Source organism: Pseudomonas sp. R15(2017), from assembly GCF_002112685.1.
Classification (GTDB): Bacteria; Pseudomonadota; Gammaproteobacteria; order Pseudomonadales; family Pseudomonadaceae; genus Aquipseudomonas; species Aquipseudomonas glycinae.
The window spans coordinates 227,016-284,686 of sequence record NZ_NEII01000005.1; the positions used below are offsets into that span (position 1 = coordinate 227,016).

The following is a 57,671-nucleotide window of genomic DNA, read 5'->3' on the forward strand; positions in this document are numbered from 1 at the left end:
TAGTCAGCCGATCCGCTACTGGACGGCCGGGCAGGGCGATCCGCTGCTGCTGATCCACGGCTTTCCGACGGCCAGCTGGGACTGGCATTACCTGTGGCAGCCGCTGTCCCAGCGCTACCGGGTGATTGCCTGCGACATGCTCGGCTTTGGCGACTCGGCCAAACCGCTGAATCACACCTACAGCCTGCTGGAGCAGGCCGATCTGCAACAGGCCTTGCTGGCGCATCTGCAGGTCGAACAACCGGTGCACATTCTGGCCCATGACTACGGCGACAGTGTTGCCCAGGAACTGCTGGCCCGGCATTACGAAGATCGGATCGAGGTCGCCAGTTGCGTATTCCTCAACGGTGGTCTGTTCCCGGAAACCCATCGGCCGCTGCTGGCGCAAAAGCTGCTGCTAAGCCCTTTGGGCTGGATGATCGGCCGGGCATTCACCCGCGATGCGCTGGTGAAGAGTTTCCAGCAGATTTTCGGCCCGGACACTCGGCCCAGTGAAAGCGAGATGGATGATTTCTGGAGCCTGATCGAATGCAATCGCGGGCAACGGGTCATGCACAAGCTGATTCACTACATTCCCGAACGACGGGTTCAGCGTGATCGCTGGGTCGCGGCAATGCAGCGTGGCGAGGTGCCGTTGCGGGTGATCGATGGCGAAGTCGATCCGATTTCCGGGGCGCACATGGTTGAACGGTATCGCGAGCTGATCCCTGACGCCGACACGGTGCAGTTGCCTGGCATCGGTCACTACCCGCAAATAGAAGCGCCGGTGCAGGTGCTCAGGCACTACCTCGAATTTCGCGATCACTTCGTGCTGCCTCCGCGCAAGGTAGCGTGTTCCTGAGTTCGTGCCGAACGCGCTTGGCGCCTCGGCACGTTTTCATCATCCTTCAGCCTTATCGCGCACCATTCAGCCCCAGCCGTGTTCGTTGTGACCGCACGCTCTGTGCCTGACACTCAGGGACACTGTCCCTCAGGTCTGCTGGAGTTGCCCCGATGAATGAGTCTGTGCGTTTCGAAGATAAAGTCGTGATCGTCACCGGAGCCGGTGGTGGCCTGGGACGCGCTCACGCTTTGCTGTTCGCCAAACAGGGCGCCAAAGTGCTGGTCAACGACCTCGGCGGCTCGACTCAGGGCGAAGGCGCCAACGCTTCGGCCGCCGACCGCGTGGTGGCGGAAATCCGCGAGGCCGGCGGCATCGCCGAAGCCAACCACGATTCGGTTACCGACGGCGACAAACTGGTACAGAACGCCCTCGACGTGTTCGGTCGCGTCGATGTCGTGGTCAACAACGCCGGGATCCTGCGCGACAAGACCTTCCATAAAATGGAAGACGCCGACTGGGATCTGGTCTATCGCGTCCACGTCGAAGGCGCCTATAAAGTGACCCGCGCCGCCTGGCCCCATCTGCGCGAGCAGAACTACGGCAGGGTGATCTTCACCGCCTCGACCTCGGGCATCTACGGCAATTTCGGCCAGTCCAACTACGGCATGGCCAAACTCGGCCTCTACGGCCTGACCCGCACCCTGGCCATCGAAGGTCGCAAGAACAACATCCTGGTCAACGCCATCGCTCCCACCGGCGGCACCCGCATGACCGAAGGCCTGATTCCGCCGCAAGTGTTCGAACAACTCAAGCCTGAACTGGTCAGCCCGCTGGTGGTGTACCTGGCCAGTGAACAGTGCCAGGAAACCTCGGGCCTGTTCGAAGTCGGCGGCGGCTGGATGGGCAAGGTGCGCTGGGAGCGCAGCCTGGGCGCCGGCTTCGATCCGCGCGTCGGGTTTTCCCCGGAAGACGTCGCGGCGCACTGGCAGCAGATCTGTGATTTCGAAGGTGCGGCGCATCCGAAGGACAACATCGAGGCGCTGAAGGAAATGATGGGGAATCTGCAGAAGTATTCGTTGTAACCCGAAGTGGCCACCAGGTGAGAGCCTGGTGGCCGATTTGCCGATCAGGTGTATCTGTTTTCGATCATGAATTTTGGTGGGGACCAGTTCGGGCCTTTGATCGCCAGGCCGTGCTCTCCGAGAGCAAGTACCCCGGCGTCGAAGAGGCGGGAGTAGGCGTTTTCGAGTGCGCCATACTCTTTGAGGATGTCACGGTTATAGAGTCTGATCATCCTGTCCAGATGTGGATTTGCTTTGATCAACGCGAACACTGCAACGATGTCATCAAGAGACTCGTTTTTTACGATTTGTTCGACAGTATTCATTTCCACATCTCCTTCAACAACCTTTGGTATCGAGTTCCACTTGTTCTGCGTCGGCGGCCAGCGCTTCAGGTGTGTACAGCAGCGAAGCATCGTCTTTGAGTTTGAAGTCTTCCAGCGTTGCTGTGTGAACATTGTTCCACACAGGAGAGTTCGGATCAGGTCGTTCGTTATCCCCATATCCCAAGGCTCTGAATCTTTCTAGCTCTCTCAACTCATGAGTGTAGAAGCGCTTGTCTGTATCCGTTATCTCAAGCTCTCCGCTGATGATTTTTTCCAGGCGATCAATCATTACCTTATTGGCGGCCGATTCAGGAAATCTTGAGATGTGTAGTCGCACAGTGCTTGCTCCTTCTAATGTTGCAGTTACAGGGGACCACTCCAAGTCAAGAATTGGTCCACCGGTTTCCTCGGGGTTAAACGCGCGGCCACTGTGCTCGCCACCTTCAACGCCTCCCTCATAGGGACTGCTGAACACTACAAGCAACGGCGGCAATCCGGACTCAATCGGAAAGACCGTGATAAACCCGCCAAACCCATACCGATCCAGCTCGGGAAACGGATCGATTCGTCCCTCGTCTGGAACAACTTCAGCACCGTCGTAGACCGGTGGATCGTTATCGGCCAGCGGCAGGTTGGTCGAGGTATCTTGTGGTTGTACCAACGGCGTCCAGGTCAGCGTGGGACCGCTGGTGTCGCTGGCGGTGGAAACGTAGACGTTTTTACTGGCGTCGAAGCGAGCGGCTCTCACGGGAACATGGGCGGGGACTGTCACTCCGTCCGTCGTGACTACGACGAATTCGACTTTGTCGCCCATCGTCGACGAGCCCAGCCTGACCGGCAGATCGACTGTTCCACCGACGGCCGCCAAGTGTTGAAGATCTGCGTTCAGATCCGGTGCGAGGTCCGACAAGGGAACGCTGGCCGAATACAGGTCGCTGTTCCCCAGTCTTGAAGGGGCGAGCAACGCCGCGAACCCGACGATCAGCGGTGCGGCAGCGGTGGAGATAGCGGTCAGCGCAAGGGACACCGCGGTTTGAAGCGATGTCCTGAGCGCCAGAGTCGTGGCCAGGTTGTTGCCAAAAACGCCGAGCGGGCCGGTAAAGGTGGGACCCAAAGCGGCCATTGAACCCGCATTGGCAAAGAACGGAGGTTGTCCGGTTTTGGCGTTTTCGGCTTGCCGTTGCGCCTGCTCCCTGGCGATCTTGCGTGCCTTTTTGCGCTGTCTTTTTTGTGCTTTTCGCAACGCCTTCTGCTGTTTTTCCTGACGGGTTTTTTCAGCCAGCTGGAGGCGCTCTTCATTTCGGCGCTGGATATCGGCTTGCGCTTGCTGGCGTGCATGCTCGGCAGCAATCTGCTGCGCGGCGGCTTGGGCGGCGATTTGTGCCTGTTCAGCTGCCAGCCGTTGCGCTTCAGCCAGCGCAGCCAGGCGCGCCTGCTCACGGGCTTGGATTTCCTGCTGCTCTTTTTGCCGACGCGCAGTTTCTGCCAGTGCTGCGAGTCGTGCCTGTTCATTGATGCGCGCCAGTTCGGCAGCGGCCCTTTGCGCCTCCTGTTGCGCAGCGATGCGTGCCTGATCGCTGGCCTGCACCGAGGCCAGCCAATTGAGCACATTCACATGCTGCTGGTTGAGCATCTGGATCGATTGCGCAAGCAGCCTCGCGTCGTGGGCGGCTCTGTACGAAGCCGTCCAGGCCTGCATGGCCAGTCCGCCGGGCATGACTCGCGCTTCCATCGTCGAAGCTTTCCGGTAGAAATCAAGCAGGCTTCGATTGAACGGGTCACCGCCATAAAACAGGTTGGCCAACGCCGTTTTCTGATGCAGCTCGGCGGACTTCCTGAGTATCAGAGTATTGCGAACGCCCAGCTCCCGAATGATTGCTTCGGCCGGTGGCAACGGGTGGGTGGAGCCTTCAAGTCGGGTGGCGGCCAATTCATGTTCGAGGGTCTGAGCCAGCTGGCTGGCGCGGGATTGATATTCCTGGGCGTAGGATTTTTTGGTGGCGTCGATCGTGTTCGAGTTGATGATGACGATGTTTTGCGGGCCGAAATCGTGCGGGCCAAACATGCCACTGGGCGGAAGGGTGGCACCGGTCGCCGAGGCAACCGGGATGTGCAACGGCGCGACGGCTGTCGTGTGGACGGCTTCGGTCAACTCCCATGTCGGGGGCTTTTGCATATTCATATCCTTTTGAATGTGCTTGTTCTGAATTTAAACGGGGGGGCATGGAATCTACGTTTCGTCATTTAAAGTTACATTGGAAATGGCGGACGCGAGTCTGAGATGGGCGTAAGTCATTACATAGGGATGTGAGTGAAGTTTCTCTTCGGTGAGAGAACTCTTATTTAAGCTATTCAGCCTGAGAGAAACGTCCTATGCGAACTTGGGAAACGTCTGATTTCAGGAAGTTTAAAAATGCAGGGCACGGGCATTCAGCAACTTTCGATCGCCCATAAAAAAGGCCGCTGCAAACGCAGCGGCCAAGGTAAGACGTTGGATCAAGGAGCTACAAATCAACGTCAGTGAACACCGGGCGATGGACCGAAAAACGCTTCGCTCCATCAGAAATCATTGCCGACGACTCGGTCGCGGGATTCGTGCTTTCCGGCGGTCTGCCGTGAAAGCCCGCTCAGAATAAGGGCTGGCGCCCCGGGGAAAAATAGCGATTCCGGACATGCACTGTTACGGAGCATGTAACAGTTCGGTGCACCGCTTCGTCATTATCCGTTGCGTTGATAGTGGTGCATCCAGCCTGTTCATGGCGCTCGCGAAGCCTTGTCGCAGGCGGGTATTCATCCTTTCGAGCGACAGCATGAATACCTCCTTGGTGCGCTTATCCTCAACGTGGCGCGGCAGTAGGGTGGGGCCTTCTGTCACTCACCGGGGAAGACGCATGACAAAAACAACAATGCGCGCCATCTTCACTCCGCAGGCGCTTGCCGCTGCGGTGGCTTTGGGTTGCTGTGCCCAGGCGCACGCGGTCGCTTTCAATATCGGGGAAATCGAAGGCACGTTCGACTCGTCGCTGTCGGTCGGCGCGAGTTGGGGCATGCGCGATGCCGACAAGTCGCTGGTCGGTACGGTCAACGGCGGGACGGGCCAGTCTTCCACCGGTGATGACGGGCGTTTGAACTTCAAGAAGGGCGAGACCTTTTCCAAGATCTTCAAAGGCATCCACGACCTCGAATTGAAGTACGGCGACACCGGTGTGTTCGTGCGCGGCAAGTACTGGTACGACTTCGAACTCAAGGACGAAGACCGCGAGTTCAAACCGATCAGCGACAAGGGCCGCAAGGAGGGCGCGAAGTCTTCGGGCGCGCAGATTCTCGATGCGTTCGTCTATCACAACTATTCCATCGCCGATTTGCCGGGCACGGTTCGCGCCGGTAAACAGGTGGTGAGCTGGGGCGAAAGCACCTTCATCGGCAACTCGATCAACAGCATCAACCCGATCGACGTTTCGGCGTTCCGTCGGCCGGGTGCGGAGATCAAGGAGGGGCTGATTCCGGTGAACATGCTGTTCGCCTCTCAGGGGCTCACCGATCAACTGACGGTCGAGGGCTTCTATCAACTGGAATGGGATCAGACCGTCCTCGACAACTGCGGCACCTTCTTCGGTGTCGACGTGGCAGCGGACGGTTGCAACAACGGCTACACCGTCGGCAGCCCGGCGATCGCCCCGTTGGCGCCGCTGACGGCAGCCTTCGGTCAGCCGATCCAGGTCACCCGCGAAGGTGTGATCGTGCCCCGTGGCGGCGACCGCGATGCGCGGGATTCCGGGCAATGGGGTACGGCACTGCGCTGGCTCGGCGATGACACCGAGTACGGCCTCTACTTCATGAACTATCACAGCCGCACGCCGACGGTTGGCACCAGCACCGCCGGCCTGTCGACCCTGGCGTCATTGCCGGGCATGGTCGGGATCGCCAACCGGCTGGCCCCCGGCAGTGGTTCGGGACTGGCGCAAAGCGTGATGCTCGGGCGCGGTCAGTACTACCTCGAATACCCGGAAGACATCCGTCTGTACGGTGCAAGTTTCTCCACCACATTGCCAACCGGCACCGCCTGGACCGGCGAGATCAGCTATCGCCCTAACGCGCCGGTGCAGGTCAACACCAACGACCTGACTCTGGCGCTGCTCAATCCGATTGCCGGCGGTGCTGCATCGCCGCTGGTCACCTCGCCCGGTGCCGACAACAAGGGCTACCGGCGCAAGGAAGTGACGCAGATTCAGAGCACGCTGACGCACTTTATCGATCAGGTCTGGGGGGCGCAGCGCCTGACCCTGGTCGGCGAAGCGGCGGTGGTGCGGGTTGGCGGCCTGGAGTCGCGCAGCAAGCTGCGTTACGGCCGTGACTCGGTCTACGGCCAGTACGGTTTCGGCGGTGACACCGACGGTTTTGTCACCTCCACCTCCTGGGGCTATCGCGCCCGGGCGATCCTCGATTACGCCAACGTGATCGGCGGGATCAACCTCAAGCCCAACCTGTCCTGGTCCCACGATGTCGCCGGTTATGGCCCCAACGGTCTGTTCAACGAAGGCGCCAAGGCTGTCAGCGTCGGGGTCGATGCCGACTATCGCAACACCTATACCGCGAGCCTGAGTTACACCGATTTTTTCGGTGGTGACTACAACACCCTCGAAGACCGTGACTTCGTGGCCCTGAGCTTCGGTGTGAACTTCTGATCTGCCCGAGAAGGATGAGTGCAATGCGCAAGATGATTCTGCAATGCGGTGTCCTGGCCCTGAGCCTGTTGGCCGCCAACGTGATCGCGGCGGTGTCGCCGGACGAAGCCAACAAGCTCGGCACCAGCCTGACGCCGCTGGGGGCCGAGAAGGCCGGCAACGCCGACGGGTCGATTCCGGCCTGGACCGGCGGTATCCCGAAAAACGCCGGGGCGGTCGACAGCAAGGGCTTCCTGGCTGACCCGTTCGCCAGCGAAAAACCGCTGTTCACCATCACCGCCGCCAACGTCGACAAGTACAAGGACAAGCTGTCCGACGGTCAGGTGGCGATGTTCAAGCGCTATCCCGAAACCTACAAGATTCCGGTCTACCCGACCCACCGCACCGTGGCCGTGCCACCGGAAATCTACGAGTCGGCCAAGCGCAGTGCGCTCAACGTCACCACGATCAACGACGGCAACGGTCTGGCCAACTTCACCGGCAATCGCTACTACGCCTTCCCGATTCCGAAGAATGGCGTTGAGGTTCTGTGGAATCACATCACCCGCTATCACGGCGGCAATCTGCGACGGATCATCACTCAGGTGACCCCGCAGACCAACGGCAGCTACACGCCGATCCGCTTCGAAGAAGAGATCGCGGTGCCGCAACTGATGAAGGATCTCGATCCGGAAAAGGCCGCCAACGTCCTGACCTTTTTCAAACAGTCGGTGACCGCCCCGGCGCGTCTGGCCGGTAACGTGCTGCTGGTGCACGAGACCCTAGATCAGGTGAAAGAGCCGCGACTGGCGTGGATCTACAACGCCGGCCAGCGCCGGGTGCGCCGTGCGCCGCAAGTCGCCTATGACGGGCCGGGCACCGCTGCCGACGGCCTGCGCACCTCAGACAACTTCGACATGTTCTCCGGCGCACCGGATCGCTACGACTGGAAACTGATCGGCAAGAAGGAAATGTACATTCCGTACAACAGCTACAAGCTCGACTCGCCGAGCCTCAAGTACGACGACATCGTCAAGGCCGGGCACATCAACCAGGACCTGACGCGCTATGAACTGCACCGGGTCTGGGAAGTGGTCGGCACAGTCAAACCGAACGAGCGGCACATCTACGCCAAACGGCACATGTACATCGACGAGGACAGCTGGCAGGTGGCGCTGGCCGATCACTACGACGGTCGTGGACAGCTGTGGCGAGTGGCCGAGGGCCACGCTCAGTACTACTACGATCACCAGACCCAGGCCTACACCCTCGAAGCGCTCTACGACATCATCGCCGGCCGGTACATTGCCTTGGGGATGAAGAACGAAGAGAAACACAGCTTCGAATTCGGCTTTGAAGCCAAAGCCGCCGATTACACTCCGTCAGCCTTGCGCTCGGAGGGCGTTCGGTAAGGATTTCGCTACACAGACTCGGGAAAAGGCGACCGCACGGTCGCCTTTTTTATGGCTGCCAATCAGCGTACTGAATACTCGTCAACAAGCGCCGGTGACAGGGCTAGGGTGAGCGTACAACGATAAGAAGGCGTACCCGATGACCGCCATGACTCACGCTCCGGATCGTCCGGGATTCCTGCCCAGACTTTCAGCTCATCATCTTCCGCGTCCACGTCTGACGGCATCATTGCTTGAGTCTTCGGCACGGGTCAGGCTGATCTGCGCACCGGCCGGCAGCGGCAAGAGCACGCTCTTGAGCGAATGCCTGTTGCAGGCACCCGCCGAATGTACGGTGTGCTGGCTGCCGCTGGCAGGTCTGTCAATGAGTGTCGCGGCATTTTGCGAGCGGCTGGCGCAGTCCCTGGGAGGGGCGACGGCGGATGAGTCGTCGCTGCTGAACGAGCTGGCGCGCCGATCCTCACCAGTGTGGGTTTTTCTCGACGATTACTGCCGTGTTGAAGCGCCTGCACTGGATGCGCTGCTCGACCGGATGCTGGCGCTCGCCAGTCCCGCCGTCACCTGGTGGATCGGCACCCGTCGACGCCCGCAATGCAACTGGCCGCGCCTGCTGCTCGATGACGCCTTGTACGAGTGCGAAAGCGCGGCGCTGGCGTTGAGTCGCGGCGAGATCGCGCAACTGTTGCGGCACCTGCCGCCAGCCCAGGTCGACGACGTGGCCGGGCGGATCCTCCAGCGCAGCGGCGGGTGGTGCGCCGGGGTGCGGATACTGTTGATGCAAAAATGCGACTGGTTGCAAAAGACCGTGCCGCAGCAACGCATGGACACCTTGCTGGACTACCTGGAACACGAACTGTTCAGTGGTTTGAGCCCGGAGCTGGCCGAGGCCTGGCGGGTGTTGGCGCATTTGCCGCGGTTCAACGCCAGTCTGTGCGATCACCTGTTCGGTGCCGGCGAAGGGGCGCAATGGATGCGCACTCTGCAAACGCTTGGGTGTTTTATCGAACCCTGGCAAGGGTCGCCGGACTGGTTGCAGGTGTGCGCTCCGCTGTCGCGTTTGATGCGTGATGAACCCTGGTCGGCTGGACGTTCCTGGCATCGCCGGGCCTGTCAGTGGTTTGCCGCCGGACAGCATTGGAAATGCGCCTTCGAACAGGCGTTGCTGGCTGAAGAGTACGAAGTCGCGGTCAGTCTGCTGCAACACTTCAGCTTCGAGCATCTGTTCGAGGAGCAGACGGTCGTGCTGTTGTTGCGTCTCTACGAGCAGCACGGCGAGGAGCTGTTGCTGGGGTCGGCGCAACTGGTCGGCCTGATCACGGCAGCGCTGTTGTTTGCCGGACGCTTTGCTCAAGCGGCGGATTGCATCGGGCAACTGGCGCGTTTTCTGCCGCCCCGGTCGGCGGAACAGCAACGGCAACTGATCGCCCGCTGGCAGGCCCAGCAAGGCTGGCTGCTGCATTTGCAAGGGCACATGGACGAGGCGCGCGAGCATTTCGAGCAAGCCTTGAACGAGCTGGCGCCGCAGGCCTGGACGGCGCGCCTGCTGTGTTTGTCGGGCCGCACTCAGCAGGCGTTGCTATGCGGGGATCTGGACATGGCTCATTCGATCAATCGTGAAGCGCTGTGCCTGGCCCGGGCTGAGGGTTCATTGCTGTTCGAAGCGTTGCTGGAACTTGATCACGCCCAACTGCTGGAGCAACGGGGCGTGTCGGCTCGCGCCGAAGAGTTGCTGGCCAATCTTTGCGAAATGCTCGCGTCCTCCGTCGAGCGACCGACGCCGTTGCTGGGGCGTATCGCCCTGCGTCGCGGGCGGCTGGCATTGAGTATGGGGCAACAAGGCCGGGCGGCTGAATTCTTCCAGCAAGGGCTCGACGACTGCCTGCGCAGCTTTGACAAGCGAGTGCTTTATGGCTTTCTCGGTCAGGCGCAACTGGCCGCCGATCAGGGTGATTATTCTCAGGCATTCATGCGCCTGCGGGATGCCGAACGGTTGATGCAACAGCGGCAGATTCCGGACACGGTTTATCGCGGTGTTCTGTTGCAGGTCAGCAGTGAGTTCTGGTTGCAGCAAGGACGACCCGAACTGGCTCGCGAGGCGCTGAGCCGTGTGCTCAGGCACTATCGCGGCCCATGCGCACGCCAGGCGCCGCCGGCGACATTGGAGCTGATTCCGCGCATCGAGTGTTTGCTGATTCTGGCCGAGATGCGATTGGGTCAGACACAGCAGCCGATGACGCATCTGCAGCGTTTGCTCGAGCACGCTCATGCCAACCGGATGGTCGTGCTTGAAGCCGAGTTGCTGTTGGTCATGAGCGAGGTGGCCTGGAAGCTCGATGATCTGGATTCTGCTCGGGGCTACTTCGACAACGGGCGAACGTTGGCCGGTCATTTCAACTTGCAGCGTTTGTCGATGAAGTTTGATCAGAAGGCGCTGAACCTGTGGCCCGGTTCAACGCTTGCCGCTTCACTTGCTGATGACGGGGATAACGAAGGTTCACTGAGTTTGCGAGAGTCGCAGGTGCTTGGATTGATTGCGTCTGGACGCTCCAATCAGCAAATTGCGGACACGTTGTTCATCTCGTTGCACACAGTCAAAACGCATGTCCGGCGTATTCACGCAAAACTGGGTGTCGAGCGCAGGACTCACGCCGTAGCGCGGGCGAGAATGCTCGGTTTATGCCGATGAACATTCACGCTGGCTGAAACCCCATCCGCCAACTCACGGCCCGCGTCGCCGCCAGCAACCGCTGCGCTGCCGGGCCGTTTTCGTCAGCGTGGAACAGCGAGGTCGGGCCGACGATGGTCAGTACCGCAGCGACCTGTCCGAGGGCGTTGAACACCGGTGCCGACAAGGCGTCCACACCGGGCATCAGCAAGCCGTGGACATGATGCAGACCGCGTGCGCGGATCTGTTCGCACAATGCCTCATAAGCTTTTTCGTCCGCCAGCGGATGGCCGCCGACGGCGATTTCGTGTTCACGCAACTCCTCGGTTTCCCGCTGCGGCAGGTACGCGCCGAAGACCAGGCCGGTGGAGGAACTGAGCAGCGGCAACACCGAGCCCAATTGCGTCACTACCGTCACCGCGCGCACCGCCGGTTCGATGTGCACCACGGTCGCGCCCTGATTGCCCCACACCGCCAGGAAACAGGTTTCGTTGAGTTCGTCGCGCAACTCGGCCAGCGGCAGGGCGGCGACTTTCAGCACGTCCATACTGTTGAGTGCGGCCAAGCCCACGCGCAGCGCTTCGCGGCCGAGGCCGTAATGGTTGGTGGCGGTGTTCTGTTCGGCGAAACCGCTGGCGATCAACGCCTGCAGATAACGGTGCACCTTGCTCGCCGGCATCTGCACATGTTCGGCCAGACGCGACAGCGAAGTGGACGGCGACAACTCGGCCAGGGCCTTGAGGATGTCGGTGCCGACTTCGGCGGAGCGCACTTTCTGTTTGCCATTGCTGTCGCTGGTTTTTTCCATGGTGCTGCCGTGTCCCGGAACGAATGGGCGTCTTTATAGCTTGACGCTGGATAGCGAGCAAATTACGTTATGCGTAATTGAATTACGATAAAAATAACCCCGGCGTGCCAAGACCTCTGATCCAGAGCGTTCGACCATGCCGACGCCCTGTTCAGGAGGCTCCATGAACCTCGATTCAGCCCTGGCTTACCAGTCCGGTTTCGGCAACGAATTCAGCTCCGAAGCGTTGCCCGGCGCACTGCCCGTCGGCCAGAACTCCCCGCAGAAAGCCCCATACGGTCTTTACACCGAACTGTTCTCCGGCACCGCGTTCACCATGACCCGCAGTGAAGCGCGGCGCACGTGGATGTACCGGATCCAGCCGTCGGCCAATCACCCGGCATTCGTCAAACTGGAGCGGCAACTGGCGGGCGGCCCGTTGGGTGAAGTGACCCCCAATCGCCTGCGCTGGAACCCGCTGGAGATCCCGGCCGAACCGACCGATTTCATCGACGGTCTGGTCAGCATGGCGGCCAATTCCGCTGCCGAAAAACCGGCCGGCATCAGCATCTATCACTATGGCGCCAACCGTTCGATGGAGCGCGTGTTCTTCAACGCCGACGGCGAGCTGTTGCTGGTGCCGCAACTGGGTCGTTTGCGTATTGCCACCGAACTGGGTGTGCTGGACGTGGCGCCGCTGGAAATCGCCGTGCTGCCACGGGGCCTGAAATTCCGTGTCGAACTGCTCGACCCGCAGGCACGCGGCTACGTCGCCGAGAACCATGGCGCGCCGCTGCGCCTGCCGGACCTGGGGCCGATCGGCAGCAACGGCCTGGCCAATCCACGGGACTTCCTGACCCCGGTCGCCGCCTACGAAAACCTGCAACAACCGACCACCCTGGTGCAGAAATTCCTCGGCCAGTTGTGGGGTACCGAACTCAATCACTCGCCGCTGAACGTGGTCGCCTGGCACGGCAACAACGTGCCGTACAAATATGACCTGCGCCGCTTCAACACCATCGGCACCGTCAGTTTCGACCACCCGGACCCATCGATCTTCACCGTGCTGACCTCGCCGACCAGTGTCCACGGCCTGGCCAACCTCGATTTCGTGATCTTCCCGCCGCGCTGGATGGTGGCCGAGAACACCTTCCGTCCGCCGTGGTTCCACCGCAACCTGATGAATGAATTCATGGGCCTGATCCAGGGCGAATACGACGCCAAGGCCGAAGGTTTCGTGCCCGGCGGCGCGTCCCTGCACAGCTGCATGAGCGCCCACGGCCCGGACGGCGAGACTTGCACCAAAGCCATCAACGCGGACCTCAAACCGGCGAAGATCGACAACACCATGGCGTTCATGTTCGAGACCAGCCAGGTACTGCGCCCAAGCCGCTTCGCCCTCGACTGCCCGCAACTGCAATCCACTTACGACGCTTGCTGGGCCACGCTGCCCGCCACGTTTGACCCGACCCGGAGATAACCCATGACGCAGAATTCCATCACCCGCAGTTGGGTCGCTTCGGCCAACGGCCACGCGGATTTCCCGTTGCAGAACCTGCCGCTGGGCGTGTTCAGCACCAATGGCTCGGCACCGCGCGCCGGCGTGGCGATTGGCGAACACATCTTCGATCTGCAAGTGGCGTTGGAGGCCGGTCTGTTCGACGGCGCCGCGCGCAGTGCAGTCGAAGCCATGCACGGCGGTCAGTTGAACGCCTTCTTCGAACTCGGCCGCGATGCCCGTGTTGCCCTGCGCGAACGTCTGCTGGAACTGTTCAGCGAAGGCAGCACTCACCGCGGCAACATTGAAGCCCAGGGCGCAAAACTGCTGCCACTGGCAGCCGATTGCCAGTTGCATTTGCCGGCGCGCATCAGTGACTACACCGACTTCTACGTCGGCATAGAACACGCGCAGAACGTCGGCAAACTGTTCCGTCCGGACAACCCGTTGCTGCCGAACTACAAACACGTGCCGATCGGCTACCACGGTCGCGCGTCCACTGTGCGCGCTTCCGGTGCCGACGTGCGCCGCCCGAAAGGCCAGACCCTGCCGGCCGGCGCAACCGAGCCGACCTTCGGCCCATGCGCGCGGCTGGACTATGAGCTGGAACTGGGGATCTGGATCGGTCAGGGCAACGAGATGGGCGAGCCGATCGCCATTGGTGATGCCGCCGAACACATCGCCGGTTTCTGCCTGCTCAACGACTGGTCGGCCCGTGACATCCAGGCCTGGGAATACCAGCCGCTCGGCCCGTTCCTGTCCAAGAGCTTCATCACCAGCGTCTCGCCATGGGTGGTGACTGCCGAAGCGCTGGCGCCGTTCCGCATCGCGCAACCGGCGCGTCCGCAAGGTGACCCGCAGCCGCTGCCGTACCTGCTCGACAAGCGCGATCAGGAGGGTGGTGGTTTTGACATCGAGCTGGAAGTGCTGCTGCTCACCGAAAAAATGCGCGAGCAGAACCTGCCGGCCCATCGCCTGACCCTGAGCAACACCCGCTACATGTACTGGACCGTTGCGCAAATGGTTGCGCACCACAGCGTCAACGGTTGCCAGTTGCAGGCTGGTGACTTGTTCGGTTCGGGCACCTTGTCCGGGCCGGAAAGCGGTCAGTTCGGCAGCCTGCTGGAAATCACCGAGGGCGGCAAAAAGCCGATCGAACTGGCGTCCGGCGAAGTGCGCAAATTCCTTGAGGACGGCGACGAAATCATCCTGCGCGCCCGCTGCGCCCGCGAAGGTTTTGCCTCGATCGGTTTCGGCGAATGCCGTGGCACCGTGCTGGCGGCACGCTGACAGGAGCGGCTCATGGATCTCTACACCTATTACCGTTCTACCTCGTCGTACCGGGTGCGGATTGCGCTGGCACTCAAGGGCCTCGACTATCAGGCGTTGCCGGTCAACCTGATCGCACCGCCCGGTGGCGAGCATCGGCAACCGGCGTACCTGGCGATCAATCCCCAGGGCCGGGTGCCGGCGCTGCGCACTGACGAAGGCAAGTTGCTGATTCAGTCGCCGGCGATCATCGAGTATCTGGAAGAGCGTTATCCACAGGTGCCGTTGCTCCCCGAAGACCTCGTTGCCCGCGCCCGGGTGCGCGGTGTGGCGGCGGTGATTGGCTGCGACGTGCATCCGCTGCACAACGTCAGTGTGCTCAATCGCCTGCGCGGTCTGGGGCATGACGAGGCGCAGGTGAACGAGTGGATCGGTCACTGGATCAGCCAGGGGCTGGCGACGGTGGAGCAGTTGATCGGCGACAGCGGCTTCTGTTTTGGCGAGTGGCCGTGTGTGGCGGACGTGTACCTGATTCCACAGTTGTACGCGGCCGAGCGTTTCAATGTTTCGCTGGAGGCGTATCCACGGATTCGTCGGGTGGCTGCGCTGGCCGCTAAACATCCGGCGTTCATTGCGGCGCATCCGGCGAACCAGCCGGACACGCCGAAGTAGCATTTGATGGCTCCCGTGCAGCGCACGGGAGCCATTCCGGTTACCCGCAAAAAATCATAAAAACAAAACAGGTACCTTGCGATGCATAACCAGATTGCCAGCTTTCGGGCGGCACTCGACGCCCGTCCTGTGTCCCGCTTTCAGTGGTTGCTCCTGATTCTTCTCGCCTTGCTGCTGGTCACCGACGGCTATGACGCCCAAGTGCTCGGTTACGTAGTGCCGGCACTGGCGCAGGACTGGGGCCTGGAAAAATCCGCATTCGGTCCGGTATTCAGCGCCAACCTTCTGGGCCTGACCCTCGGCTCGCTCGCCGTGACGCCGCTGGCCGATCGCTTCGGCGTTCGACGGATTCTGCTCGCCTGCGTGCTGATCTACGCCAGCCTCACCGTGCTGATGGTGTTCGCCGATTCCCTGAATACCCTGATGATCGCGCGTTTCATCTGCGGCATCGGCATGGGCGGCGCAATGCCCAGCGCCATGGCGTTGATGTCGGAATATTCACCGCCACGCCTGCGCACGTTGATGGTCACGCTGGCGGCTTGCGGCTTCTCCTTCGGTGGTGCGGCGGGTGGTTTTGTTGCGGCCGGTTTCATTGACCGTTTCGGTTTGCAAGCGGTGTTCCTCGCCGGCGGTGTCACGCCGTTGCTGTTGTTCCCGTTTCTCTGGTGGATGCTTCCGGAATCCTTGCCACGTCTGCTGCGTGACGCGCCGCCGTATGCGCGCCTGCGCAAGGTTACCGCGCGGATGCTGCCGGACTGGCAACCACCCGCCGCGTCGGTCGAGCAGAACGCGCGCGAGCAGGGCAGCAAACTGACCGTGGTGGAGTTGTTCCGCAATGGTTACGCCCGTCCGACCTTGCTGATCTGGGCGACGTTTTTCGTCAGCCTGATCCTGCTGTATTTCATGATCAGTTGGCTGCCGTCGTTGCTGCTCGAAAGCGGGCTGAAACTCAATGAAGCGAACCTGGTGACGTCGATGTTCCTGTTCGCCGGCACGCTGGGCGCGATCTGCATGGCGTGGTTCGCCGACCGCTTGAAAAGCAAGGTGCGACTGCTGTCCGGCGTGTTGGCCGGCGCGGCGGTGTGCACGATCCTGCTGGGCCTGAACCACGACAACCCGCGTTATCTGGTGGCCTGTGTGTTTGCGGCGGGGTTTTGCATCATCGGCGGGCAACTGACGCTCAACGCGTTTGCCAGCAATTTCTATCCGGCCCACGTGCGCGCCACCGGCACCGGCTGGGCTTTGGGAGTGGGGCGGTTCGGCTCGATTCTCGGGCCGCTGTTCGGCAGCCTGTTGCTGGCGATGCACATTCCGGTGGAGCAGATTTTTTTCTTTTGCGCGATTCCGGCGGTGATTGCGGCGTTGCTGATCATTCAGGTGCGTTCGCCAGTGACTGCGCCGTTCAGTGGACAACCGCGTTCGGCGGCAGATGGCCCAGCCGTTCCGTCAGGCGAAGTCGCTGAATCGGGTCGTCGCTGAGCAACAGTGCGTGCTCCAGATCGAAACGCTCGGCGTTCGGGCAATCGAGACGCTGGTACAGACTGGCCCGCGCCAGGTAGTCGGCGGCGCTGGCGTTGCCCAGCTCGAGCACGCGCTCGGCATCGATCAGCGCGGCGATGAAGTCGTCGTGGGTCAGGTGCAGCTGGCGCAGGTTGCGTGACAGACGCTGAAGCATCTGCACCGGCTCGGCAGTCAGCAGGTGATCGGCGCTGAGTTTCATCTGGTGGCCGTACTGGCGATGCAGCAGTTCGCGGCAATCGTTCGGATACAGGCGCCGTCCGCCGCACGGATCGAGCAGGTGATCGGCCCCGGGAACCTTGAGCAGGAAATGCCCGGGGAAGTTGACGCCCACCAATGGAATCTCCAGACCACGGGCCAGTTCCAGAGCGATCAGTGCCAGCGCCAGCGGCTGGCCGCGTTTGGTCTGTATGACTTTGTGCACCATCGCCGCCTGCGGACGCAGCGGTACGAAATCATCCTGGGCAAACCCCAGATCGGTCATGCGTCGCAGCAGCGGTTGCGCCAGCTCGCTGACCGGCAGCAACGGCAAGCCATAGCTGACCCGCTGTTGCAGCTCCTTGAAGTCCTGCAACAGTGCTTCGGGATCGGCTTGTTTGTCGTGTTCGGCGGCCATCCACAACGCCGCTTCGAACAGCGCGGGCGGTGAGCGGTGCAGACAATCGAAGAAACGTTGGCGCGGACTCATCTCAATCTCCGGGGTATGCCTCGTTTTAGCCCCGTCTTTGCCATTCGTCCAGTGCCAGGCCGCGCTGCCATCGGGTTATGCCGCAACGCGTGGGTCGCTGTGGGGGCTTATTCCCGTGCGCTTCAGCAATTTTCGGGCGCAAGCCTATACTGGCGTCTACCAGAAGTGATTCGGGAGCCTGCCGATGTTCGCTCTCATGCAAAGCACTCGCCTGGAATCGCTGCACCTTAGCGTTGATCCGGTGTCCGGATTGAAGGCGGTCATTGCCATCCATAACAGTCGCCTCGGGCCAGCCCTGGGCGGATGTCGTTATCTTGCCTATCCGAACGACGAATCCGCAGTCGAGGATGCCATACGCCTGGCCCAGGGCATGAGCTACAAGGCCGCATTGGCTGGTCTCGCTCAGGGCGGTGGGGTGGCCGTGATCGTGCGGCCGGCTCACGTGGAAAACCGCGCCGCACTGTTCGAAGCCTTCGGCCGTTGCATCGATCAGCTCGACGGGCGCTACATTACCGCGATCGACAGCGGCACTTCGGTGGCGGACATGGATTGCATCGCCCAGCAGACCCAGCATGTCACTAGTACCACCTCGGCCGGCGACCCTGCGCCGCATGCGGCGATGGGCGTGTTCACCGGGATTCGCGCCACTGCGATGGCACGGCTCGGTAGCGACAACCTCGAAGGCTTGCGCGTGGCGATTCAGGGGTTGGGCAATGTTGGTTATGCCTTGGCCGAACAGTTGCACGCCGCCGGCGCCGAACTGCTGGTCAGCGACATCGACCACGGCAAGGTGCAACTGGCGATGGAACAGCTCAACGCCCATCCGATCGCCAACGACGCGTTGCTCAGCACGCCGTGCGACATCCTCGCGCCGTGCGGTTTGGGCGGTGTGCTCAACAGCCACACGGTCACCCAGTTGCGCTGCTCGGCGGTGGCGGGCTCGGCCAACAATCAGCTGACGCATCTGGACGTCGCCGATCAACTGGAACGGCGCGGCATCCTGTATGCGCCGGATTACGTGATCAATGCCGGCGGGCTGATCTACGTTTCCCTCAAGCATCGAGGTGAAGAACTGACGACCATTACCGCGCACCTGTCGAAAATCAGCTCGCGGTTGACCGAAGTGTTTGCTCACGCCCAGGCGGAAAAACGATCACCCGCGCGGGTGGCGGATGAGCTGGCGGAGAAGGTGTTGTACCGCTGAAGTTTGTCCGGGCATGAAAAAGCCCCTGAGTCTTTCAACTCAGGGGCCATTCAATTCAGAGGCTTCAATTACTTCGCAGCCTTTGCCGCTTTGGCAGGTTTGGCTGGCGCTTCTACCGGTTCAGCCACGTCTGCCGGCTCGGTTGCCACAACCGGTGCAGCCGGTGCGTTGATCAGCTCCGACAACGCGTCAGGCTGGCTCTTGAACGCCCGGGCGAACACATCGCGGTTCTTCGCCATGAAGATCCCGACTTCTTCCACTTGCTGCTCGCTCAACGATGGAACGGCTTTTTCCAGCACTTCGGCCAACAGTTCGGCCAGTTCGAGCATTTTGTCATGACGGTCAGCTTCGGCTTTATCCATGAACAAGCGCTCCAGATCTCGGCTGCTGCGGTATACCACTTCGACGGCCATTCACCACCTCACATGCCTTCACATTAAGTTGTCTTTGCGACTACTGTATCTATATACAGCGAAAAGGATAAGCGAATCCCTGCGCTTTGGGTAGTGGCTTTTCAATGTAGACCGGATTCGGATTTTGTCAGCCCGACGTCTGCGCACAGGTGCGACCAAACGCCACGGCGCGGGTTTCGCGGCAGCTCGCCATGATGGCGTGGCCTCTTTTCTGCATGCATCTGCGTACGTGCGCAATAACCGTCACGTCCAGCAAGCAACATCCGCTCGAACCGGGCTAAGGAACCTTCATCGTGAAAATCAACTGGGCCGAGAAACTGCGGCAAAACGTGCATCAACTGGCCGAGTCCCTGGGCAACCTGTTCGTCGAGACCTTCCATTACCTGGCGCTGTTCGCCATTGGTGCGGTGACCGCATGGGCGGCGGTGATGGAATTTCTCGGGATGCTCGAGGAAGGGCACATCAAGATCGATGACATTCTGTTGCTGTTCATCTATCTGGAACTGGGGGCGATGGTCGGGATTTATTTCAAGACCAACCACATGCCGGTGCGCTTCCTGATCTACGTGGCGATCACTGCTCTGACGCGCCTGCTGATCTCCAACGTCTCGCACCACAATCCGCCGGACATGGGCATCATTTACCTGTGCGGCGGAATTCTGCTGCTGGCGTTCTCGATCCTGGTGGTGCGTTACGCCTCGTCGCAATTCCCTTCGGTGAAAATCGAGAACCCGCACCGCAAGATCGGCACGGGCTCCAGTGAACATCCGGAAGTGGAGAAGGGCGAACTCTAAAGACCGGCGGTTGGCCGGGCCGGGTGCTTGGCCTGACGCGGTGGCGGAGTGATTGCGTCACCGCGGGTCATGGCGTCGAGTACCGCCATGGCGCTGTGGCCCTGCTCGATGGCGATGCCGAACTGAATGCTTTGCACCAGGCGCTTGAGGCGCTTGGGGTCGTTGCGCTGTTCGGCGCTGATCATCCGTTTGGCGACGATCCGCCCGCTTTTGGAGAGGGTCAGCATGATGCTGCCGTCGAGCCCCTGAATGCTCAGGTTGATCTGATAGTCCGGCGCGAAGGCATCGGTAATGATCTGAAAAGGATTGTCCATGATGCGTCACCGCCTGATTGAACGTGCAGTTGTTGACCGGCCTTGATCGGGTTGGTTCGCCAAACCTGACCATCGGCCTTTTCCGTGGTCCTGTCTCCTTCAGTGATGTAGCAAGGGACATGCCGGGAATATTGTCGAACAATGAAACCGGCCAAAAAGAAGGCGAGCTCATGGCTCGCCTTCTTCGTTTGCGGCCCGTTTCAGGGCAGAACCGAGTAGATGATCGCTGACAGTGCAATCAGGCCGATCAGCACCACGAACACGTTCGACACCTGGCCCGAATACTGGCGCAAGGCCGGCACGCGGCGGATCGCGTACATCGGCATCAGGAACAGGAGGCAGGCAATCACCGGCCCGCCGAGGGTCTCGATCATGCCGAGGATGCTCGGGTTGAAGGTCGCCACGGCCCAGCAACTGAGGATCATGAACAGCGCGGTCACACGGTTCAGCCAGCTCGCCGACATCACCCGGCCACGGCTGCGCAGGGTTTTGACGATCATGCCCTGGAAGCCTTCGCTGGCGCCGATGTAGTGGCCGAGGAAGGATTTGGTGATCGCCACCAGCGCAATCAATGGCGCGGCGTAAGCGATGACCGGGGTCTGGAAGTGGTTGGCCAGGTACGACAGGATCGAAATGTTCTGCGCCTTGGCCGCTGCCAGATCCGTCGGCGACAGCGCCAGCACGCAACTGAAGCAGAAGAACATCACCGTCACCACCATCATGCCGTGGGCCATGGCGAGGATGCCGCTGCTCTTGCGCTCGGCCTGGTTGCCGTAGCGCTGTTTCTGCTCGACAGCGAACGCCGAAATGATCGGCGAATGGTTGAACGAGAACACCATCACCGGGATCGCCAGCCACAGGGTCTTGAGGAACACCGACATTTCCATCGGTTCTTGAGCACTGGCGAAGAACGCGCCGTTCCAGTTCGGAATCAGGCTGAAGCCGAGCAACAGCAGCGCGGCGACGAACGGATACACCAGCACGCTCATGGCTTTGACGATCACGCTCTGACCGCAGCGGACGATGGCCATCAGACCGAGGATCAACGCCAGCGACAGTATCGCTCGCGGTGGCGGGGCGATGTGCAATTGATGTTCGAGGAAGCTGCTGAGGGTGTTGGTCAGCGCCACGCTGTACACCAGCAGGATCGGGAAGATCGCGAAGAAATACAGCAGCGTGATCAGTTTGCCGGCGCCGATGCCGAAGTGTTCTTCCACCACTTCGGTGATGTCACCGGAGCGGCCCGAGAGCACGAAGCGGGTCAGGCCCCGGTGCGCGAAGAAGGTCATCGGGAACGCCAGCAACGCCAGGATCAGCAACGGCCAGAAGCCGCCGACACCGGCGTTGATCGGCAGGAACAAGGTGCCGGCACCGATGGCCGTGCCGTACAGGCCGAGCATCCAGGTAGTGTCGAACTTGCTCCAGCCCTTGTGGGCGGTTTCGTTATTGCGTGTGCGGTCTACAGCGGGATTTTCGGCAGCAGGTGTGCGTACATCGGTCATCGTTTTTGCCTCGTTATTATTCTTGCTCGGGCTCACGTGTTACGGGCGGTCAGGGAGTGCTCCTCAGCACTCCACCCAGCTCACGGCCAGGCCGCCCCGTGAAGTCTCTTTGTATTTGTCATGCATGTCGGCGCCGGTATCGCGCATGGTGCGGATCACCCGGTCGAGGGAAATGAAGTGTTTGCCGTCGCCGCGCAGGGCCATTTGCGTGGCGTTGATCGCTTTCACCGCAGCGATGGCATTGCGCTCGATGCACGGCACCTGCACCAGTCCGCCGACCGGGTCGCAGGTCAGGCCGAGGTTGTGTTCCAGGCCGATTTCGGCGGCGTTTTCCAGTTGCTCAGGCGTGGCGCCGAGCACATCGGCCAGACCCGCAGCGGCCATGGCGCAGGCAGAGCCGACTTCGCCCTGGCAGCCGACTTCGGCGCCGGAGATCGAGGCGTTTTTCTTGCACAGGATGCCGACCGCTGCCGCGCCCAGAAAGAACGCGACCACGTCGTCGTCGGACGCGTCCGGATTGAATTTCATGTAGTAGTGCAGAACGGCGGGAATGATCCCGGCAGCGCCGTTGGTCGGCGCGGTCACCATGCGCCCGCCGGCAGCGTTTTCTTCGTTGACGGCGAGGGCGAACAGGTTGACCCACTCCATCGCCGACAGGGTCGAACTGATGACGTTCGGCTTGCCGATTTCCAGCAGGCTGCGGTGCAATTTCGCCGCGCGACGCGGAACGTTCAGACCGCCAGGCAGGATGCCTTCGTGACGCAGGCCTTGCTCGACGCATTCGCGCATCACCGACCAGATGTGCAGCAGGCCCTGACGGATCTCGGCGTCGCTACGCCAGGCCCTTTCGTTGGCCATCATCAGTTCGGAAACCCGCAGGTTGTGCTGCTTGCACAGCGCCAGCAGTTCGACGGCGCTGGAGAATTCGTAAGGCAACTCGACGTCGCCGGCCGGCGCCACACCCGATTCGGCTTCGGCCGCTTCGATGATGAAACCGCCGCCGACCGAGTAGTACGTTTGCTCGAACAGTTGGCCGGATGCGCCAAAGGCTGTCAGCGACATGGCGTTGGGGTGGTAGGGCAGGCTCTCGTCCAGCAGCAGGAGATCGTGCTGCCAGTTGAAGGCGATTGAGCGTTTACCGGCCAGAGACAGTTGGCCGGTCTCGCGCAGTTGCTGGATGCGCGGCTCGATGGTCGACGGATCGATGCTGTCCGGCCATTCGCCCATCAGGCCCATGACCGTCGCGCGGTCAGTGGCATGGCCGACGCCGGTGGCCGAAAGCGAGCCGTACAGACGGATTTCCACTCGCTGCACATCGTTCAGCAAATGTTGGTCAATCAGCGCCTGGGCGAAGGTCGCGGCGGCGCGCATCGGGCCGACGGTGTGGGAACTGGACGGGCCGATGCCGACTTTGAATAGATCGAAAACACTGATAGCCATGCTAAACCCTTACAAGCAATGGAGTAGGAATCGCTGCCATTTTTTGTAGGACAAGCGCAATGTCGGCGATACTGCCTGCCTCGCTTCAACGTGACTAACGAAACCTCCTAAGTAAGCCTTTAGTAGGACTAAACCATGAGTCGTCAATTGCATGCCCAGACTTACGTCTGGCTGCAGGTGTTTTCCTGTGCCGCGCGGCACCTGTCATTCACCCGTTGTGCCGAAGAACTGCACATCACGCCGGGGGCGGTGAGTCAGCAAATCCGACAGCTGGAAGAGCGGCTGGGTTTTCGCCTGTTTCACCGCCGTGCACGAGGTGTGGAGCTCAGCGCGGAAGGGCAGCGACTGGCGAGCACGGTCAACGAGGCTTACGGCAGCATCGATGCGGAATTGCGTCGGCTCGATGCGGGGATGATCAGCGGGATTCTGCGGGTGCGCTCGATTCCGTCGTTCCTCAGCAAGTGGCTGACCCCGCGCTTGCCACGCCTGCAACAGCGTTACCCGGATATTCAGTTGCGGTTGGTGGCCGAGGACAGCAGCGTGCCGTTGCATGAGGGGGATTTCGACCTGGCCATCGACCTGAACGACGGCAGTTATCCGGGACTGTTATCCACAGCCTTGCTCGATGAGCAGATTTTCCCGGTGTGCGCGCCGGGCCTGTTGCGTGGGCGACCGCCGCTGCACGGGCCGGCGGATCTGGTGCACTTCCCGCTGTTGCACGACATCACCGCCTGGCGCGGCAGTTATGAATACGCGGAATGGGAGTTTTATCTGAATGCCATTGGTTTTGAGGGCGCCGATGTGCGGCGCGGGCACACGTTCAATCGCAACCACCTGACCATCGAAGCGGCGATTGCCGGCATGGGCGTGGCGATTGCAAGGCGCACGTTGCTCAACGACGAGCTGGAGCGAGGGACGTTGATCGTGCCGTTCGGGATTTCGGTGCCCAATCACAAGCGCTATGTCTTGCTTTATGCGCCAGGGGCATTGAGCCATCCGGGTGTGCGGGCGGTGCATGACTGGCTGGTGGAAGAGGCGGGGATTTTCCGCAGTCTGCACCCGTTGGGTGATGGCCAATTGTGAGCAGATTTTTCGGGGTGCCGGGGCGACCCAACTCCCGACCTTACCAGCGCTTTACTCGGTTGTCCGGCTTTTTTTGCGAATGAATATTTATCTTTTTTCAGGGGTTGAAATGTTCGTCCGGCGGGCCGATTGTTGTAATCAAGAGGTCACGAAATCCTGTTCCAGGCCTCTTGCGAGCTAGCTGAAATAAGGGATGAACTATGCAAATCCAAGTCAACAGCGATAACCATATTCAAAGCAGCAAACGACTGGAGGAGTGGGTACGAACCACCATTGAGAGCACGCTCGACCGTTATGAGGAAGACCTGACCCGTGTCGAAGTCCATCTGAGCGACGAGAACGGTGACAAACCAGGTCCTCATGATTTGCGCTGCCAACTGGAAGCGCGGCCAAAAGGCCATCAACCGATTTCCGTCACCCACAAAGCCGATTCGCTGGAACAGGCGATCGATGGTGCAGCTGAAAAGCTGGAGCACGCGCTGGAGCACCTGTTTGGCAAACTGCGCGGCAAACCGCGAGCCGCTGTGGTGCCTTTCACCAGCAAGGCCAACGACAAGCTGCTGGCGGAAGAGTTTGACGAGAACGAACAGGCAGCGATCAACAGTTGATGCGCTGATTTTCCAAGCCACCCAATGAGAAAGGGCCTGCAATTGCAGGCCTTTTCTGTTTTCAGCGGGAATCAGAAAGCAACGGAAGTCTGCACGTACACCGTGCGCGGCTCGCCGACATACTTGCCCTTGTTGTTGTCATCGAACGAACGGGTGAAGTACTGGGTGTTGAAGATGTTCTTCACCCCCACCGCCACATTCAGGTCCGACAGCTGTGGGCCGAAGTCATAACCGGCGCGGCTGCTGAACAGCATGTAGCCGGGGATCCTGCCGGTGCTGCCGTCGGCGCTTTCTTTGGAGGTGTTGGCGTTGTCGGCGAACTGGTCGCTCTGGAAGCTGCTGTCCAGGTTGAGCTTCCACGAGCCTTCGGTGTAACCGACGCCGATCGTGCCTTTGTGTTTCGACGAAAACGGCACACGATTGCCCTTGTTCGGCCCGTCTTCGCGAATGGTCGCGTCGACATAGGCGTAAGTCGCGTAGACGTCGAAGCCGGTCAGCGCCGGGCTCAAGTCGTCGAGGGCGTAGTTGACGCTGGTTTCGATGCCCTGATGCCGGGTTTCGCCACGGGCGATCACCGAATCATTGGTCTGGTTGCTTTCGTACTGGTTGTCGAAGTTGATCAGGAACGCACCGATTTCCGCTCGCAGAGCGCCGTTATCGTAACGGGTGCCGACTTCCCAGGTGCGAGCCTTCTCCGGTTTCACTTCGCCACTGCTGACGCGGTTGGGCATCTGGCTGTATTGCACGCTGCCGAACGAACCTTCGGTGTTGGCGTACAGATTCCAGCTGTCGGTCAGGTGATACAGCACGTTCAGTGCTGGCAGCGCAGTGTTGTAGTCGCCCTTGTATTTGACGTTGGTCAGATTGTTGGTCTGCTGCGATTCGATCATCTCGTAGCGCACGCCCGGCGTGATCGTCCACTTGCCGATGTCGATCCGGTCATCGACGAAGAACGCATTGGCTTCGGTGCCGCCACGGGTGTCTCGATCGTTGCGGCTGTTGGTGGTCGGGTACTCATTGCTGCTGATCGGCGTGCGATAGCGCAGTTCGTGACCGGCCTCGTTGATATAGCGATAGCCGACGCCGACTTCATGGCTGGTCGAGCCGAGGTCGAAACCTTGAGCGAAACGGGTTTCCAGGCCGCGAACCCAGTATTCGCGCGGCGACAGCGACAGGAATGTGCCCTGATCCAGATAACCGCTGCGCAGGGTCTTGGTGAAGAAAGTATTGGCGGTGAATTCGCGGCGATCTTCCTGATATCGGTAGCCGACATTGAACATCGTGCGACGGCCCCAGAACTGGTCTTTTGGCCGGGTCGACTGGTACGGATCGGCATCGTAATCGGCGACATTCAGACCGCCGGGCATGTCGGCCTTGCCTTCGTAATACTGAGCCATGGCGTTGAAACTGTTGGCCTCGTCGAGCTGGTATTTGCCCTTGAGGATCAGGTCGTCGATTTCCGTGTTGCTGTGCTCACGCCAGTCGCCTCCGCGAGTGCCGGAGTACAACAGCGCGCCGCCCAGACCGTTGGCATTGGTGCCGCCGGCCAGCAGGTTGGCGCTGGTCTTGAAGCCGTCATGGCTGGACGACGGGCTGGTTTCGGTCTGGAAACCGCCTTTCACGGTCGGCTCGTCCGGAATCGCCCGGGTCACGAAGTTGACCACGCCACCGACGTTCTGCGGGCCGTATCGCACGGCGCCGCCACCACGCACCACGTCCACCGCATCCATGTTGCCCATGCTGATCGGCGCGAACGACAACTGCGGCTGGCCATAAGGGGCGAACGGCACCGGGATGCCATCCATCAATACGGTCGAGCGTGCGGCCAGGCGCGGGTTGAGGCCGCGAATGCCGAAGTTCAGCGCCATGTCGTGGCTGCCGGTGCCGTTGTTTTCCGGCGCGTTGACGCCGGGAATGCGGTTGAGCACATCGCGGGCCTGGGTCGCACCCTGGCGTTCGAATTCTTCGCGGCGGATCACGTCACGGGCACCGGGATGTTCGAAGACGTTGACCTGCGCAGCCTCACCCAGCCAGTCGCCGACCACTTTCGAGGTGTCCAGCTCCAGGGTGTTGTCATTCGACGGCTGCAGGCTGAAGGCATTGCCACCTTCGGCACGGGCTTGCAGGCCAGTGCCCTCGAGCAGCGCGTTCAGACCTTGTTCCGCTGTGTAGCTGCCTTCCAGTCCACGGCTTTGCACACCGCTGGTGACCTGCGAGCCAAAGGAAATCAGCACCCCAGCCTCACGGCCGAACTGGTTGAGGGCATTTTCCAGCGACGACGGAGCGATGTGATAAGCCTTGGTTTCGGCAGCCAGCGCAAGGGGCAGGGCGCTGAAACTGAGGCTGGCGCCGAGGACGAGGTTACGCAGGGTTCGGGCCAGCGGCGTGAGACGGGTGGGTTGCATGGAGGACGGTCCTGAGAAGGTTGAATCAAGGGGGCTTTCCTTCTCTGTCACGCCAGATCTGAAAAACGGCTCATTTATTTTTTACAGGGGCGCGGAGCGATCAGGCTCTGGCTTCGACCGTCACCCAATAGCGAGTAAAACGCTTCACTTTCACGGGCAGGCTGATTTCCAGCAGGTCGAGAATCCGCTCGCTGTCGTCCAGTGGATAAGTCCCGGAGATCAGCAAGTCCGCCACTTTCGCATCGCAATGGAGCTGCCCGCGACGGTAGCGACCGAGTTCGTCGAGGAAGTCGCCCAGGCGCATGTGCGCGGCCACCAGCATGCCGTCGGCCCAGGCGCCGCTGTTGGCGTCCAGCGGTTTTGTCGCGCTGACGCCGGTGGTACTGAAACTCAGTTGTCGGGCGACCGGCAGCAGCATCGGCGCGCGACCTTGCACATTCAACTCGACCCGACCTTCAAACAGTGCGATCTGCGTGCGGTCGGCAAACTGCCGCACGTTTATTCGCGCGCCCTGGGTTTTCAGCAGGCCTTGGGCGGTTTGCAATTCGAAGGATTGAGTGGCGGTCAGCAGCATTTCACCTTCGAGCAGGCGGATCAGGCCATCGCCCCGGACGTCCGCCGCGCTGGCGGTGTTGAGCTGCAATTGGCCGCCGGCGCCGAGCGAGATCTTGCGTCGCTCACCGACCGGGCTGCGGTAATCGGCCAGCAGCGATGGCAACGGATTGTGCTCGCGCATTCCCCAGGTCACCGCCGAGCCAGCGCCGAGAATCAGCAACAACTTCAGCGCCTGACGACGGCTGCCGGACTTCGGCGCATTCAACGCGGCGTGGGCCAGTGGCGACGACAACCCGCGCAACCGCGAATTGACCCGCTGAATGTGCTCCCACGCCCGGCGGTGTTCGCTGTGGGCGTCGATCCATTGCTGCCAGGCTTGTTGCTGGCGCGGGTTCAACGGGCCCTGCTGCATTTCCAGTAACCAGTGCACCGCCTGTTCGGCGACCTGCGCGGAAAAATCCATCGGCGGGTTCACAGGGCGAAGTAGCAGCGCATCGCCGCTTTATTCAGATGACGTTTGACCGTGGCCACGGAAATGCCCAGTTCAGCGGCGATCTGCGGATAGGTCAGGCCATCGACCTGCGCCAGCAGAAATGCCCGTTTGACGACGCGCGGCAGGCCATCAAGCAACTGATCCAGCTCCATCAGGGTTTGCAGGATGATCGCTTTCTCTTCTTCCGAAGGCGCAACCATTTCCGGCATCTGCGCGAGGGTGTCGAGGTAGGCGCGCTCCAGGTCCTGGCGGCGGTAATGGTTGAACAGCACGCGCTTGGCCAGGGTGGTGAGGAATGCGCGCGGCTCGATGATCACCGGCGGCTCGCGGGCGGTCAGCAGCCGGATGAAGGTGTCCTGGGCCAGGTCAGCGGCGCTGTCCGGGCAGCCGAGTTTGCGCCGCAGCCAGCCGGTGAGCCAACTGTGGTGGGCCTGATAGAGCGATTCGACAGGATGGGCGGACGACAACGGCATCACTCCGGGCGCATGCGGGATGCGTTAGAGAACAAGAATGGTTCGCATTGTAGGGTTGTCGGTGATGTCCGGCAATCAGACTCTTTTGCGTATGAGAATATTTATCATTAATATTGTTCGCCTGTCGTCCGGCGTGTTGGCCGGACGTTAACCGTTTCAGGGTCGAAACATGAAAGCCAAACTCGCCACACTTCCCCTGTCCTATCGTCTGGCCGTCACTTCGCGGGTGCTTGCGGCGGTGTTCGGCGGCTATCTGGTCGCGGCGCTGGCGAGTGTCACGCTGACGCTGTGGCTGCCGCTGAACCGCGCAGAAGCGGTGGTGACCGGCATGACCGTTTCGTTTCTGGTCTATCTGGTGGCGGTGCTCTGGTGTTTCGCCTGTCGCACGGCGTGGTCGGCGTGGGTCGGTCTGCTGGTGCCGAGCGTGATCCTGGCGACCGTTTCCGGGGCTGCGCGCGGTCTGGGTCTGGCATGAAAGAGGGCTTCCGGCAGGCGATGGCCTGGCTGCACACTTGGGCCGGGCTGGTCTTCGGCTGGCTGTTGTTCGCGATTTTCCTGACCGGAACCCTGGCCTATTTCAAGGACGAAACCAGTCACTGGATGCAACCGGAAATCCCCGCCCGCCCGTTGAATGCCGAGGCCAGCCTGACCCTGGCGCAAACCTACCTGCAACAGCACGCGGCCGGTGCTTCACGCTGGTTGATCGACCTGCCTGATGCCCGCGATCCTGGCCTGGGTGTGCGTTGGCAACCGGTCCCGGCCAGGCCCGGCGAGCGCGGCCAGTTCATCAGCAAGACTCTCGACGCGCAAACCGGCGCCGAAGTGCAGGCCCGGGAAAGCATGGGCGGCGAGTTCTTCTACCGCTTCCATTTCCAGCTGCAAATGCCTTATCCATGGGGGCGCTGGCTTTCCACGATTGCCGCCATGGTGATGTTCGTCGCGCTGATCACCGGGATCATCACCCACAAGAAAATCTTCAAGGACTTCTTCACCTTCCGCCCACGCAAGGGCCAGCGTTCGTGGCTCGACGGGCACAACGCAGTGGGTGTGCTGGTGCTGCCGTTTCATCTGATGATCACCTACAGCAGTCTGGTGATCTTCATGTCGATGGTGATGCCGGCGAGCATTCTGGCTTCGTACGGCAACAATGTCCGGGCGTTTTACGACGAGGTGTTTCCCGCCGCCAACGTTCCCGAGCCTGCCGGTCAACCGGCGACACTGGCACCGCTGGCGCCACTGTTGCGGTCGGCCAGCGAGCAATGGTCGGGTGGACATGTCGGGCGTATCAGCGTGAACAATCCGGGCGATGCCAACGCCTCGGTGGTGATGTCCCGTGCGGGTTCCGACCGGGTGGTGAACGATGCCGGCAGCGCGGTGACTTTCAATGGCGTCAGCGGGCAAATCATCGGCACCCCATCTCAACAGCCGATGGCGATGGCAGTGGCCGGCAGTTTCTACGGTTTGCACATGGGGCACTTTGCCGGGCCGGTGTTGCGTTGGCTGTATTTCATCTGTGGTCTGGCCGGCACGGCGATGATCGGCACCGGGTTGGTGATCTGGCTCGGCAAGCGTCAGCTCAAACACGCCAAAAGCGGTGTGATGCCGTTCGAGTTGCGGCTGGTGCAAGTACTGAACATTGCCAGCATGGCCGGACTGATGACAGCAGTGGCGGTGTTCTTCTGGGCCAATCGTCTGCTGCCGGTGAATCTGGCCGGGCGTGCCGACTGGGAAGTGAACGCGTTCTTCATCGCCTGGGGCTTGAGCGTGGTGCATGCGATGTTGCGCCCGGGGCGCAAGGCCTGGGTCGAACAGCTATCGCTCGGAGCCGCACTGTTTTTCGCGGTGCCGGCTCTCAATGGATTGACCTCCTCGTATCACCTCGGCGTGACAGTGCCCGCGGGCGATTGGGTTTTGGCCGGTTTCGACCTGACGTGTCTGGGCAGTGGTCTGTTCCTCGCCTGGGCCGCGCGGAAAATGCAGCGCGCCGGACACACCGTCAACGTGAAAAAAACAGCGCGCGAAACGACTCGGCCGATCTCCCTTGAGCAGGGGGCGAACTGAATGCTACTGCCGCTGTTGCTCTGTTATAGCGCTTTTACGGCGCTGTGCCTGGCGATGCCCCGGCATCACGAAGAGCTGCTGGGTCACAAACCTTCGGCTCGCCGTCGACAATATTTGAAACTCGCAGGCTGGCTGTTGCTGGGGCTGTCGCTGTGGGCGGCGGTTGCCAGCAAGGGCTGGAGCTTTGGCCTGGTCGACTGGTGCGCCGTGTTGATGTTCAGTGCGCTGACGCTGGTGCTGTTGTTGCCCTATCGCCCACGCCTGGCCTTGACCATGGCCGGCGCGAGTCTGCTCGCCAGCCCGGTCGCTGCATGGGCGTTGAACTGACATGTTGATCGGCCATCCCCCCGAGCACCGCGACGACGAAACCCATGGTGCCCGTGCGCATTTTCTTCAGGTGTTCCTGTCCCAGCGTTCGCAGATGGAAGCGCTGGTGAGCCGACGTGTGGGCTGTCGGGCGACGGCGGCGGATCTGGTGCAGGACCTGTTCCTGCGTTTCTGGCGTCGGCCGCTGGTGCAGGTCGAAGAACTCAGCACTTATCTGTTGCGCTGCGCCGGCAATATCGCCATCGATCATTTGCGCAGCGAAGGCACGCGGGTGCGAGTCAACGAAGGCTGGCAGCCGGATGAGCCGGACAGCTCCGCCAGCGAACCGCAGGCGGCGCTCGAAGCAGGCAACGATTTACGTCATGTCGAAGCGGCCTTGCGCGCGTTGCCCGAGCGCACGCGGCAGATCTTTTTGCTCAATCGCATCCATGGGCGCAAGTACGCCGAGATCGCCAAAGCCATGGGCCTGTCCCAAAGCGCTGTGGAAAAACATATGATGCGCGCCCTCGAGGCCTGCAAGGCCAGCCTGCGCGAACCCGCGCCACGCACGCCAGGGAAAGCACCGTGAATCACATCGAACGCGTCATTCCGACGCCTGCTCAGGAACAGGCCGCTTTCGCCTGGTTGAGCCTGTTGCACGACCGCCCCAGCGCCGGCGATCAACTGACGTTCAGTCAATGGCTGCATGCCGATCCGGCTCACGCCGAGGCCTACGCCCAGGCGCAAGTGGTGTGGGAGTTGAGCGAAGGGCCGGCGCGCACTCTGGCCGATGAAGACGCGTTGGCGTTGCAGGGTTTGCTCAATGTGATGGACCGGCCGCGTCGTCCGCAGGTCCGGCGTTGGGCCGGCGCGCTGGCCATGGCGGCCTGCCTGTTGTTGATGATCAGCCTCGGCACAGGTTGGCAGCCGCAGCGCTGGATCGATGATCTGGGCGCCGATTACGTGTCGGCACCGGGCGAGATCCGCACCGTGATCCTCGCCGATCAATCGCAGGTGACGCTGGACGGCGACAGCGCTATCGCCGTGGATTTCAGTCACGGCGAGCGGCATGTGCAACTGCGCCGGGGCGCCGGATTTTTCAGCGTGACTCACACGGGCGATCCTTTTGTGGTCGAGGCCGAGAAAGGCCAGGCGCGAGTGTTGGGCACGCAGTTCGAAGTGCGCCTGCAACCGCAAGGTGCCCAGGTGACAGTGCTGTCCGGACGCGTCGGCGTGACGCCATCCCGCGATGGCCAACAGCAGGTTCTGACCGCTGGCCAGCAAGTGGCGTACGGCGCAGGCACCGCGGAAAAACTCCACGCCGTGGACAGCGAAGCGCAATTGGCGTGGCGCCAGGGCTGGCTGACTTACTACAAGTCGACGCTGGCCGATGTGGTGCAGGATCTGCGGCGTTATTACCCGGGACGGATCGTGTTGCTCAATGACGAGCTGGGCGCGCGCAAGGTCAGTGGCAGCTTTCCGAGCAAGGATCCGCAAGCGGTACTGAATTCGCTGCAAGGGGTGCTGGGATTCGAGCAACATCAGGTGTTGGGCAAGCTGATCATCCTGCGCTGAAAATATTTTCAAAATTGTGGTGAGGTAAACCCGGATGCCATCCGTGTAGTGACTGAAACTGCGAGTCATTCGCATCCGTTGCGGTTCTACACAGGTCATGAGCAATGAAGTCCAGGGCAAAATCGGGTTCGGTCAAACAGTGGTTAGGCGTTTCGGCATTGAGTTTTTCGGCGTTGGCTCTGTTGCCGCTGAGCGTGGCGCTGGCCGCTGAATCCGTCAGCAGTCAGCCGCAAAAGCAATTCAGTTTTTCTCTGGCTGCCAAACCGCTGCCGCAAGCCCTGAGCGACTTCAGTCGCGTGACCGGGCAGAGCGTGGTCTACACCGATGAAGCCCCTTACGGCCTGACCGCACCGGCGATCAACGGCCAGATGAGTGCCGAACAGGCGCTGCAACATCTGCTCACCGGCTCCGGCCTGACCTTCCGCCGCACCGACAGCCATACCCTGGCGCTCGAACCGCAACCGACCGCAGGCGCATTGAACCTCGGTGCGACCACCATCACCTCGGTGGTCGACCAGCCGATGAGCTATCAGCCACCGGAAACCAGTTCGGTGATGCGCTCTTCCGCTTCGCTTCAGGAAATCCCGCAGACCGTCAACGTGATTGCGGCCCAGGTCATTCGCGATCAGGCACCGCGCAATCTCGATGACGCACTGGCCAACGTCAGCGGCATCACCCAAGGCAACACCTTGGGCAGCACCCAGGACTCGGTGATGACTCGCGGCTTCGGCGACAACCGCAACGGCTCGATCATGCGCGACGGCATGCCGGTGGTGCAGGGCCGTGGCATGAACGCGACCGTGGATCGCGTCGAAGTGCTCAAGGGCCCGGCGTCGCTGCTGTACGGGATTCAGGACCCGGGCGGCGTGGTCAACATGGTCAGCAAGAAGCCCGAACTGACCCAGTACAACGCGCTGACCCTGCGCGGCTCGACTTACGGTGACGGCAAGAATGGCAGCGGTGGCGCCTTCGACAGCACTGGTGCGCTGGGGGATTCCGGCCTCGCGTATCGCATGGTGCTGGATCACGAAGACGAAGATTACTGGCGCAACTTCGGCACTCACCGCGAAACCCTGATCGCACCGTCGCTGGCCTGGTACGGCGAGCGCACCAAGCTGCTGTTCGCCTACGAGCACCGTGAATTCCTGACCCCGTTTGATCGTGGAACCCTGATCGATCCACGCACCAACCATCCGCTGGATATCTCTCGCAACGAGCGGCTCGACGAGAAATTCAACGACATGGAAGGGCGTTCGGATCTGTATCACTTCGAGGCCGACCACGAACTCAACGACGACTGGAAAGCCCATTTCGGCTACAGCTGGAACCGCGAAACCTACGACGCCAGCCAGGTCCGTGTAACCGCGATCGACACCAAAAAAGGCACCCTGACCCGCAGCATGGACGGCACTCAGGGCGCGATCAGTACCGACCGCTTCACCACCGCCAGCCTCGAAGGCAAGGTCAACGTGCTGGGCATGCAGCATGACTTGGTGTTCGGCGTCGACGACGAGTACCGCAAGATCTACCGCGCCGACCTGATCCGCCAGAAAAGTCTGAGCACTTTCAGCTACGTCAATCCGGTCTACGGTCGCGAAGTCGAAGGCACCACCGTCAGCCCGGCGGACAGTGCGCAAACCGATCTGCTGCGCAGTGATTCGGTGTTCCTGCAGGACTCCATCCACCTCAACGACCAGTGGATTCTGGTGGCCGGCGGGCGCTTCCAGGAGTACGACCAGTACGCCGGCAAAGGCGTGCCGTTCAAGGCCAACACCGACAGCAACGGCCAGAAGTGGGTGCCGCGCGCAGGTCTCGTGTATCGCTACACCGACGCGTTGTCGTTCTACGGCAGCTACACCGAATCGTTCAAACCGAACTCGACCATCGCCCCGCTCAGCGGCAGCAGCACCGTGCTCGACGGCAGCATCGCACCGGAAGAAGCCAAGTCCTGGGAGCTGGGCGCACGTCTGGACATGCCGGGTCGCATCACCGGCAACATCGCCCTGTTCGACATCAAGAAACGCAACGTGCTGGTGGCCAACGCCGAAGGCCCGACCACGATCTACAGCGCCGCCGGTGAAGTGCGTTCCCGTGGCCTGGAAGTCGATCTGACCGGTCAGCTCAGCGACCGCTGGAGCATGATCGGCAGCTACGCCTATACCGACGCCGAGGTTACGCAAGATCCGGACTACAAAGGCAACAGGCTGCAGAACGTGGCGAAAAATACCGGCTCGCTGTCGGCGGTCTACGACTTCGGTAGCGTGATCGGTGGCGATCAACTTCGGGTCGGCGCCGGCGCGCGCTATGTCGGTGAACGAGCGGGTAACGCGGTGAATGATTTCGATCTGCCGAGCTACACCGTGGCCGATGCGTTCGCCACTTACGACACCAAGGTTGAGGGGCAGAAGGTCAAGTTCCAGCTCAACGTGAAGAACCTGTTCGACCGCACCTACTACACCTCGGCGGCCAGTCGCTTCTTCGTGTCGATGGGCGATTCGCGGCAGATTTCGTTGTCGAGCACGCTGGAGTTCTGATCCAGAACCGCGTCATCGTTCATCGCCGGCAAGCCAGCTCCCACAGGTTTTCGGTCGACCACACCTATCGGGAACGAGGCAGAACCTTGTGGGAGCGGGCTTGCCCGCGATGAGGCCCTGACAGGCAGTAAAAATCCTGGGATTAGCGCAAAAACGCCTGGCGGTACTCGCCGGGCGTTCCACCCAACACCTGGCGAAAGCGGTTGGTGAAGTGGCTGGCACTGGCAAATCCGCACGCCAGGGCAATCTCCCCCAGCGGCAACGCCGTGCCCCGCAACAACTCCCGCGCCCGACTCAAACGCCGCGCCAGCACATACTGATGTGGCGGCAGGCCGAAGCTCACCCGGAACATCCGCGCGAAGTGGTATTCCGACAACGCACACAACCCCGCCAGTTGCCCGAGGCTGATCGGCTCGGCCAGTTGGCTGTCGATGAACTCCACCAGTTGCCGACGCTGATGCGGCGCCAGTCCACCCTTGAGGCGCAAGCCATGGCGTACGCCGACCTGGCTCAACAAGGTATGGCTGATCAGTTCGTGGGCCAGGCTGCTGGTCAGCAGACGCTCGCCGGGCTCGTCCCAATTCAGAGTGAGTAACTGGCGAAACCGTCGGGCCTGTTGCGGATCTTCCAGAAAAGTCTGTTCGCGCAGCTGCATTTCCCTGGGCTCGCGATCCAGCAGCGTGACGCAACCCAGAGCAAATTGTTCGGCGCTGAAATACAGGTGGGCCAAGCGGATATCGCCATTGATCACCCAGCCCGATTCATGGTCGGCCGGCAGGATGCAGAGCTTGTCCGGGCCGCCCTTGTGGCCCGGATCGCCACGACGGAAGGTGCCGGTGCCGCCAGCGATGTAACAGGAGAGGGTGTGATGGCTCGGCGCTTCGTATTCCTGGGCGTCGTGATGATTGGTCCACAAGGCTGCGGACAGGCCGTCACCCAGCTCGGCGCTGTGCACAAGGCGTGCATTGGGCGAGTTGTTGAGGGCTTGAAAGACTTGCAGGGTATCGATGGCGGCCATGGTCGGTTCTCTTCAACGCCTTGCATCCTACTCCTTGGATTTCGCGCTGCCAGCCTGCGCGCCGACAAAAGCGCAAGTTTATGCAAGCGAGGGTCGAGGGGGTGGGCGGACACTGAAAACCAATCAAGGAGTGTCTGCCATGAACCTGTCTTTATATTTGTTGACCGTGCTGATCTGGGGCACCACATGGATTGCCCTGAAGTGGCAGCTGGGCGTGGTGGCGATTCCAGTGTCGATCGTCTATCGCTTCGGTCTCGCCGCGTTGGTGTTGTTTGCGTTGTTGCTGCTCAGCCGTCGTCTGCAACCGATGAACCGGCGCGGGCATCTGATCTGCGTGGCGCAGGGGTTGTGTCTGTTCTGCGTCAACTTCATGTGTTTCCTGACCGCCAGCCAATGGATTCCCAGCGGTCTGGTGGCGGTGGTGTTTTCCACCGCTACATTGTGGAACGCGCTGAATGCGCGAGTGTTTTTCGGCCAGCGCATTGCGCGCAATGTGCTGATGGGTGGGGCGCTGGGGCTGTCTGGCCTGGGCCTGTTGTTCTGGCCTGAGCTGGCGGGGCATCACGCCAGTCCGCAAACCCTGCTCGGCCTCGGTCTGGCGCTCTGCGGCACCCTGTGTTTCTCGGCGGGCAACATGTTGTCCAGCCTGCAACAGAAGTCCGGTCTCAAACCGTTGACTACCAATGCCTGGGGCATGGCCTACGGCGCGGCGATGCTCTCGGTGTGGTGTCTGGTCAAAGGCATTCCGTTCGAGATGGAGTGGACCACACGCTACATCGGTGCACTGCTGTATCTGGTGATCCCGGGGTCGGTGATCGGTTTCACCGCGTACCTGACGCTGGTCGGCCGGATGGGTCCGGAGCGCGCGGCTTACTGCACGGTGCTGTTCCCGGTGGTAGCGCTGAACGTTTCGGCATTTGCCGAGGGCTATCAGTGGACGGCGCCGGCATTGGCGGGGCTGGTACTGGTGATGCTGGGGAATGTACTGGTATTTCGTAAACCCCCAGTTGCCGTTGTTTCCACGCAAGGAAAATTGGCCTGATATTGATTGAATCTTGAGCGTTGATTATTCAGCGCTCGTTTTTCAACGTTATGAAAATCAGTACCGGCAATATGAAGTCGACAATGTGCCTTGCCCAGTCTTTCGCGTTCCATGCTTGCGAAGTGTCCATGTCGAACCATTCAACACCGATACTTTGCAGGCAGACGTAATAGATGAAGATGGCGATCAATAAACCAGTGATCGAATATTTCTTTGCCTCGTGAAACTCTGCGGCGGAGTCGTTGATGCTGCGATAGAGATGATAAGTGCCAACCAGGCAATAGGCGGTATAGATTGACTCCATGGTAATGATGAACCAATAGATCCGGTGGTGCATCATGGGCGATTCGATCGCTCTGTAACGTATGTTCTCGTTGATCTGAGTCGTGTCCATACTCAGGATGTGTCCGACGTACTCATAGTTTGATGCGTAGTCTGTCAAGTTTGAGTACATCACCAGTAGTCCAAAAAAACTGATGTAGGCCATCAGGAAGACTTTGCTGTAACGGATTAGTTGATCGGTATTGTAAGTTCTCAAGGTGGCTGTTCTCCGGAGTGTTTGTTGTTGTGTTTAAACGTCCGGAAAGTTTATAGCGCGATGATGTTTTTCGTTGATATGTTGATTTTCAAAGTATGTATTGGAGCGCGATTGAACGGGCAAGCACCTCGCAGTACTTGCCCGTTTTTTTATCCGCGCCAGACCTGCGGATTCACCAGATCCTGCGGGCGCTCGCCAAGCAGGGCGCTACGCAGGTTAGTCAGGGCACGATTGGCCATCGCTTCGCGGGTTTCGTGGGTGGCCGATCCGATGTGTGGCAGAGTCACGGCGTTTTTGAGCTGAAACAGCGGTGATTCGGCCAGCGGTTCTTTTTCGTAGACATCCAGACCTGCACCGCGAATCCGGTTGTTCTGCAAGGCTTCGATCAATGCCGGTTCATCCACTACCGGACCACGAGAGATGTTCACCAGAATTGCATCCGGCTTCATCAGCGCCAGTTCGCGATGGCTGATCAGGTGGCGGGTCTTGTCGCTGAGCGGCACCACCAGACAAACGAAGTCGGCCTCGGCCAGCAGTTGGTCAAGGCTGCGAAATTGTGCGCCGAGTTCCTGTTCCAGTCCGGTCTTGCGGCTGTTGCCGCTGTAGAGGATCGGCATGTTGAAGCCGAAGCGTCCGCGACGGGCGACGGCGGCGCCGATGTTGCCCATGCCGACAATGCCCAGGGTCTTGCCGTGTACGTCGCAACCGAACAGTGGTGCGCCGACGCTGGCCTGCCATTGGCCGGCCTTGGTCCAGGCGTCCAGTTCGGCGACGCGGCGGGCACTGCTCATGATCAGGGCGAAGGCCAGGTCCGCGGTGCTTTCGGTGAGGACATCCGGGGTATTGGTGAGCATGATCCCGCGTTCGTTGAAGTAGGCGAGGTCATAGTTGTCGTATCCGACGGAGACGCTGGAGACCACTTCGAGTTTGGCGGCGTTTTCCAGTTGGGCCTTGCCGAGTTTGCGACCGACGCCGATCAGGCCGTGGGCGTGGGGCAGGGCTTCGTTGAACTGGGCGTTGATGTCGCCGTTCTTCGGGTTGGGGACGATGACGTCGAACTCCTGCTGCAGGCGTTCGATCATGGGCGGGGTGATGCGGCTGAAGGCCAGGACTGTTTTTTTCATCGTTTTTGGCTCTTGTTCGGGCTTGATGCAAAGCAAGCTAACATTTCTGGCTCCGGGTTGTCTTGGCGGCTTGTGCGCCGAACAGCCTCTTGGGTTTTGGGGTGAGTAAACGGTTTTTCGGAAGCGGCTCCGTGTTCATCTGGAGTCTCTTCCAGTGTTGCTGTTCTAAACTGCGCTGAACTTTTGATGATTTCGCTTATAACAAAAAGAAACGCCGATAAAGGCTTTTATTGCGAATGGGTCTCTAAGGCTGTCAGTTCTGACAGGTGCGGAAATTAATAATAATGGCAGTCTTTTATTTCGCATTTTTCGCGACAGTCAACATAAAAGGACTTCCCATGAAGAATGATTTTTTTCTGTTTTCAAACCAACAAGAAAATGTGAGCGGTACAGCCAATGCTCTCATTGATAATCTTGTACCATTCAACGGCGAGGTTGACATCTTTGTAACGGATAATGAGGAAGTTTACGTCAGTGCACGTCAGCAGTTTGATGACAAGCGATCAGGGGCTCTGGCGTTCAGCTTTAAAGCTGATATCCCTGATGGTAGGCATGATTATGAGGCAGATTCAGGGATGTATATTAGTTATGCTTTGTTCGAAGAGGTCGCAGGGGGGACAAAAATCACGCCGTTCCCGGCTGTTTACGGTAGTGGAAATGTAAATATGACTTTCGACCGTAGTAAAGGTACATTGGAAGTTGGGTTTAACTTGGAAGTTCAAAACAGTCCTACTGAGCCAAGGTTAAAAGCGATTGGTGCATTCAAAAATGTTTCAGGTCTTGAGCAAGTGAAGAAGTAGCACGGCTCTATTTTGATCGTTCCCGCGCTCTGCTTGGGAATGCAGCCCGGGACCCTCTGCGTCCCATCCGAGCTGCCAGCGAATGCAGTTGTCGCTGGCAGGTCGGTTTGGTCAGAGCGGTTTAGTTGTGTGTGGGATGACGTTGTACTTCGACGTTATCCAGACTTGGCCGTTGATGCGTCAGCGACCCCCAAAAGCCTATCCACCTCGTTTCCGAGGGACAACCGACGCGACTTGTCGGAAACGTCCCCGCAAATCACCCCGTCTGTAGGACGGTAAACTCAGTTCGCCAGCCTGGCTCCACCCAGACTCCCACTCATCTCATAAGCCGCCAATTCCGCCTGATGCCCCGCCAATATCTCCGGCAACGACCCACGCAGGTACTCGACCCAAGTCTTGATCTTCGCGTCCAGGTACTGCCGCGACGGGTAGATCGCATACAGGTTCAGTTCCTGCGAGCGGTAGTTCGGCATCACCCGTACCAGCGAGCCATTGCGCAAGCCTTCTATCGCGGCGTACACCGGCAATACACCGACCCCCATCCCGCTGGTGATCGCGGTTTTCATCGCGTCGGCGGAGTTCACCAGGAAGGGTGAGCTGTTGATGGTGACCATTTCCTGGCCGTCAGGGCCGTCGAAGGCCCATTTTTCCAGGGGGATCACCGGGCTCACCAGGCGCAGGCAAGCGTGGTTCAGCAGGTCGCTGGGTTTTTGTGCGCAGCCGTTGGCTTTTACGTAGGCCGGGGAGGCGCAGACGATGCTGTAGGTGATGCCCAGGCGTTGCGAGACGAAACCCGAGTCCGGCAGTTCGCGAGCGAGGACGATGGACACGTCGTAGCCTTCGTCGAGCAGGTCCGGCACGCGGTTGGCCATGGTCAGGTCGAAGGTCACGTCCGGATGGGTCTTGCGATAGCGGGCGATGGCGTCGATCACGAAGTGCTGGCCGATGCCGGTCATGGTGTGGACTTTCAGCTGTCCGGCCGGGCGGGCGTGGGCCTCGCTGGCTTCGGCTTCGGCCTCTTCGACGTAGGCGAGGATCTGCTCGCAGCGCAGCAGGTAGCGCTTGCCGGCTTCGGTGAGCGCGATGCGGCGGGTCGTGCGATTGAGCAAGCGGGTTTGCAGGTGGGCCTCAAGGTTGGAGACCGCGCGCGAGACGTTGGCGGTGGTGGTGTCGAGCTGCACGGCAGCGGCGGTGAAGCTGCCCGCTTCGGCCACACAACTGAAGGCGCGCATGTTTTGCAAAGTGTCCATGGGGTGCTCTCAAGGGAGATGGCAAATTGTGACACGAAGTTTCAGGGGCTGAGACCCCCGACCAAGGGATTATCTCGTTAACGGTAACAAAGATTCACAGGATTCCCAGCTTATCGCCGTCATGGCGCCCCCCTAGAATTGCGCCCACCTCGAAACATCTCCCACCTCAGGAATTCGCAGCAGTGCCGCGTCGCATCAACAGAGCGCTTTTGCCGCTCAGTGTTCTGGCTCTTTCGTTAGGTCTCGGCGGCTGCATTGGAACCGGAGGAATTGCCCCGCAGGGCAAGGCTCTGGAGGCTAATGAACTGGCCACCGACGAGGCCATCGCCCACGCCGCCCGTGACGCAAACTGGCCCACCGCCCAATGGTGGCAAGCCTACGGTGACCCGCAACTCAATCGCTGGATCGACCTTGCCGTGCAAGGCAGCCCGACCCTGGCCATGGCCGCCGCGCGCGTGCGTCAGGCCCGGTCACTGGCCGGTGTCGCCGAAGCCGCCGAGTCGTTGCAGATCAATGGCGAGTCGACCCTCAAGCGCCACAACTGGCCGACCGATCAGTTCTACGGCCCCGGTGAGCTGGCCAATACCACGACTTGGGACAACAACGCTGCGCTGGGTTTCAGTTACGCCCTCGACCTCTGGGGTCGTGAAAGCAACAGCACCGAGCGTGCGGTGGATCTTGCGCACATGAGCGCGGCCGAGGCGCGTCAGGCGCAGCTGGAATTGCAGAACAACATCGTGCGCGCCTACATCGAGTTGTCGTTGCACTATGCCCAGCGCGATATCGTCGCGGCGACGCTCAAGCAGCAACAGCAGATTCTTGAGCTGGCGCAGAAACGCCTGGACGGCGGGATCGGCACCCACTTTGAAGTCAGCCAGGCCGAAACCCCGCTGCCGGAAACCCATCGGCAACTGGATGCACTGGACGAAGAGATCGCCCTGAGCCGCAACCAGATCGCTGCACTGGCCGGCAAAGGGCCGGGTGCCGGCGCGCAGTTGGAGCGGCCGTCCCTGTCCCTCGGCGCTGCGCTGAAACTGCCGTCGGCACTGCCCGCCGAACTGCTCGGTCAGCGACCGGACGTGGTCGCCAGTCGCTGGCAAGTGGCGGCGCAGGCGCGCGGGATCGATGTCGCGCATGCCGGGTTCTACCCCAACGTCGATCTGGTCGGCAGCCTCGGCTACATGGCCACCGGCGGCGGGGCGCTGGAGTTCCTGACCGGCAAGAAGCTCAACTACAACGTCGGGCCGGCGATCTCGCTGCCGATTTTTGACGGCGGGCGACTGCGTGCCGAACTGGGCGAAGCCTCGGCGGGTTATGACATCGCCGTCGCGCATTACAACCAGACCCTGGTCAATGCGCTGAAGAACATCTCCGATCAACTGATCCGCCGCGAGTCGATGGACAAGCAGCAGACATTCGCCGCCGAGTCCGTGGCCACGGCGCAGAAGACCTACGACATCGCGATGATCGCCTACCAGCGCGGCCTCACCGATTACCTCAACGTGCTCAATGCCCAGACCCTGCTGTTCAAACAGCAGCAGGTTCAACAGCAGGTGCAGGCGGCGCGTTTGAGTGCTCATGCGGAACTGGTGACGGCATTGGGCGGTGGGCTTGGTGCGGGTAACGACGTGCCGACTTTTGAGCAGACCGCCGCACCGAAAACCCCGGCCCTCCTGCGTTGAACACACAACCCCTGTGGGAGAGGGCTTGCTCGCGAAGAGGGAGTGTCAGGCAGCCCACGTGTTGTCTGACACAGCGCATTCGCGAGCAAGCCCGCTCCCACAGTTTCTACGGTTCGACTGAATTTTTGAGCACGACCAAATGACTCCCTTGCCCGCACCTTTGCGCTGGCTCTACTCCCTGGAATGGCGCCGGGGTTTCTTCGACTGGGCGCGCAGCGACGGCGTGACCTGGGTCTACATCTTCAAGGTGTTGATTGCCGCATTCCTGACCCTGTGGCTGGCGATGCGCATGGAACTGCCGCAACCGCGCACGGCGATGATCACCGTATTCATCGTCATGCAGCCGCAGAGCGGCCAGGTGTTCGCCAAGAGCTTCTATCGCTTCCTCGGCACCCTGGCCGGGTCGGCGATGATGGTCACGCTGATTTCGCTGTTCGCCCAGAACACTGAACTGTTCCTCGGATCGCTGGCGATCTGGGTCGGCATCTGCTCGGCCGGCGCCGCCCGTTGCCGCAACTTCCGCGCCTACGGTTTTGTGCTGGCCGGCTACACGGCGGCGATGGTCGGTTTGCCGGCGCTCGCCCATCCCGACGGTGCGTTCATGGCGGCGGTGTGGCGGGTGCTGGAGATCTCGCTGGGGATCCTCTGCTCGACCCTGGTCAGCGCCGCGATCCTGCCGCAAACCGCCAGCGCCGCGATGCGCAACGCCTTGTATCAGCGCTTTGGTGTGTTCGCGTTGTTCGTCACCGATGGCCTGCGCGGACGCAGCAAGCCGGAGTCGTTCGAGGCCAGCAACGTGCGCTTCATCGCCGAAGCGGTGGGGCTGGAAGGGCTGCGCAGCGTGACCGTGTTCGAAGACCCGCACATGCGCCGGCGCAACGGTCGCCTCAGTCGCCTGAACAGCGAGTTCATGGGCATTACCACCCGGTTCAACGCCCTGCACCAGTTGCTCGAGCGCCTGCGCCGCAACGGTGCCGACCATGTGGAAGCGGCGATCAAACCGGGTCTGCAGGATCTGGCCGAAGTGCTCGACGGCTTCAGCGGCCGCGCCCTGACCAGCCCGGACGCGGCGCGTCTGGTGCAGGCGCTCGCTGTCTACAAGGAAGCCTTGCCGGCGCGAGTGCGCAGCCTGCGGGCGATCTTTCAGGAGAGCGAGCCGAGCGACGCCGAGCAACTGGATTTCCACACCGCGTATGAACTGCTCTATCGCTTCGTCGATGACCTGCACAGTTATGCACAGACCCACGCGTCGCTGGCCGATCACCGCCACGAACGCGAGCGCTGGGACGAGCCGTTCACACCGCAAACCAGTTGGTGGGCCGCAGCGGCTTCAGGGATTCGCGCGTCATTCATTCTGATCGTGCTCGGCAGTTACTGGGTCGCCACCGCGTGGCCGAGCGGCGCGACCATGACCCTGATCGCCGCCGCCACCGTGGGCCTGTCGGCGGCGACGCCGAACCCGAAACGCATGGCGTTCCAGATGGCCTGCGGCACGTTCCTCGGAGCGCTGATCGGCTTCGTCGAGATGTTTTTCATCTTCCCGTGGATCGATGGCTTCCCGCTGCTGTGCGTGATGCTCGCGCCGGTGATCGTGCTCGGCTCGTTCCTCACCTCGCGGCCGCAATACGCCGGTGTCGGTCTCGGCCTGCTGATTTTTTTCAGTACCGGTTCGGTGCCGGACAACCTGACGATCTACAACCCCTACACCTTCATCAACGACTACATCGCCATGGTCATGGGCATGCTGGTCTGCGCGGCGGCGGGGGCGATCATTCTGCCGCCGAACAGCCGCTGGTTGTGGCAGCGCCTGGAGCAGGACCTGCGCGGGCAAGTGGTGTACGCGATCAGCGGCAAACTCAAGGGGCTGGCGTCGAGTTTCGAAAGCCGTACCCGCGACCTGATGCATCAGGCCTATGGGCTGGCGGCGGGTCAGCCGTTGGTGCAGAAGAACCTGCTGCGCTGGATGTTCGTGGTGCTGGAAGTCGGCCACGCGATTATCGAGCTGCGCAAGGAACAGGCGATCCTGCCGGTGCATCCGGCGTATGCCGAATCCCAGCCATGGCGTCAGGCGATCAGGGTCATGGGGCGCTCGCTGGTGCGGCTGTTCCTGCAACCGAATTCGAGCAATCTGGAACGCGCACTGGTGGCGGTCGATCACGCCATCAGTCGGGTCGCCGCCACTGACGAACCGTTCGCACCGCACTTCGATACCTCGGCACTGCGGCGGGTGAAAAGCTACCTGCACTTCATCCGCACCTCGTTGCTCGACCCGCAATCACCCCTTGCCGCCTATGCCATCGCCAAGCCCGAAGGACTTGCCCATGCCTCGTGAAATCGCCTTCCACGGCGTGTACATGCCGACCATGACCCTGATGTTTTTCGTCGCCGCGGCACTTGCCTGGGCGCTGGACCGGTTTCTGTCGGGGTTCGATCTGTACCGCTTCTTTTGGCACCCGGCGCTGCTGCGCCTGAGCCTGTTTACCTGTCTGTTCGGCGCGATGGCGCTGACTGTCTACCGTTGAGTCTGAGAATTGTCCCGATGAAAAAGTTTTTCAGCCTGCTCGCGACCCTGCTGGTGCTGGCCCTGGCGCTGTGGATCGGCCGCACGTTGTGGGAGCACTACATGAACACCCCGTGGACCCGCGACGGCCGTGTGCGCGCCGACATCATCAACGTCGCCGCCGACGTCACCGGTGAAGTGGTGGACGTGCCGGTACGTGACAACCAGTTGGTGAAGAAAGGTGATCTGCTGATGCAAATCGACCCCGAGCACTATCGCCTGGCGGTGAAACAGGCGCAGTCGCTGGTGGCTTCGCGCAAGGCCACGTGGGAGATGCGCAAGGTCAACGCCCATCGCCGCGCCGACCTCGACAACCTGGTGATCTCCAAGGAAAACCGCGACGACGCCAGCAACATCGCCGACTCCGCACTGGCCGATTACCAACAGGCCCAGGCCCAACTGGAAGCCGCCGAACTCAACCTCAAACGCACCGAAGTGCGGGCGGCGGTGGACGGCTACGTGACAAACCTTAACGTGCATCGCGGCGACTACGCCCGCATCGGCGAAGCGAAAATGGCCGTGGTCGACATGAACTCTTTCTGGGTCTATGGCTTCTTCGAAGAGACCAAACTGCCTCACGTGCGGGTCGGCGATAAGGCGGATATGCAACTGATGAGCGGCGAAGTCCTCAAGGGTCACGTGGAAAGCATCTCCCGCGGCATCTACGACCGCGACAACCCGGAAAGCCGCGAACTGATCGCCGATGTGAACCCGACCTTCAACTGGGTGCGCCTGGCTCAGCGAGTGCCGGTGCGGATTCACATTGATGAAGTGCCGGAAGGGGTGCTGCTGGCGGCGGGGATTACCTGCACCGTTGTGGTGAAGCAGGACGTTGTGGATAACTGACAGACCGCGTCGTAGCCATTTGCGAGCAAGCTCGCCACACAGGCTTTTGTGTCGCACTGAATATCTGAGTGCACCGCTAAACCTGTGGGAGCGTGGCTTGCCCGCGACGGGGCTGACGCGATCTCAGAGCTTCCCGCGCAAGCCGAAGCGCTTCATCAACGTCGATTCCAGCAAGCCTTTGGGTAACAGCGTTGCCAGCAGCGGCAGCGCCCGACTGCCATTGCCGATGCGGATCAGTCGCGGTGGCTTGCTCTGCTGCACAGCCTTGAGCAATTCGGCGGCAAATTCGCTGGCTGGCGTCGGTTTGTCCTGGGACGCTTTGGCCCGCGCCCGGATGCCTTCGCGCAACGGAAACCACGGCGATTGTTCGTTGATCAGTTGTTCTGCCTCATGCCCGGCATTCTTGGCGAAACTGGACTGAATCGCCCCCGGCTGTACTTCCATCACGCGAATTCCGAACGGCGCCAGCTCCATGCGCAACGCATCGCTCAACGCATGCACCGCCGCTTTCGAGGCGCAATAGGCGCCGGCAAATGGCGTGACCAGCACGCCGGAAACACTGCCGACATTCACCACCAGGCCTTTGGCCCGGCGCAGCACCGGGAACAGCGCACGGGTCACGCCGACAATCGAAAACACGTTGGTTTCGAACTGGCGCTGCATGGCTGAAACACCGCCGTCGAGCAGCGGCCCCATGGCGCCGTAACCGGCATTGTTGATCAGCACATCGAGGCCGCCGTGTTGCTGATTGATTCGCTCGGCGAGTTGTTCCAGCGCGGCATTGTCATTGACGTCGAGCTGCACGGCGGTAAATCCGGCAGCGCCGAGTGTCGCGACATCTTCAACTTTGCGTGCACTGGCCCAGACCTCGTAGCCGGCACTTTTGAAGGCATCGGCGAGGGCGCGGCCGATGCCGCTGGAACAACCGGTAATCAACGCAACGGGCATGGCGCATTCCTTGTGCAAAACAGTGGGAGGGGGGATCAGTCGGAGAAACTGCCCTGCAGGCGCTCGGCGCGAAACTCCAGGGTTTGCGGGCGATAACCGGGGCGCAACGGCGGCATCGGCAGGCAGTCTTCCCAGTTGCCGCCCGCCTGCAATTCGCCTGGGCCGCGATAGCGTGGGGCGGCGTATTGATTGTCGGCCAGGTTCACGGTATCGCCCGGCGCGTACGCGGCAATGCGCCAGCGCAGTTCGGTCAGCGGCACGTCGTTGCCATTGTTCAACTTGAGCAACAGCGGACGGTCGGCGGGGCAGTGTTCGGGGGCATAAACGATGCGCAGTTCAAGGCGCGCCAGTTGCTTGACCTCGCGGTTGTCCAGCCACACCACCCACATCGCCACCAGCCCCAGGCCGACAGCGGCGGCCATCGACACCGGCAAGGCCTTGGCCGGGTAGCGCAACAGCAGGATCAGCCAGGTGATGACCAGCAAGACGCCGATGAACATGTTCTAACACTCCTTGAACTCGTGATGACCATCCTACCGAAGGGGCGCGGGAATGGACATTCACGGATTGCGCGCAGGTGCCGTTGGTCGGGACTGGCATTTCCGACAGTAGCCGAAACAGCGCTGAGCTTGCTGTGATGCCAGAGGCACACCGAATGCCAATTGCGGGGAAGCGCGCTCCATGAGCTTGCACATCAATACGCCGAGGATGTCTGTGATCGACCCGCGCGGCTTGCCGGTGCGCACGGTCGACTATTGCCGAGACATCGAGGACGGACCGGTCGAGTCCCGGATCAACCGCACCCTGCATGACGCTGCGGGGCGTGCGGTGAAACAGTGGGACCCGCGACTTTGGCTGTCGCAGGCCGGCAATCCGCTGACGCCGGCCAACCTGAAGCAGGTGTTTACCCTGGACGCCACGGTGATTCGCTCGGACAGCGTCGATGCCGGCACGCAAGTCGAGCTGAAGGGATTCGCCGCACAAACGCTGTTCAGTTTGGACAGCCGTCAGACGCAACGCGAGATCGAACACGACAATTTGCTGCGCCCCGTCGCGATATTCGAACAGGGGGCAGGTGAGCCTCGGCGTTGTGTCGAGCGCCTGACCTACGGTCATCCCGGCAGCGGGGATCAGTCGCGAAACCAGTTCGGGCAGCTGATTCGTCATGATCATCCGGCGGGCAGCGTGCTGTTCAATGCGTTTGCAATCAGCGGCCCCTGCACCGAAGACATCCGCCACTTCACGCTGGAACCGCTGGCACCTGACTGGCCGGAGCGGGAGGCGGATCGTCTTCGGCTGCTGGAGCCAGGCGTTGGTGCAACATCGCGGTGGCGCCATGGTGCGTTGGGCGATGTGCTGGGACAGACAGATGCGCGAGACAATCGGCATACGTTCGAGCTGAACGTCGATGGCCGCTTGCGCGAACACCGACTGCAGTTGAAGGGGGAGCGTGAGCAGATTCTGGTCACTGACGTCCGCTATGACGCGCAAGGCAATGTCACGCAGCAAACCGCCGGCAACGGTGTGCACACCACCCGGACCTATCGCCCCGAAGACGATCGTCTGTTGTGCCTGCGGACCGAAGACGCTCGCGGTCTCGTGCTGCAGCGCCTGATTTATGAATACGACAGGATGGGCAATGTCCTGCGCATTGAAGACAAGGCAATGCCGATCCGTTACTTCGCCAATCAGCGTATAGAGCCGGTCAGGTGCCTGGCCTACGACAGTCTCTACCAATTGATCATGGCGTCCGGGTGGGAGGCCGGGCGTGCCAGTCGGGGCCCGCAATCGATAGGACGCGTCGATCCGGCAGCGGTCAGCAAGTATCAGCAGGATTACAAATATGATTGGAGCGGCAACCTGCTCAATCTGATTCATGTCGGGCCACAGAGCCACGGACGCAAACTGCAAGCCGCGCGCTACAGCAACCGTACCCTGCTTTACGAAGGCGCAATTCCCGGCGATCCCGAAATCGAAGCCGGCTACGACACCAGAGGCAACCAGACTCAGCTGGAACCGGGACGGATGCTGAGCTGGAACCTGCGCAACGAACTGCAATCGGTCAGCCCGGTGGAACGTGCCAGTGGTGACAATGACAGCGAGACCTATCTCTACGACGGCAGTCGCCAGCGAGTGCGCAAGATCCGTTCCTTGCAGACCGGTGCCCGCACCCTGATTGCCGAAGTGCGCTATTTGCCCGGGCTGGAACTGCGCACCGACAACGGAGTTGGCGAACGGCTGCAGGTCATCGTCGCCGGCGGTGTCCGGGTCTTGCATTGGGAGAGCCCGCCACCCTCGGGCAGCAACAATCGGTATCGATACCAACACGACGACCACCTGGGTTCGATCACTCTGGAAACCGCCGATGACGGTGCGATGATCAGCCGGGAAACGTTTCACCCTTTTGGTACCAGTGCCTGGCAGGATGGCGAATTCAGCTACAAATACATCCGTTACTCGGGCAAGGAGCGCGATGCCAGCGGGCTTGATTACTACCGTTATCGCTACTACATCCCTTGGTTACAGCACTGGCTGAATCCTGATCCTGCAGGGGACGTCGACGGACTGAATCTGTACCGGATGGTTCGCAACAATCCGCTCACGATGAGAGACGCGCTGGGGCTGCAAGCCGAGACCGGAACCTACGAAGCGGAGGTGGGCATTCGAGTGAGATTGGCCTTCAAGCTGCTTTCCCTTCAAGCACATGTGTCCAAGCTTGACCCGGCAGAGGGGCGATACAGCAAGTCTGCTGATTTCAAACTGGTTGAAGTCGGCGAGGGCCCCGAGTTTTCCGTGAGTAAGGGCGAACTGTTGAGTCACCTGAGGAAGTTTCGGCGCCAGTACCGTGAGATGTACCACGACTCGTTGCGGCAAGAAGATCCGCAGAGCATGAATATCAGCGTGGCGCAAAACTTTGAATTGGGAAAAGAGATCGCCGAGATCACATCCTCGTCCCTGAAGTACTCAAGCGAACCGCGTGTATCGGAAGAACAAACGGTCACCAAGCACTTCTTCGCATTGATCAATCGCGACGATGTCGAAAAGAAGGGTCAGGACAAAGTGATTTACGGCATCGCCGAGTTGAGTGTCGTGTCAAAAAAGGGGGGAGAAAGCACGGTTCATGTGAGCAACGTACTTGCGCACCCACTGTCGCAGCCGGGCGTGGACAACTTCCTGGGTGAATCGGCCGAGGCCACCGGGGCCGTCCGACCTTTCAAATTGCGTGGCATTGGGACCTACCTGACTGTCAAGTCGCTGGCCAGGATGGTGAGCACGCACAAGGTTCAAAAAGTCAGAACGGCGGCGGTCAATCCGCGATCAGCGGCTATCGCCCGAAGACTGGGAGCCAGAAAAGTGAATTAAAAAAAGCCCCCGCCCCACCCACTGCGGATAGGGAACGCAGCGGGCGGGACGGGGGCCTCCTGTTTTGCTCAATGCTTGTTGCGCGTAGGTGCCGTTGGTCGGGACTGTAATTTCCGACAGTAGCCGAAACAGCGCTGAGCTTGCTGTGATGCCAGAGGCACACCGAATGCCGATTGCGGGGAAGCGCGCTCCATGAGCTTGCACATCAATACGCCGAGGATGTCTGTGATCGACCCGCGCGGCTTGCCGGTGCGCACGGTCGACTATTGCCGAGACATCGAGGACGGACCGGTCGAGTCCCGGATCAACCGCACCCTGCATGACGCTGCGGGGCGTGCGGTGAAACAGTGGGACCCGCGACTTTGGCTGTCGCAGGCCGGCAATCCGCTGACGCCGGCCAACCTGAAGCAGGTGTTTACCCTGGACGCCACGGTGATTCGCTCGGACAGCGTCGATGCCGGTACGCAAATCGAGTTGAAGGGACTCGCCGCACAAACGCTGTTCCGTTGGGACAGCCGTCAGACGCAGCGCGAGATTGAACACGACAGTTTGCTGCGCCCCGTTGCGATATTCGAAGAAGGAACAGGCGTGCCTCGGCGTTGTGTCGAGCGCCTGACCTACGGTCATCCCGGCAGCGGGGATCAGTCGCGAAACCAGTTCGGGCAGCTGATTCGTCATGATCATCCGGCGGGCAGCGTGCTGTTCAATGCGTTTGCAATCAGCGGCCCCTGCACCGAAGACATCCGCCACTTCACGCTGGAACCGCTGGCACCTGACTGGCCGGAGCGGGAGGAAGATCGGTCGGCCTTGCTTGAACCCGGAGCGGGGGCGACGACCCGACGGCGCTTCGGTGCACAGGGCGATGTGCTGGAACAGACCGACCCCAGGGATAACCGGCATGTTTTCGCGCTGACGGTCGATGGCCGCTTGCATGAGCGTCGGTTGCAGTTGAAGGGCCAGCGCGAGCAGACGCTGGTCAGTGACATCCGCTACGGCGCGGATGGCAGCATCGAGCGGGAAACGGCCGGCAACGGGGTGGTGGCCACGCTGACGTATCGTCCGCAGGACGGTCGCCTGACGGTTCGCCGTGATGAAGATGCCGCCAGCCGAGTACTGCAACACCGGATTTATAGCTATGACCGGATGGGCAATGTCTTGAGCATCGAAGACAAGGCGCTGCCGATCCGCTATTTCGCCAATCAGCGGATAGAGCCGGTCAGCTGGTTTGTCTACGACAGCCTGTCTCAGTTGATCATGGCGTCCGGTTGGGAGGCTGGCAGTGTCAGTCAGGGCCCGCAATCGATAGGACGCGTCGATCCGGCGGCGGTCAGCAACTATCGGCAGACTTACAAATATGACGCCAGCGGCAATCTGTGCGAATTGATTCACTTTGGCCCACAAGGCCATGGACGCAACCTGAAGCCAGCGCGGTACAGCAACCGCAGTCTTTCGTATGACGTCACGCCACCCACTGAGGAGCAAATCAAGGCGGCATTCGATCTCAGGGGAAATTTGCTGCAGTTGGAGCCTGGTCAATTGCTGAGCTGGAACCTGAGCAATCGACTGCAATCGGTGAGCCCGGTGGAGCGTGCCTCCGGTGAGAGTGACCAGGAGGTCTATCTCTACGGCGATGACGGCCAGCGAGTGCGCAAGATCCGCTCATTAAAGACCAACGCACGCACCGTGGTTGCCGAAGTGCGCTATTTGCCGGGATTGGAGTTGCGCAGCGATAACGGCACAGGCGAGCGGTTGCAGGTCATCACCGTCGAGGGTGGGCTCAACAGCGTTCGAGTACTGCACTGGGAAAGTGCGCCACCCGCGAGCGTCAACGATCGGTATCGATACGGATGTGCCGATCATTTGGGGTCCATCAGCCTGGAAACCGCCGACGACGGCGCGATCATCAGTCAGGAGCGTTTCCACCCTTTCGGTACAACCGCCTGGCAGGACGGCGAACACAGTTACAAATTCGTGCGTTACTCGGGCAAGGAGCGTGACGCGACCAGGCTGTGCTACTACGGTTATCGCTATTACGTACCCTGGCTGCAGCGCTGGGCCAGTCCGGATCCGGCGGGCATAAAGGCCGATGGCCCTAATCTTTTCCGGATGGTGCGCAACAACCCTTTGACGTTTTTTGACGAGCAGGGAGAGGAGTCGAATTCCAAATCGGCAGTGCGTACGGCAATCGAGATATTTGAATCGTACAAGGACAATTACAGCGACACGGACAGAGTGAAGCCCTACACCATGATGAACGAAATTACTGGGGGCAAGCTCAAGTTCCAAACAACGAAGGTACCAACCGCGGTGCTCGAAAAGACCAAAGAGTTGAAATTTACCCTGCGTCATTACTCTTACAACTTCGCGACGAAGGGCGCGGCGCCGTCACACATGGAGATCAAGTCAAACTTTTCTCTGGTCAACAGCAAAACGATGGTGTTGGGGGGGAAAGGTGGCAATACCAGCGAAAAGGACTGGACCAAGGCCGGGAATATGGGGTTTACCTTCTTTCTTCTATCCATAAACGGAGAGGTGAACGAGCGTAGGTTTCTCGCGGGCAAGACACATTTCGCAGAGTATGACCTTGACGACGAAAACGCACTCAGGAACGCCTTTGGTGACAGCTACGACAGCCTGGAGTTTTTTGCTTCTCCGGATGTGCTTGATCCGAAGCACTCATCCGACTTGAGCGCAGTTCCCATGATTAAAGGCCGATTGAAAGACTTGAAGGCATTGCTGCTAAGCCATTCGAAAATCAGTCCGGTGCAGATGGGAAGAATGAATGCACGGACAATGCTGGACAGTCTCGACAAGTCATTCCACGGAACACTTGAAATCAAAATTCCCGGATCGGTAACCGTCAGTACATGGCACAAAAAAGTTCAGGCCCGTACCTCCAGCGCTTTATGAGCGTCAGTAAAAAGCCCCCGCCCAACCCACTGCGGATAGGGGACGCAGCGGGCTGGACGGGGGCTTCCTGTTTTGCTCAATGATTATTGCGCGATGGTTTTCACCGACACGCCGCGTTCGACCGGAGTCGAGCGACCGTAGATATCTTCGAAGCGTTCGATGTCGTCTTCACCCAGGTACGAGCCCGACTGGACTTCGATGATTTCCAGCGGGATCTTGCCCGGGTTGCGCAGGCGATGCACCGAGGCGATCGGGATGTAGGTCGACTGGTTTTCAGTGAGCAGAAACACGTTCTCGTCGCAGGTCACTTCGGCGGTGCCACTGACCACGATCCAGTGTTCGGCGCGGTGGTGGTGCATCTGCAGTGACAGGCACGCGCCCGGCTTGACCGAGATGTGCTTGACCTGGAAGCGGCCGCCCATGTCCACCGAGTCGTACGAGCCCCACGGACGGTACACCTCGCAGTGGTTCTGGGTTTCGCTGCGGCCCTGAGCGTTGAGGGTGTTGACCATCTGCTTGACGCCCTGGACCTTGTCCTTGTGGGCGATCATCATGGCGTCCTTGGTTTCGACCACCACGATGTTTTCCAGACCGATCACCGACACCAGTTTGCCGTTGCCGTGGATCATGCAGTTCTTGCTGTCCTGGATCACCACATCGCCCTTGCTGACGTTGCCGTTGGCGTCCTTCTCGTTGACCTCCCACAGCGACGACCAGCAACCGACATCACTCCAGCCGGCGGTCAGCGGTACCACGCAGGCGCGCTGGGTTTTTTCCATCACGGAATAGTCGATGGAGTTGTCCGGGCAGCAGGCGAAGGTGGCTTCGTCCAGGGTGACGGTATCGGCATCCTGCTGGCTGCGCTCGAGGGTCAGCAGGCAGGTGTCGTAGATGTCCGGATCATGCTTTTTCAGTTCTTCGAGGAAGCGGCTGGCGCGGAACAGGAACATGCCGCTGTTCCAGTAGTAACCGCCGGACTCAACGTACTCGGTGGCGCGTTTGACGTCGGGTTTTTCCACGAAGTGCGAGACGCGGCTGACGCCTTCCGGCAGCAGCGAATCACCGGTGGACTTGATGTAGCCGTAACCGGTTTCCGGTTTGGTGGCCGGCACGCCGAACAGCACCATCTCGCCGTTTTCGGCGGCGACAGTCGCCAGCGCCAGAGCACGTTGCAGGGCTTTCTGGTCCTCCAGAACGTGGTCGGCCGGCAGCACCAGCATCAGTTCGTCGCGACCTTCATTGACCAGCATCATCGCGGTCAGGGCCACGGCCGGTGCGGTGTTGCGACCGAACGGTTCCATCAGGATCCGCTGGCATTCCAGGTTGCGGCTGGCCAACTGCTCGTTGACGATGAAGCGGTGATCCTTGTTGCAGACCACGATCGGGGTGTCCATGCCTTCGAACACCAGACGCTCGAGGGTTTGCTGGAACAGTGTGTGTTCGCCGGTCAGGGCGAGGAACTGCTTGGGAAACTGCTTACGCGAAAGCGGCCAAAGACGTGAGCCGCTACCACCTGACAAGATCACCGGAATCATATTGTTTACTCCATAAAATCGATTGGTTAGAGGCACGAACGCTGTGTCGTTTCACTCTTGTTTTTGTCTCGTATCCGAACTCTCACCTCGGTCCCTGTGGGAGCTGGAAAGCCAGCTCCCACAGGGAGCCGGTTCAGTTCGGAGAATTTGTTAGCGAGTCGACACCGGGCGTTTCACCCAGACTGGCGACAGGTTGTTGCCGTTGCCGGTGACGTACAGCACCGCTGCCTCACCGCGCTCCAGGGCGACCGGTTTCACGTCGCCGACTTTCTTGTCGCCTTCGTACAGCGCCAGGCTGACTTTCACCGGGTTGATTTCACGCTCGCCACGGCCCTTGGCTGCCACGTTCGGCACCACCTCGGTCTTGCCGTCGGCGGTCTTCAGGGTCAGCGGTTTGTCGCTGAGGTTCTGCACGCGCACCAGGGACTTCTGCTTGTTCTTGAACGGCGGTTCTTCGATCAGTTGCGGCGCGCCGGAAGCGTTGTTCACCAGGGTGTAGTAATGGTCACCGGCGAGTTTGACCGGCAGGGTCTGGCTGCCGACCTTGGCGCTGTAGTCACCGCCCGGCATGAAGCTGAAGTCGCTGCTGGCCAGTGGCGCGACGTCGCTCAGATTGGTGCTGCCGACGGTGGCGCTGACTTCAGCGTTGCTGGCGTTGTAGACCCGTACGAAGGTCGAGCCTTTCGGAGCAGTCGGGCCGTACAGCGCAGCGTCGCCACCGGCGAAGGCCTGGACCGACAGCACGCTCAGACCCGCAACCAGAGCGAAGCGTTTGGCGAGACGACGAGGAGTAGTAGTGAAAGTCATGGTGTTACCTCTCTTTCAGTTTTGCGCCCGATCGGGCGTCTCGGATTTAGTGTTGATGGCTACGTTTTGTTGGCGAGCGCCGGCTTGTTTGAGCTCTGCGACCCACTGTGGGTCGGCGTCGCCGATTTCGTTGTTCACAGGCAGATATCGTTCAGGAAACTCCCAGATCAGCACCTGTGGCGGGCTGTTCTTGAAGTCATCGCTTTTCAGGTAGCTGAGCATCGGCAGGATCGGGCCGTGGCCGTCTTCGGCGTAATTGACCACGTCGCTGTGCAGCGCTTGCTTGAGCGCCCCGACGAAGTTCCAGTTCGGGTTGGCGCTGTAGCTGGTGCCGATCAGGGCCACCGGCACTTCGCTGTTGGCGAACAGGGCGTCGTCCCCGGCAGGTTGCTCGACGGCCACGGTGTTGCGCTTTTGCAGCGGTTCCTTGGCCGGCATCAGGTTTTCGAACAGCGGATCCAGCGGCAGGAACAGACGCAGGTCGCCCTTGTGCGTGACTTTCTCCGCCGGTGTGGTGACAAAGTTTTGCGGCTCGCCGCTGAGCGGGAACTTGTCGGAGATGGTCTTGGCCAGGGTGTTGGCGGCGATTTCCGCGCCTTCCGGGGTCCAGTGGGTGTCAGTGCGCAGGAACACTTGCTGACCGTTCTGCTTGGCCGCTTGCAGCGGGCCGAGCAGGTCGGGGGCGAGGATCTTGTCCGCCGCGACACGGGCGTGGAAGTCCTGATAGAGATTGGCGTGGATGCTCGCCGGTTTCACTTCACCCAGGTGTTCCGGGTACAGGCGAGCCTTGGCCGGCACGATCGCCATCACCAGTTTCACGCCTTTCTCTTTCAGGGTCTGGCGCACGCCTTCGACCAGCGCGTAGTTGCCTTGCAGGTTCAGCTCTTCGTTGACGATCGGGTTGAATTCCTCATCGCTGTACAACCACTGATCGCGACCGAGCACCACGCCCGGACGACCTTCGTTGAACAGTTTGAAATCCAGCGCGGCCCAAAGGTTGGTGCCCAGGCGCTTGATCGGGAATTCATCGTCGTAGTGGGTTTCCACGGCTTTGGTCCAGCGGCCGTTGAGCACCGTCGCGTCGGCGTTGGTGCTGAAGCCGAAGAAGCTGCGCACCGACCACAGACCGAGCACCAGCAGGGTCACCAGAAACAGCGCGATGTAGAAGATGCGTAATGAGCGGGTCATGTCAGATCCCTCAGAACTGGAAGTAAAGGAACGGCGAGAAGCTTTGCGCCGAGAGTTTGAGAATCGAGGCGATGAACAGCAGCAGGATCAGCCCGCGCATCACGTAGCGCGACCAGTCCGCGGCCCAGTAGGCCGGTTGCACCTGGGCTTCGACGCCGACGGTGTAGCCAGGCTCATGGATGCTCGCCGGGTTTTCGCCCGGGGCTGCCTTGATCATTCCCGGCGTCGCTGTGGCCGGGCCGTTGGCCTCGACGTTGACTTCAGGTTTGCTCTTGGCCGGCGGCTGGTTGGTGTACAGATCGCGCAGGCCGAAGAACGCCAGGGTCACGTAAGCCACAACGAGGGTCGCGACTTGCAGACCGGTGAGGCTGGCCTGGTTGAGTTCCGACAGCGACCAGTCGCCGAAGCTGAACATCGCGCCGTACATGCGGCCGGCAACGTGCAGGTTTTCGGCACGGAAGATCACCCAGCCCATGACCACCAGCAGGAAGGTCAGCGCCCAGCGGATCGGGTTGAGGCTGCGCGGCGCGGTGTTGAGGCCGAGCATTTTTTCGATCGCCAGCCACATGCCGTGCCACGCACCCCAGACGATGTAGGTGATGTTCGCGCCGTGCCACAGACCACCGAGCAGCATGGTCAGGAACAGGTTGCGATAGGTCATCAGCGTGCCTTTGCGGTTGCCGCCAAGCGTGATGTACAGGTAGTCACGCAGCCAGGTCGACAGACTGATGTGCCAGCGGCGCCAGAACTCGGTGATCGACTGGCTGATGTACGGCTGCTTGAAGTTTTCCATGAAGCGGAAACCCATCATCAGGCCCAGGCCGATGGCCATGTCGCTGTAACCGGAGAAGTCGAAATACAGCTGCGCGGTGTAGGCCAGCGCGCCAAGCCAGGCATCGCCCGTGGTCGGGTTTTGC

At 60.8% G+C, this 57,671-nt stretch carries 47 protein-coding genes and 1 pseudogene (2 of these 48 cut by a window edge); 27 read left to right on the forward strand and 21 right to left on the reverse strand.

The annotated features are described in order from the left end of the window. On the forward strand, positions 1 to 841 hold the 3' portion of the coding sequence (locus tag CAF77_RS12805; protein ID WP_085654638.1) for an alpha/beta fold hydrolase. The gene continues 62 nt to the left of window position 1, outside the view; only the last 841 of its 903 coding nucleotides appear in the window; its start codon lies beyond the left edge, outside the window; its stop codon occupies positions 839 to 841. A 152-nt stretch (positions 842 to 993) separates the two neighbouring features. Further along, positions 994 to 1,905 (forward strand): SDR family oxidoreductase, encoded by a 912-nt coding sequence (locus tag CAF77_RS12810; RefSeq protein WP_011332507.1) that lies wholly within the window; start codon positions 994 to 996, stop codon positions 1,903 to 1,905. Between the two features lie 44 nt (positions 1,906 to 1,949). Here the strand turns inward: CAF77_RS12810 and CAF77_RS12815 are convergent, their stop codons facing one another. Both CAF77_RS12815 and CAF77_RS12820 read right to left on the reverse strand, forming a co-directional pair. Continuing rightward, complete coding sequence (locus CAF77_RS12815; RefSeq protein WP_064382500.1) at positions 1,950 to 2,210, reverse strand: hypothetical protein; 261 nt, start codon at positions 2,208 to 2,210, stop codon at positions 1,950 to 1,952. 13 nt (positions 2,211 to 2,223) lie between these two features. Beyond that, positions 2,224 to 4,386 carry an S-type pyocin domain-containing protein gene (locus CAF77_RS12820; RefSeq protein ID WP_085654640.1) on the reverse strand — a complete coding sequence of 721 codons (2,163 nt, stop codon included), beginning with the start codon at positions 4,384 to 4,386 and terminating at the stop codon, positions 2,224 to 2,226. Between the two features lie 715 nt (positions 4,387 to 5,101). On the opposite strand from CAF77_RS12820, the gene CAF77_RS12825 reads away from it, so the two are divergent. The 3 genes from CAF77_RS12825 to CAF77_RS12835 all read left to right on the forward strand — a co-directional run bounded on the left by CAF77_RS12825 (position 5,102) and on the right by CAF77_RS12835 (position 10,972). Further along, positions 5,102 to 6,895, forward strand: coding sequence for a DUF1302 domain-containing protein (locus CAF77_RS12825; protein WP_085654642.1), 1,794 nt, complete (start codon positions 5,102 to 5,104; stop codon positions 6,893 to 6,895). A gap of 23 nt (positions 6,896 to 6,918) precedes the next feature. Further along, the gene (locus tag CAF77_RS12830) at positions 6,919 to 8,286 is read left to right on the forward strand and encodes a DUF1329 domain-containing protein (RefSeq protein ID WP_064382497.1); all 1,368 of its coding nucleotides are present in this window, start codon (positions 6,919 to 6,921) and stop codon (positions 8,284 to 8,286) included. A gap of 139 nt (positions 8,287 to 8,425) precedes the next feature. Beyond that, a complete protein-coding gene (locus CAF77_RS12835) occupies positions 8,426 to 10,972 on the forward strand; it encodes a LuxR C-terminal-related transcriptional regulator (RefSeq protein WP_064382496.1) in 2,547 nt (848 codons plus the stop codon). Between the two features lie 4 nt (positions 10,973 to 10,976). On the opposite strand, the gene CAF77_RS12840 is transcribed toward CAF77_RS12835, so the two are convergent. Continuing rightward, positions 10,977 to 11,759: an IclR family transcriptional regulator gene (locus tag CAF77_RS12840; protein ID WP_064382495.1), complete on the reverse strand. Its 783-nt coding sequence runs from the start codon at positions 11,757 to 11,759 to the stop codon at positions 10,977 to 10,979. A gap of 163 nt (positions 11,760 to 11,922) precedes the next feature. Between CAF77_RS12840 and hmgA the strand changes: the two genes are divergently transcribed. The 4 genes from hmgA to CAF77_RS12860 all read left to right on the forward strand — a co-directional run bounded on the left by hmgA (position 11,923) and on the right by CAF77_RS12860 (position 16,656). After that, a complete protein-coding gene (gene hmgA / locus CAF77_RS12845) occupies positions 11,923 to 13,218 on the forward strand; it encodes a homogentisate 1,2-dioxygenase (RefSeq protein WP_064382494.1) in 1,296 nt (431 codons plus the stop codon). Between the two features lie 3 nt (positions 13,219 to 13,221). Beyond that, positions 13,222 to 14,526, forward strand: a complete 1,305-nt coding sequence (gene fahA, locus CAF77_RS12850) for a fumarylacetoacetase (protein WP_064382493.1) — start codon at positions 13,222 to 13,224, stop codon at positions 14,524 to 14,526. A 12-nt stretch (positions 14,527 to 14,538) separates the two neighbouring features. Next, on the forward strand, positions 14,539 to 15,177 hold the full coding sequence (gene maiA / locus CAF77_RS12855; RefSeq protein WP_085654644.1) for a maleylacetoacetate isomerase: 639 nt from the start codon (positions 14,539 to 14,541) through the stop codon (positions 15,175 to 15,177). A gap of 81 nt (positions 15,178 to 15,258) precedes the next feature. Continuing rightward, a complete protein-coding gene (locus CAF77_RS12860; RefSeq protein ID WP_064382491.1) occupies positions 15,259 to 16,656 on the forward strand; it encodes an aromatic acid/H+ symport family MFS transporter in 1,398 nt (465 codons plus the stop codon). On the opposite strand, the gene CAF77_RS12865 is transcribed toward CAF77_RS12860, so the two are convergent. Further along, positions 16,580 to 17,383 (reverse strand): SirB1 family protein, encoded by an 804-nt coding sequence (locus CAF77_RS12865; protein WP_064382490.1) that lies wholly within the window; start codon positions 17,381 to 17,383, stop codon positions 16,580 to 16,582. The two genes, CAF77_RS12860 and CAF77_RS12865, sit on opposite strands and share 77 nt — an antisense overlap. A gap of 184 nt (positions 17,384 to 17,567) precedes the next feature. On the opposite strand from CAF77_RS12865, the gene CAF77_RS12870 reads away from it, so the two are divergent. Next, complete coding sequence (locus tag CAF77_RS12870) at positions 17,568 to 18,587, forward strand: Glu/Leu/Phe/Val dehydrogenase dimerization domain-containing protein (protein WP_011332519.1); 1,020 nt, start codon at positions 17,568 to 17,570, stop codon at positions 18,585 to 18,587. A 155-nt stretch (positions 18,588 to 18,742) separates the two neighbouring features. On the opposite strand, the pseudogene CAF77_RS12875 reads toward CAF77_RS12870, so the two are convergent. Continuing rightward, positions 18,743 to 19,000 (reverse strand): annotated as a pseudogene (locus tag CAF77_RS12875) (YebG family protein); the annotation flags it as partial. A 293-nt stretch (positions 19,001 to 19,293) separates the two neighbouring features. On the opposite strand from CAF77_RS12875, the gene CAF77_RS12880 reads away from it, so the two are divergent. Next, on the forward strand, positions 19,294 to 19,794 hold the full coding sequence (locus tag CAF77_RS12880; RefSeq protein WP_007957255.1) for a phosphate-starvation-inducible protein PsiE: 501 nt from the start codon (positions 19,294 to 19,296) through the stop codon (positions 19,792 to 19,794). Here the strand turns inward: CAF77_RS12880 and CAF77_RS12885 are convergent. The 3 genes from CAF77_RS12885 to CAF77_RS12895 all read right to left on the reverse strand — a co-directional run bounded on the left by CAF77_RS12885 (position 19,791) and on the right by CAF77_RS12895 (position 23,050). Next, a complete protein-coding gene (locus CAF77_RS12885) occupies positions 19,791 to 20,108 on the reverse strand; it encodes a DUF3509 domain-containing protein (RefSeq protein WP_085654645.1) in 318 nt (105 codons plus the stop codon). The two genes, CAF77_RS12880 and CAF77_RS12885, sit on opposite strands and share 4 nt — an antisense overlap. Positions 20,109 to 20,308: 200 nt before the next feature. Further along, positions 20,309 to 21,610, reverse strand: a complete 1,302-nt coding sequence (locus CAF77_RS12890; protein WP_085654647.1) for an HAAAP family serine/threonine permease — start codon at positions 21,608 to 21,610, stop codon at positions 20,309 to 20,311. Between the two features lie 63 nt (positions 21,611 to 21,673). After that, positions 21,674 to 23,050, reverse strand: coding sequence for an L-serine ammonia-lyase (locus CAF77_RS12895; RefSeq protein WP_074691739.1), 1,377 nt, complete (start codon positions 23,048 to 23,050; stop codon positions 21,674 to 21,676). Positions 23,051 to 23,185: 135 nt separating this feature from the next. On the opposite strand from CAF77_RS12895, the gene CAF77_RS12900 reads away from it, so the two are divergent. Beyond that, complete coding sequence (locus tag CAF77_RS12900) at positions 23,186 to 24,133, forward strand: LysR substrate-binding domain-containing protein (protein ID WP_064382486.1); 948 nt, start codon at positions 23,186 to 23,188, stop codon at positions 24,131 to 24,133. A gap of 200 nt (positions 24,134 to 24,333) precedes the next feature. Beyond that, positions 24,334 to 24,741, forward strand: a complete 408-nt coding sequence (locus tag CAF77_RS12905) for an HPF/RaiA family ribosome-associated protein (protein WP_011332524.1) — start codon at positions 24,334 to 24,336, stop codon at positions 24,739 to 24,741. A 71-nt stretch (positions 24,742 to 24,812) separates the two neighbouring features. Here CAF77_RS12905 and fecA read toward each other — a convergent pair whose 3' ends face one another. The 3 genes from fecA to CAF77_RS12920 all read right to left on the reverse strand — a co-directional run bounded on the left by fecA (position 24,813) and on the right by CAF77_RS12920 (position 28,661). After that, complete coding sequence (gene fecA, locus CAF77_RS12910; RefSeq protein ID WP_064382485.1) at positions 24,813 to 27,146, reverse strand: TonB-dependent Fe(3+) dicitrate receptor FecA; 2,334 nt, start codon at positions 27,144 to 27,146, stop codon at positions 24,813 to 24,815. A 100-nt stretch (positions 27,147 to 27,246) separates the two neighbouring features. Continuing rightward, positions 27,247 to 28,176 carry a DUF4880 domain-containing protein gene (locus tag CAF77_RS12915; protein WP_085654649.1) on the reverse strand — a complete coding sequence of 310 codons (930 nt, stop codon included), beginning with the start codon at positions 28,174 to 28,176 and terminating at the stop codon, positions 27,247 to 27,249. Next, positions 28,173 to 28,661 carry a sigma-70 family RNA polymerase sigma factor gene (locus tag CAF77_RS12920; RefSeq protein ID WP_085654726.1) on the reverse strand — a complete coding sequence of 163 codons (489 nt, stop codon included), beginning with the start codon at positions 28,659 to 28,661 and terminating at the stop codon, positions 28,173 to 28,175. Before CAF77_RS12920 ends, CAF77_RS12915 begins: the two co-directional genes overlap by 4 nt. Positions 28,662 to 28,836: 175 nt before the next feature. Between CAF77_RS12920 and CAF77_RS12925 the strand changes: the two genes are divergently transcribed. From CAF77_RS12925 to CAF77_RS12950, 6 genes are all read left to right on the forward strand, one after another. Next, positions 28,837 to 29,142 carry a DUF3649 domain-containing protein gene (locus CAF77_RS12925; protein ID WP_039769401.1) on the forward strand — a complete coding sequence of 102 codons (306 nt, stop codon included), beginning with the start codon at positions 28,837 to 28,839 and terminating at the stop codon, positions 29,140 to 29,142. Continuing rightward, positions 29,139 to 30,728 (forward strand): PepSY domain-containing protein, encoded by a 1,590-nt coding sequence (locus CAF77_RS12930; RefSeq protein ID WP_085654651.1) that lies wholly within the window; start codon positions 29,139 to 29,141, stop codon positions 30,726 to 30,728. The genes CAF77_RS12925 and CAF77_RS12930 overlap by 4 nt, the downstream gene beginning before the upstream one ends. Further along, the gene (locus CAF77_RS12935; RefSeq protein WP_064382482.1) at positions 30,729 to 31,055 is read left to right on the forward strand and encodes a DUF3325 domain-containing protein; all 327 of its coding nucleotides are present in this window, start codon (positions 30,729 to 30,731) and stop codon (positions 31,053 to 31,055) included. A gap of 1 nt (position 31,056) precedes the next feature. Further along, complete coding sequence (locus CAF77_RS12940) at positions 31,057 to 31,623, forward strand: RNA polymerase sigma factor (protein ID WP_064382481.1); 567 nt, start codon at positions 31,057 to 31,059, stop codon at positions 31,621 to 31,623. Next, positions 31,620 to 32,609 carry a FecR family protein gene (locus CAF77_RS12945; protein WP_085654653.1) on the forward strand — a complete coding sequence of 330 codons (990 nt, stop codon included), beginning with the start codon at positions 31,620 to 31,622 and terminating at the stop codon, positions 32,607 to 32,609. The genes CAF77_RS12940 and CAF77_RS12945 overlap by 4 nt, the downstream gene beginning before the upstream one ends. Positions 32,610 to 32,713: 104 nt before the next feature. Then, complete coding sequence (locus CAF77_RS12950) at positions 32,714 to 35,143, forward strand: TonB-dependent receptor (RefSeq protein WP_085654655.1); 2,430 nt, start codon at positions 32,714 to 32,716, stop codon at positions 35,141 to 35,143. Between the two features lie 142 nt (positions 35,144 to 35,285). On the opposite strand, the gene CAF77_RS12955 is transcribed toward CAF77_RS12950, so the two are convergent. Further along, a complete protein-coding gene (locus tag CAF77_RS12955) occupies positions 35,286 to 36,161 on the reverse strand; it encodes an AraC family transcriptional regulator (protein WP_064382478.1) in 876 nt (291 codons plus the stop codon). Between the two features lie 139 nt (positions 36,162 to 36,300). On the opposite strand from CAF77_RS12955, the gene CAF77_RS12960 reads away from it, so the two are divergent. Then, positions 36,301 to 37,203, forward strand: a complete 903-nt coding sequence (locus tag CAF77_RS12960; RefSeq protein WP_064382477.1) for a DMT family transporter — start codon at positions 36,301 to 36,303, stop codon at positions 37,201 to 37,203. A 28-nt stretch (positions 37,204 to 37,231) separates the two neighbouring features. On the opposite strand, the gene CAF77_RS12965 is transcribed toward CAF77_RS12960, so the two are convergent. Both CAF77_RS12965 and CAF77_RS12970 read right to left on the reverse strand, forming a co-directional pair. Continuing rightward, positions 37,232 to 37,741 (reverse strand): DUF2165 family protein, encoded by a 510-nt coding sequence (locus CAF77_RS12965; RefSeq protein WP_064382476.1) that lies wholly within the window; start codon positions 37,739 to 37,741, stop codon positions 37,232 to 37,234. 149 nt (positions 37,742 to 37,890) lie between these two features. After that, positions 37,891 to 38,865: a D-glycerate dehydrogenase gene (locus tag CAF77_RS12970; RefSeq protein ID WP_064382475.1), complete on the reverse strand. Its 975-nt coding sequence runs from the start codon at positions 38,863 to 38,865 to the stop codon at positions 37,891 to 37,893. A 338-nt stretch (positions 38,866 to 39,203) separates the two neighbouring features. Here CAF77_RS12970 and CAF77_RS12975 point away from each other — a divergent pair, with 338 nt between their 5' ends. Continuing rightward, a complete protein-coding gene (locus tag CAF77_RS12975; protein ID WP_085654656.1) occupies positions 39,204 to 39,665 on the forward strand; it encodes a hypothetical protein in 462 nt (153 codons plus the stop codon). Positions 39,666 to 39,946: 281 nt separating this feature from the next. On the opposite strand, the gene CAF77_RS12980 is transcribed toward CAF77_RS12975, so the two are convergent. Then, entirely contained in the window at positions 39,947 to 40,915 is a 969-nt protein-coding gene (locus CAF77_RS12980) for a LysR family transcriptional regulator (protein ID WP_085654658.1), read from the reverse strand. Positions 40,916 to 41,097: 182 nt separating this feature from the next. On the opposite strand from CAF77_RS12980, the gene CAF77_RS12985 reads away from it, so the two are divergent. From CAF77_RS12985 to CAF77_RS13000, 4 genes are all read left to right on the forward strand, one after another. Then, positions 41,098 to 42,597: an efflux transporter outer membrane subunit gene (locus CAF77_RS12985; RefSeq protein ID WP_085654660.1), complete on the forward strand. Its 1,500-nt coding sequence runs from the start codon at positions 41,098 to 41,100 to the stop codon at positions 42,595 to 42,597. 139 nt (positions 42,598 to 42,736) lie between these two features. After that, a complete protein-coding gene (locus tag CAF77_RS12990) occupies positions 42,737 to 44,929 on the forward strand; it encodes an FUSC family protein (RefSeq protein WP_085654662.1) in 2,193 nt (730 codons plus the stop codon). Next, on the forward strand, positions 44,919 to 45,119 hold the full coding sequence (locus CAF77_RS12995) for a DUF1656 domain-containing protein (RefSeq protein ID WP_003221811.1): 201 nt from the start codon (positions 44,919 to 44,921) through the stop codon (positions 45,117 to 45,119). Before CAF77_RS12990 ends, CAF77_RS12995 begins: the two co-directional genes overlap by 11 nt. Positions 45,120 to 45,136: 17 nt before the next feature. Beyond that, the gene (locus CAF77_RS13000; protein ID WP_064382470.1) at positions 45,137 to 46,003 is read left to right on the forward strand and encodes an HlyD family secretion protein; all 867 of its coding nucleotides are present in this window, start codon (positions 45,137 to 45,139) and stop codon (positions 46,001 to 46,003) included. 123 nt (positions 46,004 to 46,126) lie between these two features. On the opposite strand, the gene CAF77_RS13005 is transcribed toward CAF77_RS13000, so the two are convergent. Continuing rightward, positions 46,127 to 46,951 carry an SDR family oxidoreductase gene (locus CAF77_RS13005; protein WP_064382469.1) on the reverse strand — a complete coding sequence of 275 codons (825 nt, stop codon included), beginning with the start codon at positions 46,949 to 46,951 and terminating at the stop codon, positions 46,127 to 46,129. Positions 46,952 to 46,986: 35 nt separating this feature from the next. After that, positions 46,987 to 47,451 carry a hypothetical protein gene (locus tag CAF77_RS13010; RefSeq protein ID WP_064382468.1) on the reverse strand — a complete coding sequence of 155 codons (465 nt, stop codon included), beginning with the start codon at positions 47,449 to 47,451 and terminating at the stop codon, positions 46,987 to 46,989. 181 nt (positions 47,452 to 47,632) lie between these two features. Between CAF77_RS13010 and CAF77_RS13015 the strand changes: the two genes are divergently transcribed. Continuing rightward, positions 47,633 to 50,314: an RHS repeat domain-containing protein gene (locus CAF77_RS13015; protein ID WP_085654664.1), complete on the forward strand. Its 2,682-nt coding sequence runs from the start codon at positions 47,633 to 47,635 to the stop codon at positions 50,312 to 50,314. A 192-nt stretch (positions 50,315 to 50,506) separates the two neighbouring features. Then, positions 50,507 to 53,224, forward strand: a complete 2,718-nt coding sequence (locus CAF77_RS13020; RefSeq protein WP_064382466.1) for an RHS repeat domain-containing protein — start codon at positions 50,507 to 50,509, stop codon at positions 53,222 to 53,224. A gap of 83 nt (positions 53,225 to 53,307) precedes the next feature. On the opposite strand, the gene CAF77_RS13025 is transcribed toward CAF77_RS13020, so the two are convergent. From CAF77_RS13025 to CAF77_RS13040, 4 genes are all read right to left on the reverse strand, one after another. Then, on the reverse strand, positions 53,308 to 54,759 hold the full coding sequence (locus CAF77_RS13025; protein WP_064382465.1) for a mannose-1-phosphate guanylyltransferase/mannose-6-phosphate isomerase: 1,452 nt from the start codon (positions 54,757 to 54,759) through the stop codon (positions 53,308 to 53,310). A gap of 150 nt (positions 54,760 to 54,909) precedes the next feature. Then, on the reverse strand, positions 54,910 to 55,566 hold the full coding sequence (locus tag CAF77_RS13030) for an alginate O-acetyltransferase AlgF (protein ID WP_064382464.1): 657 nt from the start codon (positions 55,564 to 55,566) through the stop codon (positions 54,910 to 54,912). A gap of 15 nt (positions 55,567 to 55,581) precedes the next feature. Then, positions 55,582 to 56,754, reverse strand: coding sequence for an alginate O-acetyltransferase (locus CAF77_RS13035; RefSeq protein ID WP_064382463.1), 1,173 nt, complete (start codon positions 56,752 to 56,754; stop codon positions 55,582 to 55,584). A gap of 10 nt (positions 56,755 to 56,764) precedes the next feature. Next, positions 56,765 to 57,671, reverse strand: partial view of an MBOAT family protein gene (locus CAF77_RS13040; RefSeq protein ID WP_064382462.1) — the 3' portion only. The gene runs 659 nt beyond the window's last position; the window shows 907 of its 1,566 coding nt (coding positions 660-1,566); its start codon lies beyond the right edge, outside the window; it ends in the stop codon at positions 56,765 to 56,767.

Bases quoted from the DNA above. Each gene is read 5' to 3' on its own strand.
- CAF77_RS12810 (WP_011332507.1), top strand. From the start codon at position 994: ATGAATGAGTCTGTGCGTTTCGAAGATAAAGTCGTGATCGTCACCGGA.
- CAF77_RS12815 (WP_064382500.1), bottom strand. From the start codon at position 2,210: ATGAATACTGTCGAACAAATCGTAAAAAACGAGTCTCTTGATGACATC.
- CAF77_RS12820 (WP_085654640.1), bottom strand. From the start codon at position 4,386: ATGCAAAAGCCCCCGACATGGGAGTTGACCGAAGCCGTCCACACGACA.
- CAF77_RS12825 (WP_085654642.1), top strand. From the start codon at position 5,102: ATGACAAAAACAACAATGCGCGCCATCTTCACTCCGCAGGCGCTTGCC.
- CAF77_RS12830 (WP_064382497.1), top strand. From the start codon at position 6,919: ATGCGCAAGATGATTCTGCAATGCGGTGTCCTGGCCCTGAGCCTGTTG.
- CAF77_RS12835 (WP_064382496.1), top strand. From the start codon at position 8,426: ATGACCGCCATGACTCACGCTCCGGATCGTCCGGGATTCCTGCCCAGA.
- CAF77_RS12840 (WP_064382495.1), bottom strand. From the start codon at position 11,759: ATGGAAAAAACCAGCGACAGCAATGGCAAACAGAAAGTGCGCTCCGCC.
- hmgA (WP_064382494.1), top strand. From the start codon at position 11,923: ATGAACCTCGATTCAGCCCTGGCTTACCAGTCCGGTTTCGGCAACGAA.
- fahA (WP_064382493.1), top strand. From the start codon at position 13,222: ATGACGCAGAATTCCATCACCCGCAGTTGGGTCGCTTCGGCCAACGGC.
- maiA (WP_085654644.1), top strand. From the start codon at position 14,539: ATGGATCTCTACACCTATTACCGTTCTACCTCGTCGTACCGGGTGCGG.
- CAF77_RS12860 (WP_064382491.1), top strand. From the start codon at position 15,259: ATGCATAACCAGATTGCCAGCTTTCGGGCGGCACTCGACGCCCGTCCT.
- CAF77_RS12865 (WP_064382490.1), bottom strand. From the start codon at position 17,383: ATGAGTCCGCGCCAACGTTTCTTCGATTGTCTGCACCGCTCACCGCCC.
- CAF77_RS12870 (WP_011332519.1), top strand. From the start codon at position 17,568: ATGTTCGCTCTCATGCAAAGCACTCGCCTGGAATCGCTGCACCTTAGC.
- CAF77_RS12885 (WP_085654645.1), bottom strand. From the start codon at position 20,108: ATGGACAATCCTTTTCAGATCATTACCGATGCCTTCGCGCCGGACTAT.
- CAF77_RS12890 (WP_085654647.1), bottom strand. From the start codon at position 21,610: ATGACCGATGTACGCACACCTGCTGCCGAAAATCCCGCTGTAGACCGC.
- CAF77_RS12895 (WP_074691739.1), bottom strand. From the start codon at position 23,050: ATGGCTATCAGTGTTTTCGATCTATTCAAAGTCGGCATCGGCCCGTCC.
- CAF77_RS12900 (WP_064382486.1), top strand. From the start codon at position 23,186: ATGAGTCGTCAATTGCATGCCCAGACTTACGTCTGGCTGCAGGTGTTT.
- CAF77_RS12905 (WP_011332524.1), top strand. From the start codon at position 24,334: ATGCAAATCCAAGTCAACAGCGATAACCATATTCAAAGCAGCAAACGA.
- fecA (WP_064382485.1), bottom strand. From the start codon at position 27,146: ATGCAACCCACCCGTCTCACGCCGCTGGCCCGAACCCTGCGTAACCTC.
- CAF77_RS12925 (WP_039769401.1), top strand. From the start codon at position 28,837: ATGAAAGCCAAACTCGCCACACTTCCCCTGTCCTATCGTCTGGCCGTC.
- CAF77_RS12930 (WP_085654651.1), top strand. From the start codon at position 29,139: ATGAAAGAGGGCTTCCGGCAGGCGATGGCCTGGCTGCACACTTGGGCC.
- CAF77_RS12935 (WP_064382482.1), top strand. From the start codon at position 30,729: ATGCTACTGCCGCTGTTGCTCTGTTATAGCGCTTTTACGGCGCTGTGC.
- CAF77_RS12940 (WP_064382481.1), top strand. From the start codon at position 31,057: ATGTTGATCGGCCATCCCCCCGAGCACCGCGACGACGAAACCCATGGT.
- CAF77_RS12950 (WP_085654655.1), top strand. From the start codon at position 32,714: ATGAAGTCCAGGGCAAAATCGGGTTCGGTCAAACAGTGGTTAGGCGTT.
- CAF77_RS12955 (WP_064382478.1), bottom strand. From the start codon at position 36,161: ATGGCCGCCATCGATACCCTGCAAGTCTTTCAAGCCCTCAACAACTCG.
- CAF77_RS12960 (WP_064382477.1), top strand. From the start codon at position 36,301: ATGAACCTGTCTTTATATTTGTTGACCGTGCTGATCTGGGGCACCACA.
- CAF77_RS12970 (WP_064382475.1), bottom strand. From the start codon at position 38,865: ATGAAAAAAACAGTCCTGGCCTTCAGCCGCATCACCCCGCCCATGATC.
- CAF77_RS12975 (WP_085654656.1), top strand. From the start codon at position 39,204: ATGAAGAATGATTTTTTTCTGTTTTCAAACCAACAAGAAAATGTGAGC.
- CAF77_RS12980 (WP_085654658.1), bottom strand. From the start codon at position 40,915: ATGGACACTTTGCAAAACATGCGCGCCTTCAGTTGTGTGGCCGAAGCG.
- CAF77_RS12990 (WP_085654662.1), top strand. From the start codon at position 42,737: ATGACTCCCTTGCCCGCACCTTTGCGCTGGCTCTACTCCCTGGAATGG.
- CAF77_RS12995 (WP_003221811.1), top strand. From the start codon at position 44,919: ATGCCTCGTGAAATCGCCTTCCACGGCGTGTACATGCCGACCATGACC.
- CAF77_RS13000 (WP_064382470.1), top strand. From the start codon at position 45,137: ATGAAAAAGTTTTTCAGCCTGCTCGCGACCCTGCTGGTGCTGGCCCTG.
- CAF77_RS13005 (WP_064382469.1), bottom strand. From the start codon at position 46,951: ATGCCCGTTGCGTTGATTACCGGTTGTTCCAGCGGCATCGGCCGCGCC.
- CAF77_RS13010 (WP_064382468.1), bottom strand. From the start codon at position 47,451: ATGTTCATCGGCGTCTTGCTGGTCATCACCTGGCTGATCCTGCTGTTG.
- CAF77_RS13015 (WP_085654664.1), top strand. From the start codon at position 47,633: ATGAGCTTGCACATCAATACGCCGAGGATGTCTGTGATCGACCCGCGC.
- CAF77_RS13020 (WP_064382466.1), top strand. From the start codon at position 50,507: ATGAGCTTGCACATCAATACGCCGAGGATGTCTGTGATCGACCCGCGC.
- CAF77_RS13025 (WP_064382465.1), bottom strand. From the start codon at position 54,759: ATGATTCCGGTGATCTTGTCAGGTGGTAGCGGCTCACGTCTTTGGCCG.
- CAF77_RS13030 (WP_064382464.1), bottom strand. From the start codon at position 55,566: ATGACTTTCACTACTACTCCTCGTCGTCTCGCCAAACGCTTCGCTCTG.
- CAF77_RS13035 (WP_064382463.1), bottom strand. From the start codon at position 56,754: ATGACCCGCTCATTACGCATCTTCTACATCGCGCTGTTTCTGGTGACC.